General features: G+C 73.8%; 46 protein-coding genes (2 of these 46 only partly in view). 13 read left to right on the top strand and 33 right to left on the bottom strand.

The window, feature by feature from the left end:
- Positions 1-218, top strand: partial view of a hypothetical protein gene (locus ABZ321_RS16280; RefSeq protein WP_344509587.1) — the 3' end only. The gene continues 511 nt to the left of window position 1, outside the view; only the last 218 of its 729 coding nucleotides appear in the window; its start codon lies beyond the left edge, outside the window; the stop codon is at positions 216-218.
- 135 nt (positions 219-353) lie between these two features.
- Complete coding sequence (locus tag ABZ321_RS16275; protein ID WP_354891637.1) at positions 354-1523, top strand: rhomboid family intramembrane serine protease; 1170 nt, start codon at positions 354-356, stop codon at positions 1521-1523.
- Between the two features lie 49 nt (positions 1524-1572).
- Here ABZ321_RS16275 and ABZ321_RS16270 read toward each other — a convergent pair whose 3' ends face one another.
- The 3 genes from ABZ321_RS16270 to ABZ321_RS16260 form a co-directional block, all read right to left on the bottom strand.
- Entirely contained in the window at positions 1573-1830 is a 258-nt protein-coding gene (locus tag ABZ321_RS16270; protein WP_344509583.1) for a hypothetical protein, read from the bottom strand.
- A 223-nt stretch (positions 1831-2053) separates the two neighbouring features.
- Positions 2054-3871 (bottom strand): Hsp70 family protein, encoded by a 1818-nt coding sequence (locus ABZ321_RS16265; RefSeq protein WP_354891635.1) that lies wholly within the window; start codon positions 3869-3871, stop codon positions 2054-2056.
- Between the two features lie 149 nt (positions 3872-4020).
- Positions 4021-6447, bottom strand: coding sequence for an Hsp70 family protein (locus ABZ321_RS16260; RefSeq protein WP_354891632.1), 2427 nt, complete (start codon positions 6445-6447; stop codon positions 4021-4023).
- A 215-nt stretch (positions 6448-6662) separates the two neighbouring features.
- On the opposite strand from ABZ321_RS16260, the gene ABZ321_RS16255 reads away from it, so the two are divergent.
- Both ABZ321_RS16255 and ABZ321_RS16250 read left to right on the top strand, forming a co-directional pair.
- Positions 6663-7613 (top strand): hypothetical protein, encoded by a 951-nt coding sequence (locus ABZ321_RS16255; RefSeq protein ID WP_354891629.1) that lies wholly within the window; start codon positions 6663-6665, stop codon positions 7611-7613.
- Positions 7610-9280 (top strand): insulinase family protein, encoded by a 1671-nt coding sequence (locus ABZ321_RS16250; protein ID WP_354891626.1) that lies wholly within the window; start codon positions 7610-7612, stop codon positions 9278-9280. The genes ABZ321_RS16255 and ABZ321_RS16250 overlap by 4 nt, the downstream gene beginning before the upstream one ends.
- Positions 9281-9305: 25 nt before the next feature.
- Here ABZ321_RS16250 and ABZ321_RS16245 read toward each other — a convergent pair whose 3' ends face one another.
- Positions 9306-10241: a GntR family transcriptional regulator gene (locus ABZ321_RS16245; protein ID WP_344509573.1), complete on the bottom strand. Its 936-nt coding sequence runs from the start codon at positions 10239-10241 to the stop codon at positions 9306-9308.
- A 127-nt stretch (positions 10242-10368) separates the two neighbouring features.
- Between ABZ321_RS16245 and ABZ321_RS16240 the strand changes: the two genes are divergently transcribed.
- Positions 10369-11565, top strand: coding sequence for an FAD-dependent monooxygenase (locus tag ABZ321_RS16240; RefSeq protein ID WP_344509571.1), 1197 nt, complete (start codon positions 10369-10371; stop codon positions 11563-11565).
- Here ABZ321_RS16240 and ABZ321_RS16235 read toward each other — a convergent pair.
- A complete protein-coding gene (locus ABZ321_RS16235; protein WP_354891622.1) occupies positions 11562-12497 on the bottom strand; it encodes a GNAT family N-acetyltransferase in 936 nt (311 codons plus the stop codon). The genes ABZ321_RS16240 and ABZ321_RS16235 overlap by 4 nt on opposite strands.
- Positions 12498-12552: 55 nt before the next feature.
- Here ABZ321_RS16235 and ABZ321_RS16230 point away from each other — a divergent pair, with 55 nt between their 5' ends.
- Positions 12553-12720, top strand: coding sequence for a hypothetical protein (locus ABZ321_RS16230; protein ID WP_354891619.1), 168 nt, complete (start codon positions 12553-12555; stop codon positions 12718-12720).
- Between the two features lie 5 nt (positions 12721-12725).
- On the opposite strand, the gene ABZ321_RS16225 is transcribed toward ABZ321_RS16230, so the two are convergent.
- The 24 genes from ABZ321_RS16225 to lysW form a co-directional block, all read right to left on the bottom strand.
- The gene (locus tag ABZ321_RS16225; RefSeq protein ID WP_344509567.1) at positions 12726-13589 is read right to left on the bottom strand and encodes a hypothetical protein; all 864 of its coding nucleotides are present in this window, start codon (positions 13587-13589) and stop codon (positions 12726-12728) included.
- A 29-nt stretch (positions 13590-13618) separates the two neighbouring features.
- Complete coding sequence (locus ABZ321_RS16220) at positions 13619-15307, bottom strand: Hsp70 family protein (RefSeq protein WP_354891616.1); 1689 nt, start codon at positions 15305-15307, stop codon at positions 13619-13621.
- A gap of 273 nt (positions 15308-15580) precedes the next feature.
- The gene (locus ABZ321_RS16215) at positions 15581-16651 is read right to left on the bottom strand and encodes a radical SAM protein (RefSeq protein ID WP_354891613.1); all 1071 of its coding nucleotides are present in this window, start codon (positions 16649-16651) and stop codon (positions 15581-15583) included.
- A gap of 46 nt (positions 16652-16697) precedes the next feature.
- On the bottom strand, positions 16698-17045 hold the full coding sequence (locus ABZ321_RS16210) for a hypothetical protein (protein ID WP_344509561.1): 348 nt from the start codon (positions 17043-17045) through the stop codon (positions 16698-16700).
- 81 nt (positions 17046-17126) lie between these two features.
- The gene (locus ABZ321_RS16205) at positions 17127-19148 is read right to left on the bottom strand and encodes a hypothetical protein (RefSeq protein ID WP_354891609.1); all 2022 of its coding nucleotides are present in this window, start codon (positions 19146-19148) and stop codon (positions 17127-17129) included.
- Between the two features lie 4 nt (positions 19149-19152).
- Positions 19153-20436 carry a YqgE/AlgH family protein gene (locus ABZ321_RS16200; RefSeq protein ID WP_354891606.1) on the bottom strand — a complete coding sequence of 428 codons (1284 nt, stop codon included), beginning with the start codon at positions 20434-20436 and terminating at the stop codon, positions 19153-19155.
- A gap of 68 nt (positions 20437-20504) precedes the next feature.
- The gene (locus ABZ321_RS16195) at positions 20505-21395 is read right to left on the bottom strand and encodes an alpha/beta fold hydrolase (RefSeq protein ID WP_354891603.1); all 891 of its coding nucleotides are present in this window, start codon (positions 21393-21395) and stop codon (positions 20505-20507) included.
- An 18-nt stretch (positions 21396-21413) separates the two neighbouring features.
- Positions 21414-21995, bottom strand: coding sequence for a TetR/AcrR family transcriptional regulator (locus ABZ321_RS16190; protein ID WP_354891600.1), 582 nt, complete (start codon positions 21993-21995; stop codon positions 21414-21416).
- Between the two features lie 44 nt (positions 21996-22039).
- Positions 22040-24187 (bottom strand): acyl-CoA dehydrogenase family protein, encoded by a 2148-nt coding sequence (locus ABZ321_RS16185; protein WP_344509553.1) that lies wholly within the window; start codon positions 24185-24187, stop codon positions 22040-22042.
- A 31-nt stretch (positions 24188-24218) separates the two neighbouring features.
- On the bottom strand, positions 24219-24968 hold the full coding sequence (locus tag ABZ321_RS16180; RefSeq protein WP_354891597.1) for an alpha/beta fold hydrolase: 750 nt from the start codon (positions 24966-24968) through the stop codon (positions 24219-24221).
- Positions 24965-26227: a cytochrome P450 gene (locus tag ABZ321_RS16175; RefSeq protein ID WP_344509548.1), complete on the bottom strand. Its 1263-nt coding sequence runs from the start codon at positions 26225-26227 to the stop codon at positions 24965-24967. Before ABZ321_RS16175 ends, ABZ321_RS16180 begins: the two co-directional genes overlap by 4 nt.
- Before the next feature lie 89 nt (positions 26228-26316).
- Positions 26317-27033 carry a hypothetical protein gene (locus ABZ321_RS16170; RefSeq protein ID WP_354891592.1) on the bottom strand — a complete coding sequence of 239 codons (717 nt, stop codon included), beginning with the start codon at positions 27031-27033 and terminating at the stop codon, positions 26317-26319.
- Entirely contained in the window at positions 27030-27902 is an 873-nt protein-coding gene (gene lysX, locus ABZ321_RS16165) for a lysine biosynthesis protein LysX (RefSeq protein WP_344509544.1), read from the bottom strand. The genes ABZ321_RS16170 and lysX overlap by 4 nt, the downstream gene beginning before the upstream one ends.
- 29 nt (positions 27903-27931) lie before the next feature.
- Positions 27932-28969 carry a BtrH N-terminal domain-containing protein gene (locus ABZ321_RS16160; protein ID WP_344509542.1) on the bottom strand — a complete coding sequence of 346 codons (1038 nt, stop codon included), beginning with the start codon at positions 28967-28969 and terminating at the stop codon, positions 27932-27934.
- A complete protein-coding gene (locus ABZ321_RS16155) occupies positions 28966-29613 on the bottom strand; it encodes a hypothetical protein (RefSeq protein ID WP_354891587.1) in 648 nt (215 codons plus the stop codon). The genes ABZ321_RS16160 and ABZ321_RS16155 overlap by 4 nt, the downstream gene beginning before the upstream one ends.
- A 12-nt stretch (positions 29614-29625) precedes the next feature.
- On the bottom strand, positions 29626-30384 hold the full coding sequence (locus tag ABZ321_RS16150; protein ID WP_344509538.1) for a 2OG-Fe dioxygenase family protein: 759 nt from the start codon (positions 30382-30384) through the stop codon (positions 29626-29628).
- A gap of 209 nt (positions 30385-30593) precedes the next feature.
- Positions 30594-36029, bottom strand: coding sequence for a type I polyketide synthase (locus tag ABZ321_RS16145; protein ID WP_354892193.1), 5436 nt, complete (start codon positions 36027-36029; stop codon positions 30594-30596).
- A gap of 1 nt (position 36030) precedes the next feature.
- Complete coding sequence (locus ABZ321_RS16140; protein WP_344509536.1) at positions 36031-36255, bottom strand: MbtH family NRPS accessory protein; 225 nt, start codon at positions 36253-36255, stop codon at positions 36031-36033.
- A gap of 102 nt (positions 36256-36357) precedes the next feature.
- Complete coding sequence (locus tag ABZ321_RS16135; protein WP_354891584.1) at positions 36358-40896, bottom strand: amino acid adenylation domain-containing protein; 4539 nt, start codon at positions 40894-40896, stop codon at positions 36358-36360.
- A 93-nt stretch (positions 40897-40989) separates the two neighbouring features.
- Positions 40990-41811, bottom strand: coding sequence for an SDR family oxidoreductase (locus ABZ321_RS16130; protein ID WP_354891581.1), 822 nt, complete (start codon positions 41809-41811; stop codon positions 40990-40992).
- On the bottom strand, positions 41811-42953 hold the full coding sequence (locus ABZ321_RS16125) for a M20/M25/M40 family metallo-hydrolase (protein ID WP_354891578.1): 1143 nt from the start codon (positions 42951-42953) through the stop codon (positions 41811-41813). Before ABZ321_RS16125 ends, ABZ321_RS16130 begins: the two co-directional genes overlap by 1 nt.
- Positions 42950-43867 (bottom strand): acetylglutamate kinase, encoded by a 918-nt coding sequence (gene argB, locus ABZ321_RS16120; RefSeq protein WP_354891575.1) that lies wholly within the window; start codon positions 43865-43867, stop codon positions 42950-42952. Before argB ends, ABZ321_RS16125 begins: the two co-directional genes overlap by 4 nt.
- 62 nt (positions 43868-43929) lie before the next feature.
- Complete coding sequence (argC, locus tag ABZ321_RS16115; protein WP_344509526.1) at positions 43930-44910, bottom strand: N-acetyl-gamma-glutamyl-phosphate reductase; 981 nt, start codon at positions 44908-44910, stop codon at positions 43930-43932.
- Positions 44911-45008: 98 nt separating this feature from the next.
- Positions 45009-45188, bottom strand: coding sequence for a lysine biosynthesis protein LysW (lysW, locus tag ABZ321_RS16110; protein ID WP_344509524.1), 180 nt, complete (start codon positions 45186-45188; stop codon positions 45009-45011).
- Positions 45189-45560: 372 nt separating this feature from the next.
- On the opposite strand from lysW, the gene ABZ321_RS16105 reads away from it, so the two are divergent.
- From ABZ321_RS16105 to ABZ321_RS16080, 6 genes are all read left to right on the top strand, one after another.
- Entirely contained in the window at positions 45561-46901 is a 1341-nt protein-coding gene (locus tag ABZ321_RS16105) for a DegT/DnrJ/EryC1/StrS family aminotransferase (RefSeq protein ID WP_354891571.1), read from the top strand.
- A 36-nt stretch (positions 46902-46937) separates the two neighbouring features.
- A complete protein-coding gene (locus ABZ321_RS16100; RefSeq protein ID WP_354891568.1) occupies positions 46938-47849 on the top strand; it encodes a transketolase in 912 nt (303 codons plus the stop codon).
- The gene (locus ABZ321_RS16095; RefSeq protein ID WP_354891565.1) at positions 47846-48838 is read left to right on the top strand and encodes a transketolase C-terminal domain-containing protein; all 993 of its coding nucleotides are present in this window, start codon (positions 47846-47848) and stop codon (positions 48836-48838) included. Before ABZ321_RS16100 ends, ABZ321_RS16095 begins: the two co-directional genes overlap by 4 nt.
- A gap of 5 nt (positions 48839-48843) precedes the next feature.
- A complete protein-coding gene (locus tag ABZ321_RS16090; RefSeq protein WP_344509517.1) occupies positions 48844-49116 on the top strand; it encodes an acyl carrier protein in 273 nt (90 codons plus the stop codon).
- Positions 49113-50381 (top strand): acyltransferase, encoded by a 1269-nt coding sequence (locus ABZ321_RS16085; RefSeq protein WP_354891562.1) that lies wholly within the window; start codon positions 49113-49115, stop codon positions 50379-50381. Before ABZ321_RS16090 ends, ABZ321_RS16085 begins: the two co-directional genes overlap by 4 nt.
- A 106-nt stretch (positions 50382-50487) precedes the next feature.
- The gene (locus ABZ321_RS16080; protein WP_344509513.1) at positions 50488-51603 is read left to right on the top strand and encodes a winged helix DNA-binding domain-containing protein; all 1116 of its coding nucleotides are present in this window, start codon (positions 50488-50490) and stop codon (positions 51601-51603) included.
- A 548-nt stretch (positions 51604-52151) separates the two neighbouring features.
- Here ABZ321_RS16080 and ABZ321_RS16075 read toward each other — a convergent pair.
- The 4 genes from ABZ321_RS16075 to ABZ321_RS16060 form a co-directional block, all read right to left on the bottom strand.
- Entirely contained in the window at positions 52152-52679 is a 528-nt protein-coding gene (locus tag ABZ321_RS16075; RefSeq protein ID WP_344509511.1) for a DinB family protein, read from the bottom strand.
- Between the two features lie 121 nt (positions 52680-52800).
- Positions 52801-53205 (bottom strand): PaaI family thioesterase, encoded by a 405-nt coding sequence (locus tag ABZ321_RS16070; protein WP_344509510.1) that lies wholly within the window; start codon positions 53203-53205, stop codon positions 52801-52803.
- A 44-nt stretch (positions 53206-53249) separates the two neighbouring features.
- On the bottom strand, positions 53250-53672 hold the full coding sequence (locus ABZ321_RS16065) for a hypothetical protein (RefSeq protein ID WP_344509509.1): 423 nt from the start codon (positions 53670-53672) through the stop codon (positions 53250-53252).
- Positions 53673-53960: 288 nt separating this feature from the next.
- Positions 53961-57239: a condensation domain-containing protein gene (locus ABZ321_RS16060; protein ID WP_354891557.1), complete on the bottom strand. Its 3279-nt coding sequence runs from the start codon at positions 57237-57239 to the stop codon at positions 53961-53963.
- A 214-nt stretch (positions 57240-57453) separates the two neighbouring features.
- Between ABZ321_RS16060 and ABZ321_RS16055 the strand changes: the two genes are divergently transcribed.
- Positions 57454-57671 carry the beginning of an MFS transporter gene (locus tag ABZ321_RS16055; RefSeq protein WP_354891554.1) on the top strand. It continues 1201 nt past the right edge of the window, so the window shows 218 of its 1419 coding nt (coding positions 1-218); it begins with the start codon at positions 57454-57456; its stop codon lies beyond the right edge, outside the window.

The following is a 57671-nucleotide window of genomic DNA, read 5'->3' as shown; positions in this document are numbered from 1 at the left end:
GCATCGGGTGGCTGGCGGCGGTGCTCCCGGCGTACCACGCCACCGAGGTCGTCGTCGTGGGCGGACTGCCTTCCCGCGAACATCTCGTCGCCACACTGACCGGTGTCCTCCTGGCGCTGGTCCCGGACCGGCGGTTCGCCGGCATCCTCGCCGCGGCGGGCGACCCGCCGGGCCCCTCCGGGGCACGCCCCCCACCGCGGCGGCGGCGCTGGCGGTGACGGGCGATGCCCCGCGGCCCAGGCGCCGATGGCGGGCGGACCGCAACCGGGCGCGTGGTTGGCGGCCCGGCGGCCGGGTCCCGCCGCCGGGTCATGCTCCACCGGAGCTGGCGGCACACGAACCAGCCCGGCCTCGTGTCGGCTAGGTACCTGCCCGGCGGCGACCTCGCCGCGGAGCTCGCCGCGAGCGTGGGGCCGGCGGCGAAGGCGCGGGTGCTGCTGGTGGCGGCGGCGGGGTTACGGCTGGCGCCGCTGTACGTGGCGGCGGTGGTCGGGGGCAGCCTCGGCATCGACGCGTTCGCCGGACCGCAGGGCCGGGCGGGGATCGTCGCGGCGAACTCCACCAACGTGGCCAACCTGGAGCAGCATCGGGTGTGGACGCTGTTCACCAGCGCGTTCGTGCTGGGTGGTGGGGTCGAGCCGGTGCAGGTCGTGGCGCTGCTGCTGCTCACCGGGGCGGCGGAGCTGGTGTGGGGGCGGCGCCGGCTGGCCGAGGTGTTCCTGCTGACCCACGTGATCGCGAGCTGCCTGGTCTACGCGGTGCTGCGGGTCGGTCTGCAACACGGCTGGCTCGACCAGGAGGTGGCCCGGGCCGCCGACGTCGGGACCAGCTACGGCGCGCACGCCGTCGCCGCCGCCCTGGCCTGCAGCCTGCCGGTGCGGCGCACCCGCCGGGTGCTGGTGCCCGCGGTGCTGCTGCTCGTGGTGCTGCCGTTCGCCGACAGCAGGACCTTCACCAGCCTCGGGCATCTGCTGTCGACCCTGATCGGGCTGCTGGCGGGCTGGCAGCTGCGGCACCGCCCGCTCGCCGGACGGCTGCGCCGGCCGGGCGCGCAGCGCACCGACCGGCCCGCGCGCTACGTCTTCGGCACGGCGCAGCAGGCTCAGGACGCGCTGGTCTTCGTGCTGCATCTGCGGGAGCAGCAGCTGATCCGTCTCGACGACGCCGTGGTCGCCTGGTCCGACGTACCCGGCGCCGGTGGCGGCCGTCCTTACCGGATGCATGAGTTGCAGACCCGCGACCTGGGGGTCCTCGACGGCGCGCTCGCCGGGGCCGCGTGGGGCATCGTGATCGGCACGCTCGCCGGGTGGCCGACGGCGGGGATGGCCGTCGGTGCCGTGGCGGCGGCAGCGGTGGCCGGGGTGCACGACGCCGGGCTCTCCGACGCCGTGGTGGAGCAGGCGGCCCGCGGTGTCCCGGCGGGCGGGGCGGTCCTCGTGCTGCTCACCAGCCCGGCGGACCAGCCGCGCATCGCGGCCGTGCTCAGCCGCGCCGGTGGTGTACCGCGCGATCCGGCCGGGTAGGGAGCGGCCATGTGGTCGGGAATCGACTCTGCGGTGCCGGGCCGGGTGGTCAGGCGGCCGCGCCGGCGAGGACCGGGGTCAGGGCGCGGGCGCACAGCTCGCGCGCCCACTGGATACGGCTGAGCGCGACCTCGGGACGGTCGCCGAACACCTCAGCGGCCCGTGCGTAGCACTCGTCCGGCCCGAGCTGGTCGAGCGTGCGGTGGACGGTCTCGCGGACGGTGGCGTCGTCCAGGTCGCGGGAGGCGGAGGCGTCGGAGACGAACAGTGCCATGCTCAGGACTGGGTCGACCGGGCAAGTCGTCATGGGGATCACCTGTTCAAGGGGGGTGCGGAATGTCTACATCCCACGTTCCTCGTACCGCTGTGTGACAGCCTCGGCGCCAGCGGGACTATCCGACTGCCGGTTTCCGCACCCCCGTATACCTGCTAGCAGGTATGCCCGGCCCGCCCCATTCGTTGCCCGCCCGTCGCCCGCCCGTCGCCCGCCCGGAGGTCGCGGAATGCGGGGCGGCCGCCGGCCCGGTGGCTCAGCCGGCGGTGGTCCTGACGTGCTGGGCCAGGGCGGCCGTGACGGCGTCGGCCGAGGTGCGCAGGCCGGCGAGCGGTGCGAGGTCGAACGATCCGTCCGCGCCGATGGTCGGCGCGAATTTCGGGTCGTGCCGCAGCGGGGAGTCAGCGACCAGTCTACCGACCACGAACGCCCCGGCGTTGTGGCGCTGCTGCACGCCGATGGAGGCGAGGTGGTGCCACGGGCAGGCCGTGCGGCGGTGCGCCCGGCGGTAGGCGATCCCGTCGGCGTCGATGCGCAGCGACCTGGCGGTGAGCTGCACGATGAAGCCTGCGATGCCGATCGGGACCAGCGCCATCCCGGGTACTCCGATGACGGCGCCCCCGGCCTCCGAGTCGGTGGTCACGGTGATGAGGACGCCGATGACGTAGAGCAGGATGCCGGCCGGGATCGCGGCGAGGCTCCAGGTGCGGGTGGCGAGCGGCAGCCGGCTGGTGGCGTTGCCGTAGACGACCGGCGCCACCGCCGGCGCGAACGATCGGAGCTCCGGCCGCGGCGCCATGAAGACCGGGGCGGGAGACGTGACCGCCGGCGCGGGCGTCGTGGAGACCGGGGCGGGCGACGTGACCCGCGGAGCCGGTGGCGTGAAGACCGGCGCGGGGGACGTGACCGCCGGGGGCGGTGGCGTGACCGGTTCGGGCGGCAGTGTCAGGGTGCCGGCCGGTTCGGGGCGGGGCGCCGGGACCGTCGCCGGCTCGGGTGCGGAAGTGCCGGTGCCGACGCGCAGGCTGCCGTCGGCCACCACCAGCTCCGGCTGCTCGATCACCACCGGGGCCACGCCGAGGGCCTGGTGCAGCATGGTGGCGCACAGCGGCATCCGGCTCGAACCACCGACCAGGAACACACCGGTGAGGTCGGCGGGGCGCACGTCGGCCTCCCGCAGGGCGATGCGCGTCGCCGCGACGGTGCGGTCCAGCAGTGGACGGGCCAGCGTTTCCAGCTGCTCCCGGCCGAGGGTCGTGTCGATCTCCAGCAGCGGTATGAAGATGGAGGTCTGCGCCGACCGCGACAGCATCTCCTTGCCGTTGCGGACCTCGTCCCACAAAGTCCGGGCGGCACGCCGGTCCGCGTCGGCGGCCGGGCTGTTCAGCCGCGCCCACGCGTCGGCGTCGGCGGAGCCGTGGACTGCGCCCAGGTAGGCGAACACGGCCGCGTCGACGTCCAGGCCACCCGCGTCGAGGATGCCCTCGGCGGCGAGGACCTCGAACCCGCCGGCAGTCCTGCGGACCACGGAAGCGTCGAACGTCCCGGCGCCGAAGTCGTACACCGCAACGACGCCGCCGACCGGCACCTCGTTGCCGAGCACGGTGACGAAGTAGGTGGCCGCGGCCACCGGCTCCGGGACGAGCGACACGGAGGGGAGACCGGCCGTGCGGGCCGCCGCCAGGAGCACGTCGCGGCGCCGGCCGCCCCACCCGGCCGGGTGCGTCAGGACCGTCTCGGTGACCGGGCGGCCCGCGGTGCGCAGGGCTTCGTCGTACGTGCGTCGCAGCACGGCGGCGATGAGCTCCGGCACGGCGACCTCGGCGTCGCCGAGCAGCACCTCGCCGTCGTCGACCCGCTTCTTCGGGTTCGGCTCGTACGACGCCGGCGACCCGCGCCCCACGTGCTGCGCGTCGCGCCCAACGACCAGCGCGCCGGCGGCGTCCCGGCAGGCCGCCGACGGAAGCATCGGCGTGCCGTCGAAGAGCAGCGGCCGGGTCTGCCCGTCGCCGGGGTCGAGGACGGCCACCGTGTTCGACGTGCCGAAGTCGATGCCCAGGCGCAACTCGATCACCACTCCTGATCCAGACGGGTCCGGTCGCGTCCACACGAGCCGGCGTCGGCAGCGGCCATCGTATGGATCACCATTGCCACGGACAATCGAGCGATCCGCCCCATCGGCCCGGCGATCGGCTCATGCCGGACCGGCCTTCGGCAGGATGCTCACAGTCTCTGAGCCCGGCGCCGGCGGGCGATGAGCAGCCCGGCGGTGCCGGCGACCACGACGGCCACGACGGTGGTGAACACACCCGGCGGCAGGAGGCCGATGGTGGCGTTCCAGACCGCGTGCACCGCCGGCAGGATGCCGCGCGTCGGCGAGCTGCTGATGTTGTTGCGTCCCCAGTAGTCGCTCTCCTGCAGGCCGTGAACGGCGGCGAGCACCCCGCCGGCGGTGAACAGCGCCGCAGCGATCCGGACCGGCGCGACCGGCACGACCGGCGTGGGGCCGCCCGGTTCGCCGCCGCGGCGCAGGAGCAGGCCGCCGCCGAGGACCAGCAGGAACATGAGGGTCGCCCCGGCCCAGAACAGCAGCAGGTTGAGTGGCCCGGCCGGGAGACCCTCGCCGAGCACCGTACGGGCGAGCTGCACCGCCGGGTTGATCTCGCGGGCGGTCCAGGTCCAGCCGCCGCTGGCGATGAGGTGCGCGTCCCGGTCGTGGACGTAACTCTGCGCGGCGACCGCGACGACGCCGCCGGCGCACACCCAGAGCAGTGGGCCACGCGCTCCGGCCGGGCCCGCGAGGGGGTCGCCGATCCGGCCTCGGCCCAGCAGCGTCAGCCCGATGACGGCCAGGAGCACCCCGCCGGCGACCGTGGCCAGCAGCAGCGTCTCGCCGTAGCCACGGATGCGGCGGAAGTCCAGGAACTCGGGCAGTTCGGCGCGGCTCCACAGCACGAGCGCGGGCATCAGGTACAGCAGTGTCGCCCCGACACCGGCGGAGGCCGCCCGCACGAGCAGCGGCCGCGCCGAACCGGGCAGCGGCAGGGGGCGCCCGGCGGTGAGCAGCACCAGCAGCCCGACCATCGGCAGGACCGCGGTCGGCCCGGCGAGCACCCGGGTGCCCGACACCAGCGAGTCCCGACCGGCCGCGGCGGCCAGCGCGGCGACGGCCAGCACGGCGGCCAGCGCCCCGGCACCGAGCACCCAGGACCGTCTCCTGCCGTCCGCCGCAACCCCAGCGACGCCCGCGGGCGTGACATCTCCTGTGGGCGCGGCATCGGAGGCGGGTCCGGCGCCGGATGCGGGCGAGGCGTCGGAGGCGGGCGCGGCGTCGGAGGCGGGCGCGGCGTCGGAGGCGGGCGCGGCGTCGGACGCGGGTCCAGCGTCGGATGCGGCCGGGTCCGCGGCGGGCGGCGGTACAGCGGCCGCAGCGGGCTCGGTCGGCACCGCAGCCGGCGCGAGGGACACCGGTGCCGGCGACGCGGGCGCCGCAAGATCTGATGCGGACGGAAGCAACCCCGGCGCCGGGGCCGGCGACGCCGGGATCTCAGGCTGGGTGACCGGCGCCGCGGGGGCCGGGTCGAGCAGGCTGAGGGCGCCGCGGGCCACGACGAGCTCGGGCTGCTCCAACGCGACCGGCGCCACGCCGAGGGCGCGGTGCAGCAGGGTCGCCACCAGGGGCATCCGGCTCGCGCCGCCGACGAGGAAGACGCCGGCCAGGCCGTCGCGGGTCACGCCGCTGGCGAAGAGCGTCGCCGTGGTCAGCGCGACAGTGCGGTCGAGCAGGGGCCGCGCCAGGTCCTCGAGCTCACCTCGCGTCAGGTGTACGTCGACGTCGAGCAGCGGCACCGGCAGGCCCGTCTGGTTCGCCCGGCTCAGCTGCTCCTTGGCGATCCGGGCGTCCTCCTGCAGCTGCCGGCGCAGCCTGCGGTCGGCGGTCGTCTCCGGGGCGGCGAGCCGCTGCCAGCGCTGCGGGTCGGCACCGCCGGCGGTGCGGCCGACCCACCCCACGACGGCCGCGTCCAGGTCGACCCCGCCGACGTCCTCGAACCCGTCGCTGGCCACCACGTCCCAACTGGTCGCGGTGCGGCGCACGACGCTGACGTCGAAGGTGCCGCCGCCGAGGTCGTACACGACGACGGCCGCGCCGGGGTCGACGCGGTGTGACAGCACGGCGGTGAAGCAGGTGGCGGCCGCGACCGGCTCGGGGACGAGGACGGGCGCGCCGAGCCCGGCGGCGCGGGCGGCGTCGGCCAACAGGGTGCGGCGGATCGGCGCCCAGCTGGCCGGGTGGGTGAGCACGACCTCGCCGGCGGGGGCGCCCAGCGTGCGCTCCGCCTCCGACCGCACCCGGTCGAGGACCGCCGCCACCGCGTCGGCGACCGGCACCTCGTGCGTGCCGAGCAGCAGCGTCCCGTCGGCCAGCCGCCGCTTCGGGTTCGGCTCGTACGCGGTCGGGTCGAGGCGGGCGCTGCGCTCGGCGTCGCGGCCGGTCTGCAGCCGTCCGTCACCGTCGACGAACACGGCGGACGGCAGCAGCGGCGTCGCGTCGAACAGCAGCGATTCGTGCCGCCCGTCCGGCAGACGGAGCATCCCGACGGTGTGCGAGGTGCCGAAGTCGATGCTCAGCCCGGACTGATGTGCCGTCACGGCATCGAGGCTAATGAGCCGGGCCCCGGCGCGGCTCGTCCAATCGGCTCACGGAGATCGGCGGCGCGGACCATCGCACTGTCCTGCCGGTGATTGAGTTTCCACGGCCCGTATGTCGACGAGAGGGTACGAAGCCGTCACATGGTGTCAGACGGCACGGACACCGCCTCGAATAGGGGCGGACAGGTCTGAGCGCCGGCCGTATGATCTCGGCCGTGTCGATGATCGATTCGCTGAAACCGTTGCGCACCAGGGACTTTGCGCACTCGCCCGATCTGGGGTTGGTGCGCCGGGCGGTGCGGGCGGCGGACTGGGCGGCGGTCGTGGCGTACTTCGACGGGCTGCCGCCGCGGGCCGACCACGCGCTGGCGGTGGAGGTCGCCGCCGAGGTGCCGGGCAGCGAGCGGTTCCTGCAGCGGGCCGTCGACACCGAGCGGGACTCGTCGCTCGCGCGGACGTTGCTGGGGAGCAGGTGCGTGGTGCTGGGCTGGGAGGCCCGGACCACGTCGCGGGCCGCGAACGTGAGCCAGGCGCAGTGGCGGGTCTTCTACGACCACCTCGGCCGGGCCGAGCGGCTCCTCACCGACGCCGTCGCCATCGACCCCGGCAACGCCGCGGCGTGGACGGAGCGGATCGTCACCGCCCGGGCGCTGGGCTTCGAGCCGGCCGAGGCGCGCCGCCGGTACGACAAGGCGGCCGAGCACTGCGACGTCCCGTACCGCGCGCAGGGACGGCTCATCCAGAACCTGGCGCCGAAGTGGGGCGGGTCGACGAAGGCGATGCACGACTTCGCGCAGGAGTGCCTGAAGGCCGGGCCGCCCGGCACGCTCGCCGGTGCGGTGGTGGCCGACGCGCACATCGAGCACGCGTTCACCAGTGACCGGATCAGCCGGATCCGCGACTACCTCGGCCAGCGCAAGGTCCGCGACCAGCTCGGCGCCGCCGCGGCGCGGACGGTGCTGCACACCGACCACGAGCCCGGCCACGGGTGGGTGGCGGCGCACAGCGCGTTCGCCTTCGCGCTGTTCCAGGGTGGCGACCTTCCCCGGTCCGCGCGGCATTTCGCGGCGCTGGGCAACCTCGTGCGACCGTACGGATGGGACATGATGAGCGACAGCTGGAAGTCGGACTTCCGGGCCGCGCGGAGCAAGGCGGCCGCACGATGACGGACGTCGACGGGGTGCCGGTGCTGCTCGGCGCGGCGCCCGGGCCGCTGCGGGCGGGGCTGATGTTCCGCGTCGGTGTCGCCGACGAGACCGCGGCCACCGCCGGGATCACCCATCTCGTCGAGCATCTGGCGCTGCACCGCCTCGGCGTCGCCGACTACCACTACAACGGCATGACCGGCGCGACCACGACCCAGTTCGTCACGCAGGGCACGCCCGAGGCGGTGGTCGCTTTCCTCCACGGGGTGTGCGCCGGGCTGCGCTCGCTGCCGGTGGACCGGCTGCCGGTGGAGTGCAAGCTCATCGAGACCGAGGCGGCGGGGCGCTCCGACCCGGTCAACCTGCTGATGCCGCTGTGGCGGCACGGCGCCCGCGACTTCGGTCTCGTCGGCATCGCCGAGTACGGCATCCACACCGCCACCGCGGCGCGGGTCACCGAGTGGGCCGCCGCGCACTTCACCCGCGGCAACGCGGTCCTGTGGCTCACCGCCGACGAGCTGCCCGCCGGGCTGCGGCTCGACCTGCCCGACGGCCCGCGCCGCCCGCTGCCGGCCGCGTCGTCGGCGCTGCCGCTGCAGCCCGCGGCGTTCGCCGGCGGCTCGGCCGCGATGGTGCTGGACGCCGTGGCGCCGCGGACCGCCGCCGCGGGCGTCTACACGCAGGCGCTGGGCCGGGCCCTGTTCCGGGAGCTGCGGCAGGAGCGCGGACTGTCGTACACGACGGCCACCGACTACGGCGTCGACGGGCGCCCGACCGCCACCATCACCGCCGTCGCCGACTCCCGCGACGGCGAGGCCGCCGCCGTCGCCGAGCACTTCACCGCGCAGCTGCGCCGCCTGCGTGACGTCGACATCGACGCCGGCGAGCTGGACGCGATCCGCGCCCTCGCGCTGGAGGGCGCGGACGCCCCGGACGCGGAAGCGAAGCGCCTCCCCCGCCGGGCCCTCGACCTGCTCACCGGGTTCCCCTCCAACAGCATGGCCGAGATCGCCGACGAGCTGCGCCGGGTCACCGCCGCCGACGTCCGCGAGGTCGCCCGCGCCGTGCACGACTCGGCGCTGCTCATGCTGCCGCGCGGCGTCGAGCGCCCACCGGCCGGGTTCGAGGCGGCGCCGCAACTGTCGCGGTTCAGCGTCGTCGGCAAGCGCCTGCGGTCCAAAGTGGACCCGGAGGTCGCGCTGGTGCACGCCGCCGACGGGGTCAGCTTCACCACCCCGCCCGGCGCTTCCACGGTGTTGTACGACGAATGCGTCGTCCTCCTGCGCTGGCCCGACGGCGCCCGCCGCCTGCTCGGCGCCGACGGCATGAGCGTCCACATCGAACCGACGCTGTTCCCCCTGCCGCCGTCCGTCACCGCCGCGATCGAGTCGGCGGTCCCCGCGGAGCGCCACGTCGACCTGCCGGCCCGCGCCCCCGACGAGATCCCGCGCCTGTCCCGGACCACCGGCCTGCGACTGCGCTGGCGCCGCGCCCGGCTGCGCCTGCGCGCCCGGCTGGCGGGCTTCACCCTGCTGCCCAGCGGGGGCACCGGCCGGGTCGTGGTGACCGTCCTGCTGGGCCTCGCCGGCGTCGCCGCGATCATCCTGGCCATCGCCCTGCAGTCCTGGCCGTTCCTGGCCGCCGCCGTCGTCGTCGGCGTCCGCATGCGGCGCCGCTACCGCCCCTGACGCTCACGACGCGGTCGGCGGCACGTCAGCCTCCGCGGGTGTCGATGAAGACGGCGAGGCCGTCGAGGAGGCGGTCCAGGCCGAAGACGAACAGGCGGTCCAGGTCCAGGTCGAAGTCGTCGATCTCGATGAGGCGCTCGAAGACGGGGACGCCGGAGGGGACGGCGGCGCCGCCGAAGCCGAGGTCCATCCACTCGTTGCCGGTCATGCCGGTCTCGCGTTCGGCCTCGGCCTCTGGTTCGAGGGTGGTGGCGAGGCCGCGGACGTAGCCGAACAGCAGCAGGTGGACGTGGAGCCGGTCGGTGAGCGACAGCGGGGTGCCGTCGAGGGAGGCGAGGACCCATTCGGTGAAGCGGAGCCCGTTCATCGCGGGCTGGGGGCGGGTCAGGGACATCGTCGGCGCCAGCCACACGTGCCGGCGGAAGAGCTGCCACAGCAGCCTGGCGGCCAGCTCCAGGCGCGGCCGCCAGCCCGGGGGCGGCACGGCGGGCAGCGGCACGGCGCCGAAGGCGGCGTCGATCATGTACAGGGTGAGCTCGTCCTTGCCGCGCACGTGCCGGTAGAGCGCCATCGTCGCCACGCCGAGCTCGGCGGCGACGCGGCGCATCGACACCTCCGCGATCCCCTCGGCCTCGGCGATGCCGATCGCGGTCGCCACGATCCTGGCCCGGGTCAGCTCGGGGACGCCACGGTCCGGTGCGGCGCGCCGGTGCGCGGTCCGGCCGGGGCGGGCGCCCGCGGTCCGGCCGGTGACGACCGTGCCGATGCCGGGCCTGACCATGGTGAGGCCCTCCTCCCGGAGCACGGCGAGGGCCTTGGTCGCGGTGGCGATCGCGACGCCCCAGTCGCGGGTGATCTGCCGGGCGGACGGCACGGGGTCGCCGGGCGAGAGCTCCCCGCTGCCGATGCGGCGGCGGATGTCGGCCGCGATGCGGCGATACGGCGGTTCCAGGTCGGCCACGGTACTAGTACACCAGACGCCGGGACCGCGCCGAGGAGCGCAGGTGTACTAGTAGCGATTGCCGCACGGCAAGCGGTCCGTTTAGCGTCGCTGCGTACGCAGTACACAAGCGGAAACGGAGCGAAGAATGCGTGTGCTCATCTCCGGGGCCGGGATCGCGGGGCCGGCGCTGGCGTTCTGGCTGCACCGGCACGGGATCGCCGCGACCGTCGTCGAGCGGGCCGCGGCGCCGCGCCCGGGTGGCCAGGCCGTCGACATCCGCGGCGCCGCGAAGGACGTCGTCGCGCGGATGGGCCTGATGGCCAGGGTGAGGGCCGAGCGGGTCGACGAGCGCGGCATCGCCACCGTCGACGCCGCCGGCCGGTGGACCTCGACGATGGCGGCGGACGCGTTCGGCGGCGAGGGCATGGTCGCGGAGATCGAGCTGCCGCGCGGCGACCTCGCCCGGGTGCTGCACGAGGCGACCCGCGACGACGTCGACTACCGCTTCGGCGACCGGATCACGTCGCTGCGCCAGGACGGGCCGCGGGTCGAGGTCGGCTTCGCGAGCGGCGGCGCCGAGGAGTTCGACCTGGTCGTCGGCGCCGACGGGGTGCGCTCCGGGGTGCGCGCGCTCGCGTTCGGCCCGGAGACCGACTTCGTGCGGCCGCTCGGCGGCTACACCGCGTTCTTCAGCATCCCCGACCCGGGCGACCTGCGGCACTGGTACCTCATGTACAACGCGCCCGGCGGCATCGCGGCCGGCATCCGCCCGGAGAACGGCGGGACGGCGAAGGCGTACCTGAGCTTCAGGTCCGCCGAGCGCGGCCTCGAACGGCTCCCGGTCGCCGACCAGCAGCGCCTGCTCAACGAGCGGCTGGCGCACGTCGGCTGGCGGGTGCCGGCGCTGCTCCAGGCGATGCCGCAGGCGCGGGACTTCGTCTTCGACGCGCTGTGCCAGGTGCGCGTGGAGCAGTGGTCGCGCGGCAGCGTGGTCCTGCTCGGCGACGCCGGCTACTGCGGCTCGCCCCTCGCCGGCCTGGGCACCAGCATGGCCCTCGTCGGCGCCTACGTCCTCGCCGGCGAGCTGGCGGCGTCCGGCGGCGACGCGCAGGCCGCGTGCCTCGCCTACCAGCGCCGGCTGCAGCGGTACGTGGACGCCGGCACCGAGCTGCCGCCCGGCGGGATCCGCGCGTACGCGCCGAACTCCGCCACGATGATCCGCCTGCGGGCCGTGTCGATGCGGATGATGACCCGCTGGCCGATGAAGCAGATGCTCGCCGCGCAGTTCGCGAAGGCCGGCGCGTTCGAGCTCCCCGCGTTCGGCTCGGCGGTGCCGGTCTAGACCGGCCGCCGGAACGCGACGACCCGCTGGTCGACGACGAACCCCACCTTCGCGTAGACGCCGGCGGCGCCGGTCGGGTTGTCGGCGTCGGTGTCGAGCCCGGCGGTCGTGTGCCCGGCCCGGCCCGCGTCGCCGAGCACGCCGGCGAGCAGCGCGCCCGCGACGCCCTTGCGGCGCCACGACACGGCGGTGCCGACCTGCCCGATGTAGATCCTGCCGGGTGTTTCGCTGCTGTACGCGAGGACGTAGCCCGCGATCTCGTCGCCCGCGAGCGCGAACCTGGACAGTTCCGGCAGGAACGCCTCGGACCGCACGGTCAGCGGCGCCCACGCGTCGAAGGTGCGCTCCTGGTAGCCCCACAGGTCGCGGAACGCCGCGGTGTGCACGGCGTGCAGCTCGTGGTCTCTCGCGGCGTCGTACGGCGCGAGCTCCACTCCCGGCGGCGGCGACACGGCCGGCGCCTCTGACGTCGGCGCCGACATCTCCAGGAAGTAGCGGGACGGGGTGAAGCCGAACCGTTCGTAGAGGCGGGTCGGGGACGGGTCGCCGTCGCCCGCGATGACCTGCGCCTGCCACGGCGCGTCCGGCGCGAGCTCGGCGTGCCGGGCGGCGGCCCGCTCCAGCTGCCAGGCGAGCAGCTCCCGGCCGAGGCCGGCGCCGCGCCGGTCCGGGTGCACCCCGCCGATCAGCTCCAGCCGGTCGCCGCCCTCCGGCGGCAGCGGCACCAGCGCGACCGCGACGAGGCGCCCGGCGCCGTCGGTCACCACCCGGGTGTCCAGGGCGGCGTCCCTGACCTCGTTGTCGACGCAGTCCTCGATCTCGGCGGCGACGTGCCCGGCGTGCCCGCCACCGGCCTCCGACAGCAGGTTGATCAGCTCCGCGACCGCTGCCGCGTCGTCGGCCGCGTACGGGCGCACAGAGAAGTCGGTCACTGCCTCACCGTACGCACCCCCGCAACCGGATTGCCGCCGGCTCAGGGTCGGGGGCATGGCGACGCGACTGGTACAGATTGCGATGGACGCCCGCGACGACGCCGGGGTGGGCCGATTCTGGGCGCAGGCCCTCGGGTGGGGCCTGTCCAGCGAGGCGCCCGGCGTGACCAACCTGGGACCCGAGGGCGTCGCCGACCCGGAGGGCGTCCTCACCCCGCGCTGACGTGCTCAGCCGTTGCGGTGGTGCTTCTTCACGAAGGTGTACCCCGGCGGCAGCTCCGACTCGTCGAGCTCGTCCTGCTCGACGGTCTGCTGGTGCAGGGAGAGCTGCCGCTCTGAGGCGTGTGCGCCGGGTGGGAGGCGGCGGAGGAAGCCGTTGACCCAGTGCTCGCGGCGGTCGCTGGGCTCGCCGGGCTCGTCGGGGTGCGGGGCGGGCTCGACCAGCGGCGCGTACAGGAGCATCTCCGCCGGCTCGTCGCCGTCGAGGGCCGGGTAGGACGGGTGGCCGGTCGCGTCGACGCTGCCGTCGACCCTGGTGACGTAGCCTTCGCGGAGCAGCTGGTCGACGGCGTTGCGCAGCAGGAACGTGCCCCGCGACCCCTTGCCGAGGCCGCTGCGCCTGGGCAGGTCCGCCTCGGCGAACACGGCGCTGCCGTCGTCGAGGACGTGCCCGAGGTGCCGGATGGTGTGCAGGACCTTCGACCAGTTCGCGGCGCCGGGCTTGTAGTCGCGGGTGACGACCTTCGGGTCGTACTCGTGGTAGTAGACGGCGTTGTCGACCCGCATCGGCTCGGCGAGCGGCGCGGTGCGCAGGACGACCTCGTCCTTCGCCGCCCGCCAGATCAGGGTGACGAACACCCCGGGCCGCACGTCCTCGGGCCACTCGATCCCGCCGAACTGCCAGCCGATGTCCTGCTGGAGCGTCGCGCAGAACACCTGCCGGGCGGTCGTGATCCCCTTGGCCTTGTGCTCCAGCGCGACGGGGACGGTGACCATGTGCCGCAGCGCCTCGACGCACTCCTCCGGCACGTCGAAGACGCCGGCGTCCAGGTCCGCCCGCCGCACCGCCAGCCGCCGCGTCACCGTCTTCATGATCTGTGAAAGATACCCCCAGCTGCTGATCACGCCTTCTTGCGGATGCCGATGGCGAGCAGCGCGGCCGGCACGACGAGCAGCGAGTAGTACGCGGTGACCGCCGGGTCGAACCTGGGCCCGAAGTTCGTGTCGACGCCCATCGCCGTCGCCAGGCAGCAGACGGCGCCGGCCACCGGGCCGATGAGCCGGGCCGCGTAGGTGAACGCCGCGACTGCCGCGAGCAGGAGTGGGACGGTGTACACCAGCATCGTCGTCGGGGTGCTCAGCGTCGAGTACTGGTTGACGATCACCCAGCACACGATGATCGACACGACGCCGGCGGCGACGCTGAGCGCACGCAGGGCGCCCGGGACCGGCGCGGTGCGGTCCCGGCCGGCGTCGCCCACGCCCGGTTCCGGCCGCTCCTGCCGCTCCTGTCCGTCGTCGTCCACGGAGGCGGGCACCGCCGAGGGCGCCAGCACCGACAGCGGCACGGAGGACGACACGGACGCGGGGGCAGCAACCGGCCCAGACAGCGGCCCAGACAGCGGCGCCGAGACAGGAGCGGAGACCGGCTCAAACGGCGGCACAGAGACCGGCGCGGAGGCGGGAGCTACGTCTGTACGCGGCGCCGAGACGAGGTCTGACGGTGCCGGCCCGGCAGCCGGTCCCGCGGCAGGGGCGGCGGCCGGCAGGGCGCCCTGGGCGACGACCAGCTCCGGCTGCTCGAGCAGCGTCGGCGCGATCCCGGTCGCCCGGTGCAGCAGCGTCGCCACCAGCGGTGTCCGGCTCCCCCCGCCGACCAGGAACACCCCCGCGATCTGGTCCGGCTTGGCACGGGACTCGCGGATCGTGGCCAGCGTCAGGTCGACCGTGCGCTGCAGCAGCGGCCCCGCCGCCCGCTCGAACTCGTCGCGGGTGACCAACACGTCACGGCGCAGAGCGGTGACGTGGAACCCGGCCGACGGCTGGCGCGACAGCGCCTCCTTGGTCTCCCGCGCGTCGTCCCAGAGCGCCCGGTGCTGGCGGCGCCCGTCGGCGTCGCCCGGCTCGGTCACCCCCCGCCACGCGGACGCCTCGCCGTCGGTCACGGTGCCGGCGGCGTGCGCGACCACCAGCGCGTCGAGGTCCAGCCCGCCGAGGTCGTCGAGGCCGCGGTACGCCAGCGCCTCGAACGCCGACCCGGTGCGCCGCACGACGCTGACGTCGAACGTGCCGGCGCCCAGGTCGTACACGACGACGGCCTGACCCGCCTCGACCCGCGTCCCCGCGGCGAAGTTGGTGGCTGCCGCGACCGGCTCCGCGACCAGGTCGACGTCGCCGAGCCCCGCCTCCGAGCACGCATCGGTCAGGATCGCCCGCCGGGCCGGCCCCCACGTCACCGGGTGCGTGACGGTGACCGACGCCGGGCGGCCACCGGCGGCCCGGGTGGCCTCACCCAGCACCCGGCGCAGGGTCGCCGCGACGAGCTCCGCCACCGGCACCTCACGGTCGCCGAGCAGCACCTCCGGCTCGTCGATGCGCCGCTTCGGGTTGGGCTCGAACCTGCTCGGGTCGAGCCGGGCCGCCCGCACGGCGTCCCGCCCGGTCAGCAGCCGCCCGTCCGCCTCCGCGTACACGGCGGAGGACAGCAGCGGCGACGAGTCGAACAGCAGCGGCTGGGTCCGCCCATCGGGCCACGCCAGCAGCGCGACGGTGCTCGATGTGCCGTAGTCGACGGAGAGGTGCACGCCCATCCGCGCAGCGTATTGATCACACAGCGCCCCGTCCTCCGACGAACGGCGGTTTCTGCACGACCGCGAGACGGTTACCGGCGCGGATCTCCGTCGGCCCTCAGCCGGCCCTCAGCCGGTGCGCGCCGTACGTTGCGCGAATGGACGGAACACCGCCGGAGCGGCTCTGCGCCCACCGCGGCGCCCCCACTGACCACGGCGGCGCTGGTCGGCCTCGCCCCGGCGCTCGGCATCCACCCGACCGGCCGGCAAGGCCGCCGAGCGGGCGGAGGTGGCTCAGACGGCGAGGCGGTTGTAGATGCAGGTCGGGTGGTGGTCGCCGTCCGACGGGCGCAGCGGGCAGCCGGCGCACGCCGGAGCGGTGCGGGACAGTTCGGTGTCGCCGGAGCGGCGCATGAGCACGCCGTCGTGCCAATGGTATGCGGCCAGGGCCTCGTCCTCCAGGAGCATGCCGCACGCGAAGACGGCGCCGGAGGGGAGGAACTGCAGGTTGGTGCGGTCCTGGACGGCGCACGCGCCGGGGTCGGCGCCGGGGACGGGGAAGTCGAAGGCGATCTGGCAGTCGACGGTGAAGGACTGGCGGGCCGGGCGGTAGGCGGCGACGACGTCGAGGACCTCGCGGCGCCAGGCGGCGGCCGGGACGGACTGGTCGGCGGCGTGTGACGCGCCGCGGCCGACGGGTGAGAACCAGTGCATGTTGAGCCGGCCGGCGCCGGAGTCCTCGGCGTAGGCGAGCATCTCCGGCACGAGGTCCACGGTGTCGGCCAGGACGGTGCAGTTGAGGTCGAACGGCACCCCGGCGGCGCGCAGGTCGGCGACGGTGGCGACGGCGTCGGCGAAGGCGCCGCGGCCGCGCAGGCGGTCGACGACGGCGGCGGACGGCGCGTCGAGGCTGACGGCGACCCGGCTCAGCGACGAGCGGACCTCGGGCAGCGCGGCCCGGAACTGGCGGCTGCCGTTGGTGACGGTGCGGACCCGGATCGGGGCGGCGGCGGTGTCGCGGACGATCGAGGTGAACTGCGGGTGCAGGGCCGGCTCGCCGCCCAGGACGGTGATCTCGGTGGCGGCGCCGGCCGCCCAGGCGACGATCGCGGCGACGGCCGCCGGGGTCATGTGCTGGGTCCGGTCGAAGTACGCGTCGGGCAGGAAGCAGTAGGAGCAGCGCCGGTTGCACCGCGAGGTGATGTACAGGTCGATGCTGTCGAGCTTGAAGTCCGACGCCGACAGCCCGGGGTCCGCGGCGGAGGGCGCGAGGTCCGACGCCGCGAGCCCGAGGTCCGAAGCGTGCGCGGCCGGTGCGGAAGCCGCCGGAGGGGCGGCGGGCACCGGTGCGGAGAGCCGGGTCACGCGGCGAATCATGCCATCGTCCCGGGGCCGTCCGTGGCCGAACCGGTCAGCGCGGCTTGAGCGAGTCGCGCTCGGCGAGCTCGAGCACCGCTCGGCGCTCGTCGTCGTCACCGGTGCGGATCACGCTTGCCGGGCTGCGGAAGCCCAGCGCCGGGTGCAGGTCGCGGGCCCACGCCCGGGCGACGCTGCCCAGGTCGAAGAGCCGCTGCACCTCCAGGACGCAGTGCAGCCGGCGGCGGGTCGCGGGGTCATGGACGGCGGCCTCGGCGGACCAGCCGGGCAGCGGCGCGGCGAGGCCGGCGCCGAGCAGGTAGGCGAGCAGGTCGGGCCCCCAGACCTGCTCCGCGGTGTCGAGCAGGGCGAGGTCGTCGACGTCGGCGGGGGAAGCGCCCATGTCCTCGACGGTACCTTCGCCCGCGCCGTGACGCATGGGCCGATCAGACCGAGTCACGCGAGGCGCCATCCAACCGGGCGGTCAGACCGCCTCGTGCATGAGCAACGCCGCCACCTCGCGGGCGAGCAGCCTGACCGTGCCGGCCCGCAGGCGGGGGTCGAGCAGCGCGGCGCGGATGGTCTCCCACGAGTCCAGCAGCCGGCCGTCGTAGGACAGCGGTGGGCGGTTGCGCAGGTACCGGTGGAGCACGACCGCGTGCTGCACGATCCAGTGCAGGTAGTGGTCCTCCCGGTCCCAGCTCTCCAGCCGCATCGCCTTGCGCAGGTGGTCCTCGACCTCACGGAAGCTGCGGGCGCCGAGCATCCGGGCGTCCTGGCGGACGTTGGCCATGACGGGGTGGAAGAGGTGCCCGACGGCGTCGGGGAACGTGTCGTGCCACTGGTCCCACATGACCGACTCGTCCTCCCCGCCGAGGGTCATGACCGCCTCGGGACGGGTGTCGCGCAGCAGGTACTGCAGGTACGCCCAGATCGCCGGGGTGCTCATGAGCCGCTCGGCGCGGGTGGTGCGGATCTGCGCGCCGGCCATCGCGTCGTCGATCTCCAGGTCGACGGCGCCGGGGAACGCCTTCGCGGCGCGGGCGACGTCGAGGATCATCCGGTCGCCGCGGTAGTACTCCAGCTGCACCGCCCACGGGTGGGTGGGGCGGCGCAGCAGCTCCGGGTCCTGGAGGCGCTCGGCGACCCGGCCGGGCGAGCAGAACGACATGAGCGAGTCGACCTCGGGCGACCGGGCTCCCTCGACGAGGGCGAACCAGCGCTCGACCTCGTCGGTGAAGCGGGCCCGCCAGCTGCGGGTGTGCTGGTCGCCGGCGAGGTCGTCGAAGCACAGCACGACCCGGACGCCGCGCGCGGACAGCGCCGCCGCGACGGTCGCCTGCACGGCGTAGATGAGGGTGGGCTGGCGCAGGCGTACCGGCCAGAAGACGAGGTCGAGCGGGGTGTCGGGGGTGTCGTCGAAGCGCCGCCAGCGGAACTCGTAGTCGAGCTGGCGCAGCAGCTCCACCGCCGACGGGCGGGTGCCGAGGACCGCTTCGAGCGTCGGCAGGTGGACCCGGTGCAGCGCGGTCCCGGCGGGTGCGACGCCCGGCGGGACGGGGGCGGCGGGCGCCGCGGACGGGGGTGGGGTGGGCGGCAGGGTGGCGAGGCCGCGGCGTACCGCCGGGAAGAGCCGATCGACGTCGACGCCGGTGTAGATGAGGGCGGCGCGGGCCGGGGACGCGTCGTCGTCGTGCCGGGCCCACAGCACGTCGGCCTGCTCGTGCACGGCGCGGGTGAGGGCGTCGTTGCGGCCGGGCGGGTAGCCGGCGACGCAGATCGTGTCGCCGCGCAGCGCCTCGTGCAGCGCGCTCAGGATGACGGGGTCGTCGGCGCGCAGCGGCTCGGGGTCGTGCAGCAGGGCGCGTTCGTCGGACTCTGAGGTCGGCCGCCAGTACCCGTGCAGGTGCAGCACGTCGATGCCGTCGGCGGGGCCGAGCGGGCCGGCGAACGTGCCGTCGCGGTTGAGGGTCAGCGCGCGGGCGGTGCCGCCGGCGCGGCGCACGGCGATCTCGATCAGCGGGTCGAAGTTGGTGGTGATGACCCGGCGCTGGAAGCGGTCGGGCAGGCCGGCGAGGAGCTCGCCGACGGCGATCACCCCCGGTGGCAGCGACCACGCGTCGCGGTCGTCCTCCAGCTGCACGCCGCGGTGGTATCCGACGCGCTCCCAGCTCGCCGCGGTGGCGCGGTCCGGCCGGTACGCCTCCAGGGTGGCCCGCTGCACGACGATGTCGAACTCGACCGGCGACAGCCACTCGGCGAACGTCCTGCGGTAGGCGGCGTAGAGGGCGGCGTCGCGGCGGGTGGCGCGCAGTCCGGCGAGGGCGGCCTGCAGGTCACTGTTCTGCAGCGCCTGCGCGACGAACTCGTCGGCGAGGTCGACCATCCGGTCCACCCCGGGCACCACCCGCGCGGTGAGGCCCGAGCCGAGGACGAGGGTGATGTCGCGCCCCTTGCGGATGGTGGTGACCAGCCGGTTGACGAGGCTCTGCTCAGTACCGGTCATGCCGTCACCGCGCGTGCAGCGGGTCGGTGAGCCAGGTGACGAGGTCGGTGTCGGTGTCGACCAGGTGGCCCGCGGCGAGCTCGGTCTCCAGCTGCTGGGGGCGCCAGCCGAGGTAGCCGACGAAGAGGTACGCGGCGGAGACCACGGCCTCGGCGAGCGCCGGGTACGCGTCGAGGGGCACGACGACGAGCTCTCGCCCGAGCACCCGCCAGCCGTCGGGCGCGGTGTAGCCGGGGCGCAGCAGCCCGAGCAGCAGGATCACGTCGCGGACGGGGCCGCCGTCGAGGACCGCGTGGACGTGCAGGGACCCGGCGAGCTCCTCGCCGAGCACGTGCGCCGGGGAGCGTGTCGCGGGCCGGTCCAGGCGCACGCCGATGGCGCCCTCGATCGGCGAGTGGGCCAGGATCGCGACGTCCCCCGCCAGCTCAGGGTCGGCGACACCAGGTGCGCCCGGTGCGCCGCGCAGGACCCGCCCGACGAGCGAGCTGTCGAGCCGGGGTGTCTCAGGTTCCGCGGGCTGCGGCGGTACAGCGGGAAGGCGCTGCGTGGCGGCGTTGTGGACGATCGGGATGCGGTCGCCGCCGTTGCGGGCGCGCAGCTCGGGGATGGGGCGGCCGCGGGCCCGCTGCACGCGCCGGATCTCGTCGTGCAGCGTGCCGAGGTCCAGCAGCGGCGGGCCGCCCGCGACGCCGTCGCGCAGCAGCTCGACGAGCGCGCCGGTGAACGCGGTCAGCGGCTCGTCCGGCGGCGCGAGGGCGATCCGGTTGCCGGACGCGGCGACGAGCACGCAGCTGCGGTCGATCTCGACCTGGGTGGCGAGCGCGGCGTCGTCGTCGGCGCCGAGGCCGGGGATGGCGCGCCCGGCGTAGCAGCAGTCGAGGATGACGACCCGGTGGGCGCTGCGGCTGCCCTGCACGAGCCGCCGCACCCAGTCGAACGGCACCGCGCTGGAGTACGCGGAGTCGGGCATGGTCTGCCCGACCGCGAGGTGCAGCACGCCGGTGTCGGGGTCGATGACGCCGTGGCCGGCGAAGTAGAGCAGCAGCAGGCCCGACACGTCGACCTCGGCGGCGGCGCGCCGCATCACGGCGTGGACGTCGCGGGTGGTCTCCGGGTTGTGCACGACGCGGCACGCGTCGGGGTCCAGGCCCCACCGGTGCGGGTCGACCAGCACGTCCCGCAGGGCGGTGAGGTTGTTGGTGACGGCGGGGATGGCCGGGAAGTTGTCGTAGGTGCTGGACCCGACGAGCACCACGCGCGAGCGCCGCGCGTCGGAGAGCTGCGTCAAGGCACCGACCCTTCATAGACCCTCGTCGTCGGCACCGAGAGTATATGATCCGCGCCACTGGGTGCGCGTCACCCGGCCAGGTCGGGCTCCTTGCCGTCGACGAAGTCCACGACGGCGGCGACGACCGCGGGCTCCCGCAGCAGCCGCCGGTGGCCGAGTCCGGTGGTGACGTGCAGCCGCGCCGACGGCCACGCCTCGGCGATCGCGATCCCGTCCGTGACGGGGATCGACCGGTCCGCACGGTCGTGCACGATCAGCGTCTGCGGCATCTGTACGGCGCTGCCGATGGCCGGCACGTCGAAGTGGTGCATCGGGGCCCCGACCCGCCGCTCGACGCGCCGGGACAGGCGGGTCAGGGTCCGGTCGCCGAAGCCGAGGACCCGGGCGAAGTAGCGGGCGTAGGACGCGGGGCTCGCCATCGGGGCGATCATCGCGACCCGCCCCGCGCGCAGCCCGTCGCACAGGGCGACCGCGGCGGCGACCGAGCCGAGCGAGTGGGCGACGATCGCCTCGGCGGGGCCGTGCTCGGCGACGACGGCGCTCAGGGCGTCGGCGAACTCCGGGATGGACGAGGACCGCGGCCCGAACCTGCCGGGTGCCGACGCGCCGTGGCTGGGCGCGTCGAAGGCGATCACCCGGAAGCCGCGCTCGACGAGCCCCGGCACGAAGGGCTCCAGCTGGCCGCGGTGCCCGGCCCAGCCGTGCAACAGGTACACGTTGGGACCCGCGCCCCAGGTGGCGCCCTCGACGGCGACGCCGCCGACGTGGACGGTGAACGGGCTGCCGGCGGTCGACAGCCGCGCGGTCTGCCTGGGCAGGCGGAACCAGATCCGCTCCGCCCACCGCGCGCCGACCGACGGCGCGGCCCGCTCCAGGAAACCGAACGCGAGCCGCAACGGGCGCGGCGCTCGAAAAAACCGATCGTTCGTGCTTTTTTGCGCAGCCAGGACAGCGGTCATGACGACTCCTCGGGAAGGTCAGCTACGGGCGCGGTCGAGCAGGGTGTCGAGGGCGAGCCGGGCGCGCGGCTCGGCATGCTCGTCCTCGAGCAGATGGAACGCCTGATGGAAGACGAGCAGGATGCCGTTGAACTCGTACGCGGCCTGGCCGGGGTCCAGGTCCGCGCGGAACGCGCCGTCGGCGATCCCGGCCCGGAACATGGTGGAGATCATGTCGATCATGTCGCGCTCGCCGCGCACGACCTCCTCGCGCACGACGCCGGGCTGGTGGTGGAACTCGGCGGCCGCGGTGACGAACAGGCAGCCGCCGGGCGCCGCCTCCCACCGCAGCCAGCCTTCGAACAGCACGCGCAGGCGCGGCTCGCCGCGGGGCGCGCCCAGCGCGGGGCGCACCACGTGGTCGACGAACCGGGTCCGCGCGTGCTGCAGCACCTGGACCTGCAGCGACTCCTTGGACTTGAAGTGCCCGAAGAGCCCGCTCTTGGACAGGGCCGTGCGCTCGGCGAGGGTGCCGATGGTCAGCCCGCCGAGACCGACGGCCCGCGCGACGCTCGCGGCCTCGTCCAGCACCGCGAGCCGGGTCTCCTCACCCTTCCCCATGCGCTAAGAAAAGCACGACCGTGCGGATCACGCAAGCGGCCGGCTCAGGCGGCCGCGGCCAGCCACAGGTCGGCGGGGCTGCCGAGGCGGGTCGACTCCACGGACACCTGCCGATACGCGGTGGCCGTCGTCGAATGGGCGAGCATGCCCCGCACGCCGTGGAGCTGGAGCGCCGTGCGGCTGGCCAGCTGCGCGTGTTCGGCCAGCGCCGCCAGTACCGACGCCGCCGACGCGTCCTCGTCGCGGTCGAACTGCCAGGCGGCCCGGTGCAGCACGAGCCGCCACCCGTCGCCCTCCCCCACCAGCGTCGCCAGCCGGTGCGCCACCGTCTGCCGCTCGACCAGCGGCCGGCCGGACTGGACGCGGGTGTTGACGTGCGCGCGGGCCACCTCGAGGATGCGGTCGGCGACGCCGAGCAGCAGCGCCGCCTGCCGGAGCCGGGCCGCGTCGAGGGCCCGCCGCCACCGCTCCTCGGTGATCGGCAGCGGCTCGGCAGGTGCGCCGTCGAAGCGGATCCGGGTGGCGGGCGTGCCGAAGTGCTCGAACGCGTCCACGAGGCAGGTGGCGGGGTCCGGCAGGACGAGGTGCCACCCTTCGTCGGTGCGCACCACGCACAGCCCGGCGGTGCCGCGCGGCAGCGGCTCCGACTCGCCCCACAGCGTGCCGTCGCCCTTCACCCGCACGCCGGACGGGCCGCGGGCGCCGATCACGACGCCGTGGCTGGTGCCGTCGAGCAGCCCGCTGAGGATGTCGGCGGGGATGTCGGCCGGCACGTCGGCGCCGTCGAGCAGGTCGAGGGCGAACGCGGTGTCGCGGTAGCAGGCGAGGGGCTGCAGCGCGTGGCCGAGCCGGTCGTTGATGACGATGTCGGCGCCGAGGCCGAGCGCGGCGCCGCCGAGGCTCGCGGGCGCGCTGAGGGCCGGCACGCCGATCGTCCCGAGCTGCTCGGACAGGTCGCCGGTGCGGGTGAGCACCGCGTCGACCGCCTCCCGCAGCCGCTCCTGCACGGGGTCGAGCGCCGGTCCGGGCGCGGGTGCGGCGGCACCGCCCGCGTCGTACACCCGCGCGCTGCTCAAAATGTCGATCATGACCTCGGACGCCCCGCCGGAGATGGTGACGCCGGGCGACTCGCGCAGCGCCGCCTCGAGGATGCGGTCACCGGCGCCGGGGCCAGGCACGAGCACGTCGGGGCCGAGCGCGTCCAGGGCCCACCAGGCGATCCGCTGGCCGGTCTCGCTGCAGTGCCACTTCGCGAACGAGGACTCGGCGATGTCGGCGTTGCCGTCCTGCAGGTTCTGCATCACCTGGCAGCTGAGCAGCTTGCTGGCCGCGAGGCGGGTGCGGTGCTTGGCGAGGCCGACCCGGGTGACGTCGCCGGGGCGGCGGCCGTCGGCGTCGAGCCGCTCGGCGATCATGTTGAGCCAGTGCCGGCCGCGCGCGTAGTAGTCCAGGCCGGTGCGCTCCGCGGCGAACATCTGCGTGATCAGCGACCAGCCGGCGCCCGGCTTGCCGAACACCGCGTCGTCGCCGACGCGCACGTCGGTGAACCAGATGTCGTGGAACTGCTCGTTGGCGAGGCTGGGGATCGGGCGGATCACCACACCCGGCGCGTCGAGCGGGACAAGGAACAGGGTGATGCCCTCGTACTGGCTGCTCTGCGGGTCGGTGCGCACCGCGATCAGCGCGAAGTCCGCGTAGGCGCTCTTGAGGTTGTACGTCTTGCGCCCGTTGATGACCCAGCCGTCACCGTCACGGACCGCGGTCGTCTGCAGCGCGGCGAGGTCGGAGCCGTTGGTCGGCTCGGTGAAGAGGATGCAGGCGGTCGTCTCGGCGCTCGCCATCGCCGGCAGCAGGGTCTTGCGCTGCCGCTCGTCGCCGGACGCGAGGATCAGCGAGCCGACGTTCTGCACCGAGATGCAGTACAGGTTCTGCGGGATGCCGTGCGCGACGAGCTGCTCCAGCAGCGTCACGGTCGCGGTGTAGTCGAGGCCGCGGCCGCCGTACTCGACGGGCCACGAGGGCGCGAGGATGCCGGCGGCGCCGAGGTGCCGGTAGAGCGGGCGGACGTCGCCGTCCATCCCGTCGGCGCGGGCATGGACGTCGTGCAGCAGCCGCGCCGTCTCCGGCGACCTCAGCACCCGCTCGACCTCGGCGGCGAAGTCGGCGGTCTCCTGGGGAACATCGAAATCCATGCTCAGGCTCCTTAAGCAACGTCAGAACGCGTCAGACGCCACGGAGTACGGCGTGGGCCTCCCGCACGATCCGGGCGTGGTGCTCGGTGAGGAAGAAGTGCCCGCCGGGCAGGACCGAGAGCGCGAACGCCCCCGACGTCTGCTCGCCCCACGGGGCCATCGCCGACGGCGGCACGCCCGGGTCGCTGTCGCCGCACCAGGCGGTGACCGGGCACGACAGCTGCGGTCCGGGCGCCATCCGGTAGCGCTCGATCATCGAGAAGTCCGCCCGGAGCATCGGCATCAGCAGGTCCAGCAGGTCGTCGTGCTCGAAGACCGCGTTGTCGGCGGCGCCGTAGTCGCGCAGCATCTCGATGAACTCGGCCCGCGGCAGGTCGCTGACCGGCTCCCGCGGGCGCACGATCGGCGGCGCGGGCCGGCCCGTCACGAACAGGTGCCGCACGGGACGCCCGGCGGTCTTGAGCCGGCGGGCGACCTCGAAGGCGAGGATGGCGCCCATGCTGTGCCCGAAGAGCACGGTCTCGGTCGGCTCGCCGGCGATCACCTCGGCGAGGTCGTCGGCGAGGCCGGCCAGGTCGCTGACGGGCTGCTCGGCCATCCGGGCGCCGCGCCCCGGCAGCTGCACCGGCACCAGCTCGATCCGCCCGGTGAAGTACTTCTCCCAGGCGGCGTAGTAGGTGGCGGAGCCGCCCGCGAACGGGAAGCAGTAGAGGCTGTGGGTCGCGGTGACCGACCGGAACCGCTGGTCGAACCACGGCGCGGTGGTCTGCGGGATGCTCACAGCGCGGCCGCCACCTTCCGCGGCGTGAAGCGCACCGGCAGGCTCTTGTACCCGGGCACGAAGTGCGACGCGACGTGCTGGACCTCGCCGGCGATCTCGACGGTGTCGACCAGGTCGAGCATCTCCTCGATGAAGATCTGCAGCGTCACCTTCGCCATCCCGGCACCGATGCAGTAGTGCGGGCCGACGCCGAACGCGAGGTGCCGGTTGGGCCGGCGGGTCAGGTCGAAGGTGTACGGGTCCTTGAAGACCCGCTCGTCGCGGTTGGCGGAGCCGAGCCACGCGCTGACCGGGTCGCCGGCCTTGATGGTCTGCCCCTGCAGCTCCACGTCCTGGATGGCGTAGCGCATGAGCGCGGTGACCGGCGACGCCCAGCGCAGCACCTCGGCGAGGGCGATCTGGATGTCGTCGCGGTTGTCGCGCAGCCGCTCGAACTGCTCCGGGTGCTCGGCCCACTGGTTGAACAGGGTGCACAGCGTGTGCGGCGTCGTCACGTTGGCGCCGATGAGCAGCACGTACCCGTTGACCATCGCCTGCTGCTCCGACATCGGACCCTCGGTCAGGTCCATGTTGCGCATCCTGCCGATCGCGTCGGGGTTCTCGGCGCCGCGCTCGCGCTTCGCGAACTGCTCGCGGAACGCCTCGAACATCTGGTGCCGGGCCTGCCGGACGGTCGACATCGCGTTGCCGGAGGCGTAGGTCGGGTCCTCGTACGCGATCGTCATCATCACCACGTGCATGAGGTGCTCCCAGTCCTGCGGGGGCAGGCCCATCAGCGTGCCGGTGATCGACATCGCGAACATCATCGTGTCGTGGGCGATGTCGTGGACGTCCTTGTCGATCGCCCGCCGGATCGCGTCGCGGGCCAGCCCGCGGATCAGCTCGTCGTGCGTCTCGACCAGCTCCGGCGCGAACGCCGGGTTGAGCGGCTTGCGCAGCTCGCCGTGGCGCGGCGGGTCGGTGTCGGCGAGCATGTCGTCGGTGGCGATGTCGGGCGTGTTCAGGTCCAGGACGCTGAGGATCGTGCCGCGCCGGGAGGAGAACTCGGTCGGGGTGCGCAGCACGCGGGTGACGTCGTCGTGCCGGGTCACCACCCAGAACGGCTCCCGGCCGCCGCCGGGGTCCGCCTTGTAGACCGGCGCCACCTCACGCAGGTGCGCCCACAGCGCATGCATGTCCGTCACGGCGTGGAATGCGGAGTCGAGCAGATCGGGGTCGTCGAACTGCACCGGACAGAACGGCGGCGTTGAGATAATCATCAACCATGCCTTTCGATATCGCCTGTGCATGTCGTATGTGTCGATTGTCGGCTAAGGCAACAGTAACTGCACAGTATGTGAGCGGCAACTCAGGGAATCCGGATCCGTCGATGAAACAGCTGCTCGTAGAACGGCAGGTGGTGCTCGTAATAGCGGCGCAGCAACGGATCCGTCTCGACCGTCCGCGCGTAGGCGCGCTCGGTGCGCCGGACGGTGGAGCTCTCGCTGACGTCGGTGTGCCAGCGCGCCGACTGCCGCCACTCGGGCCGCTCCCCCGGCAGCCATTGCAGGACGTCCTCGCTGAACGGCAGGCCCACGGCGTCGCAGTACGCCCGCACCGTCGCCCCCGGACGGTCGACGAGGTCGTCGGAGTCGATGACGATCGGCTCACCGCCCGCGTCGAGCACCGTCTGATGGATGCGGTGCAGGTACTCGACGCCGACCTCGTGCAGCGCCATCTCGGGGCGGATCGCCGCGTACGACGGGATGATCTCGCGCGGGTCCCGCAGCAGGAACGCGTGCCGCGTGCCCTTGAGGAAGTCCTCGCGGGCGAAGACCTCGTCGTAGCGGCAGTCGGTGGTGTCCTTGAAGAAGACCGTCGCGCCCGCCGACAGGTCCAGCAGCGCGTCCATCAGCTCGTCGGGGGTCCGCGCGACGCGGTCGCCGGCCTCGGTGCGGCCGTCGTTGGCGATGTTGCAGAAGGGCTCGTGCACGGCGAGGAGGTCGTCGCGCTCCAGCATCATCCGGAAGAACACGGTGGACCGCGAGCGCGGCGCGCTCCACAGTGCCAGCAACGACTGGGTCATACCGACTCGACCTCCTCGATGGTGCCGAGCGCCCAGTCGACGATGCAGCCCGCGACGTCCACGTCGGTGGCGTCGATGGCGCCGTGGAACTCCGGCGTGTGGTTCACCTCGTTGGCGAACAGGCGGCCTTCCTGGTCGATGAGGATGTCGACGCCGAGGAAGCCGCCGCCGACCGCGTGCGCGGCGGCCACGGCGAGCTCGTTGAGCTCGTCGGTGATCGGGCACGGCGTCGGCGCGCCGCCGATCGCGGTGTTGGTGCGCCAGTCGTCGACGGCGTTCTTGTAAATCGCGCAGACGACCTCGTCGCCGGCCACGTAGGACTTGATGTCCTTGCCCGGCTTGTCGATGTGCTCCTGCAGGTAGTACACGTGCTGCTGCGGGTTGGGCAGCGCGGCGCGGTGCTCCAGGATCGCCTGGCCCTGCTCCTCGTCGTGGACCCGCGCCGTCAGGTTGCCCCACGACCCGGTCACCGGCTTCGCCACGAGGGGGTAGCCGAGCTTCGGCATGACCTCCAGGGCGGCGCCGGTGCCCCACGCGACGGCGGCCTGCGGGATCGGCAGGCCGGCGTTGTGGAACGCCAGGGTGGTGCGCAGTTTGTCGCCGCACGTCTCCAGCACCGGCGGGCGGTTGAGCGTGGGGACGCCGAGCGCGTCCAGGGTCGAGGCGACCGACGCGGCGCGGCTGTGGCTGACCTCGCGCATGAGCGCCGCACGGAACGGCGGGCGCCCGTCGGCGAGCATGACCGTCAGCTTCCGGGGGTCCACGTGCTCGTGGTTGACCCCGCGCGCCTGCAGGGTCTGCAGGATCAGCCGCTCCTCCCGGCGGACCCGGGAGGCGACGACGGCGATCGGCATGTCTGTGGTGTCCACGATGGCCTCTCTGATCGGCCCGGCGGCGTTCAGGCCCTCCGGGACAGGGCGTCCGCGGTGCGGTCCAGCTGCTCGATGGCGACCTCGAGGCGGCGGAGCAGCTCGGTGCTGTGGGCGCGCAGCTCGGCGGGGCGGTGCCGGTCCCAGACCCGCGAGTGGGCGCCGGTCATCCGCACGCCGGTCCAGCCGTGCGCGACGGCGTTCACCCGCGCGGCGGCCTCCGTGAGGTCGAGGCTCTGCAGGGCGAGGCCCTGCCGGCGTAGGAACTCCGCGTGCAGGCCCGCCTGCGCCTGGATGTTCCAGCTGATCACGTACAGCTCGCTGAGCGCGACCTCGGCCGCGCCGGACCCGGGCGGCAGCGCGCACAGCTCGTCGAGGTAGTCGCGCAGGCCGTCCACCCCGGACAGGGTGTCGCCTTCCGACGGCCGCCGGAAGCGGGCGACGTTCTCCCGGATGACGTCCGCGGTCCATGCGCGGTCCGGCTCCGGCACGGGTCCCCGCATGCTCGCGTGCAGCCACCGGCGGTCGCTGGGGCTGGCGCTGAAGAACACGTCGCCGTCGTCGGCGGGGTTCGCCGAGCCCCAGCTCGCCATGAAGTCCGCGATCGGGATCGGGCCCTGGAACGCCGGCGGCTGGGCGTCGGACACGAACACCTCGGTGTCCGTGATCCGCCACACCACCAGCAGGTGCGCGGCGTGCACGTCGTGGAAGGCAGGCCGGAACGGCAGGTGGAAGTTGTCCACCGCGGCGATCGGCAGCACCCCGGCTGCGAGCGCGTCCCGAAGCTCGTCCAGGCCGTCTCCATCCTGCGAGGTGCTCCGGTGCCAGCTCGACTCGAAGGGGTGGAAGAGCGCGAGCCGCTTGGCGAGGGAGTCCGGCTCGGCGTGGTAGTAGTACTCCTCGGTGGTCCAGGCGCCGGCCTTGCGGCGGAACTCCCACGGCGCGCCCAGCACGGTGACCGGGTCGTGCCCGTCGTGCAGGAGCACGGTCGCGAGCGTGCCGTGCAGGCAGCTGCCGAGGTCGCGGGTCCACAGCCGGACCTCGTCGAGGGTGCGGGTCGACATCATGCGGCGACACCGTCCGCGAGCCGGACGTCGACGCCGGTCACCAGCGTGACCGCGAAGACGTGCAGGGCGACCAGGCGCGGCAGGCGCAGCGCGGTGGCGACGCCGTGGCGCGGCATCCCGATCCGCGACAGCCACATCGTCGTCGGCAGCCCCTGCTGTACGTGGTGCGGGTAGTGCATCTTCCCGGTCTTGAACGCGGGCTCCTCGCCGAACGCGGGCGTGCCGTCCAGGAAGTCCGAGACACCCACCCGCAGCGGGTCGGCGTATCCGTCTTCGTAGTGCGCCCAGAGGATGTCCTCGCTGCGCCGCTCGGAGGCGGCCAGCAGGTAGATCCAGTCGTAGCGGCCCGGCGGGACCTCGATGACCTGCCCCTCGGCGCGGACGTTGTCGCCGCCGGCGTGGACGTCGGGCCACACGAACGGGATGCCGGCAACCTCGATCACCGTGCGCGGCGCGGGCAGCTCCCCGGCGGGGAACGAGTTGCCCCACGCGTTGAGCCGGCCGAGCCCGAGGTCCTCGACGCTCGTCGTCGCCCGGTTGTTGAGCAGGTCGTCGATGCCGATCAGGCAGAACTCGGGGCGCGCCGTCGAGGCCGGCAGCCGCCGCACGACACGGCCGGGAGCGCTGGAAACCTGGCTGCTCATCGAACCCTCCAATCAGAACAGCGACAGTGCCTGCAGGGAGCTGTGCGTGCGCCCGTTCACCTCGGTGAGGTCCTGCACGGTGTTGAAGTCGACGATCATCGTGTCGCGCCAGCCGGGCACGGACCGGTCCTCGGTGCGGATCTCGCTGACGGCGTGCTCCATCGTCGTGTCGGACAGCACCAGCGCCTCGAGCGGCTCGGTCATGGTGACGCTGTGCTCGACCCGCTCCTCGCCGCGGCGGAAGACCTGGCTCTCGCCGCCGACGCAGTGGTGCCGGCCGATCAGGTGGATCGCCACGTACTCGTGCCCGTCGGAGTGCCGGCCCTCCGGCGCGGGCTCCGAACCCTCGTCGGGCTCGGCGATCACCCGGATGAAGTGGACACCGAGCTCCCAGTCGCGGTCGCCGGCCGCCTCGTTCACCAGGCCGACCGACTCCTGCAGGATCTCGCTGAAGCGGCAGCTGGTGAGGGCCTTGTCGGTCAGCGGCTCGAAGACGCGCAGCTGGTCGCCGAACGCCCGGTTGATCTGCTTGCTCTGGAAGAACTCGGTGCCCAGCAGCGGTTCCAGCGTGCCGTCGCGGTGGGCGAGCACGCGGCCGTAGCGGCGGTTGCGGCGGCACCGCGCGGGGCCGAGGTAGGCGTCCGGGACCAGGTCGTCCCAGGCGGCCGTGAAGCGGTGCCAGTCGTCTCCTTCGGTGGGCAGCGGCAGCCGGCCGTGTGCCCAACCGTGACGCGCGACGTCACCGGCGCGGAGGTCCTCGGAACTGTCCATCAGTGGCTCCCCTCGATGGGTCGACGTGGGCGTATACGCACACTCGGGGGCTCTACAGTCAATGCCTAGAGAATACTATGAACTCTACATCGTGTCTTGTTGACTGTCGGAGCATCTTCGCTGATACGACGGGCCCGGGACTGGTGGGTCGCACCGTCCCGGGCCCGGTGGGACCGGGACGGCGAGGTCATCACCGTCCCGGTCCCGTCTCATGCGGCGGCTACCGGGGTCTCCGCCCGGACCGGGGGCACCTGCCTGGTCAGGCTCGGCGTCCCGTCGGTCCCGGGCCCCTCGGAAGGAGGCGTCTCCGAGGCGCCCCCGGCAGCCGCGTCCTGGGCCTCCCCCTTTGCCTGTTCCTGTGCCGACTCCTGAGCCGGCTCTTCCGCCGCGCCGCCGACCTCGCCCGCGAGGAACTCGGCGAGGGCGCGGACCGTCGGGTTGCTCCACAGGATCGTCGGCGGCAGATCCACCGCGAACGTGCGGTGCAGCCGCACCCGCAGCGCCACGGTGAGCACCGAGTCGACCCCGAGCTCCAGCAGCGGCCGGTCGATCGCGATGTCCTCCGGCGCCAGGTTCAGCTCGGCGGCGACCTGCTCGTGCGTCTCCGCCGTCACCTTCTCCACCAGCTCGTCCGCGGGGACCGTCGCCCAGTCGACCGCGCCGCCGCCGGTGTTCTCCGCCGCGGCGTCGGTCACCGACAGCTGCGAGAACACGGGCAGGGTGTGGCCGGGCATGACCCGCATGACGGTGACGTACGGCAGCGCGTAGCGGTCCGCGTAGCTCCAGCTGCGCAGCGCCTCGCTGACGGTGATGCCGCCCAGGCCGCGCGACTCGGCCTCGAGGATCGTGGCCTTGCCGGTGGTCTCGCCCATGCCGCGGCCGATCCACTGCGCCCACGCGAAGCTCGTCGAGCCGATCTCGCCCTGCGAGCGCCGCAGCACGGCGAGCGCGTCCAGGAACGAGTTCGCCGAGGCGTAGCTGACCTGGCCGGTGAGCCGGGCGAACTGCCCGCACGAGGAGAACATCGTGAAGAAGTCCAGCGTGCCGGCCGGGTACAGCCGGTGCAGGACCATCGCGCCGTCGGCCTTCGGTCCCATGGTGGTGTCGAGGTTCTCCGCCCTGGTCTTCTCCACCAGGGCGTCGGAGACCACGCCGGCGCAGTGCACGATGCCGCGCACGGCCGGCATGTCCAGCGAGCCCGGGTCGAGGGCCTTGGCGGTCGCCTCCGGGTCGGAGATGTCCAGCCGCAGCACCCGTACCGTGGCACCCGCCGCCTCCAGGGCGACGACCTCGGCGATCTGTGCGGCCACGGCCGGGTCGGTCACGCCGTCCCACTCCGAGCGCGGCGGCAGCCCGCGGCGGCCGACCAGCACCAGGCGGCGGGCGCCCTGCTCGACCAGGTGCCGCGCGGCCTCCAGACCGAGCGCGCCGAGACCACCGGTGACCAGGTAGGTGCCGTCGGGACGGCAGTCCACCGGCTCCCGCTCGGCGGGCCGCTCCAGCCGGCGCAGCCGGGCCGCGAACAGCCCGTCCGCCGTGCTGGACAGCACGTCCTCGTTGGGCGGCAGCGCACCGATGACGCCGGCGACCGACGCCAGATCGACGCCGCCGTCCACGTCGACGGTGCCGCCCCACAGGTCGGGCCGCTCACCGGCGACGATCCGGCCCGCGCCCCACAGCGGGGCGTGCGCCAGCGCGCCTTCCGTGCCGCCCTGCCGGACCCCACGGGTCAGCGCCCAGATGGTGGGCCGCTTCTGCTCGTCCTCGATCGCGGCGACCCGCTGGACGGCGTCGACGAGCGCCTGCGCGCAGCGGCGGGCCGCCTGCTCGGGCGCCTCGTCCGGCAGCAGCGCCGGCGGGGCCACGATCACCACGTCGCCGCCGGCCAGCAGGCCGTCACCGATCGCGGCCGGGTCCGTCGTCGCGCGGGTCTCGACACCGCGGGCGTTGAGCGCGTCGACGAGCGCGGAACCGCCTTCAGGCTGCCCGAGGAGCAGCGCCTGCCGCGGCTGCGGCGCGTCGGCGCGCACCTCGACCGGCTCCCAGGTCAGCTCCTGCACCAGGTCGCGCGGGCCGACCGCACCCGAGCCGATGTCCTGCACCTTGACGTAGCGCAGCCCGCGGGCCTCGCACACGACGGTGCCGGTCTCGTCGGCCACCTGCATGTTGATGGTGTCCGGCGTGCGCGGGTCCCGCGTGGTGTGCACGAAGATCCGCGGCGGCGGCGCGCCCTTGAACTGCAGCGACTCCAGGTGCGAGCAGGTCCGCAGCACGGTCGAGTCCTCGGTCATCACCAGCACGCCGCTGGCGGTGAGGGCGGCGTCGACGACCGCGGTCCAGCTCGACGGGTGCAGCTTCGGCGTGTGGTCGACGGTGACCGTCGCGATCTGCTCGTCGTCGCCGCGCAGCAGCTCCTCGACGACCCACGGGAACGTGTAGCCGTCGACACCCATCGCGCGGAAGATGCCGTCGACCTTCGCCCACGTCCACGACACCGGGCAGCGGGCACGGATCGTGTCCACGTCCTCCAACGGCGTGGTGCCGACCTCGGGCTCCGGCACGACGGTCGCGGTCGTGTGGGTCAGCCACTCGTCGTCCCGGACCCCGCCACCGGCACCGCCGGCGCCGTCCTCGCGCTTGATGCGGCTGGCGAGCCGGACCTTGTCCTGCTCCATGACGACCTGCACGATGCGGGTCGGGTGCGCGGCGAGGGGGATGCGGAACACGATGTCACGCAGCCCGTAGGGCACGTCGCCGTCACCGGCGGCGGCACCGATGAACGAGTTGAGCACCACCGAGGCCGGCACCGTCTCCACGCCGACGACCTTGTGCGACTGCGCGTAGGGCCGGTTGTCCATGTTCAGCTCGGTCTGCCAGACCCGCTGCACGGGGGCGCTGGCGACGGTGGTGTGCCCGCCGATCAGCGTGTGCTTCTCCGGGTCGTGGCCGACGCCCGCGTGCTCGGACGGCGTGTCCGGGAAGATCCAGAACGGCTTGTGCTGCCACCGTACGGCCGGCACGTCGACGAGCTCGCCCGCGTACGACCAGCGCACCGGGCTGCCCAGGCAGTGCAGGCGGGCCAGGTTGGTCAGGACGGTGCGCTGCTCCGGCTGCTCCCGGCGCAGCGTGATGGCGACCTGCGCGTCGGAGACGCCGGCGTCGATCGCGGTCTCGCTGATCGAGTGCGCCACGACCGGGTGCGAGGACACCTCCAGGAACACCCGGGCGCCGTCGTCGAGCGCGGCCCGCACGGCCTGGTGGAAGCGCACCGGGTCGGCCAGGTTCGTGGCCCAGTAGTCGCCCTCGCGGGCGGCGCCGGAGCGCGGGTCCGCCATCGCCGTGCTGTACAGCGTCACCTGCGGCGGGCGGGCATGCAGCTGTGCCGCGGCCCGGCCGACCTCCGCCAGGACCTCGCCCCGCACGTGCGGCGAGTGGAAGGCGACGTCGGTGTTGACCTTGCGGGCCTGGATGCCCTCGCCCGACAGCTCCGCCACGAACGCCTCGACGGCGTCGATGTCGCCGGAGACCACTGTGGACAGTGGGCTGGCGGCGATGCCGGCGACGACCCCGTCGCGGCCCGCCAGCCGCTGCTCGACGCCCGCGAACGCCATCGGCACCATCGCCATCGCGCCCTGCCCGGCGACCTGCTCGAGGGCCTTGGCCCGGCGGCAGGCGAAGCGTGCCGCGTCGATCCGGTCGAGGCTGCCGGCGGCGACCGCGGCGGCGATCTCGCCGACGGAGTGCCCGATGATCGCGCCGGGGACCAGACCCAGCTCCGACCACACCTCGGCGAGCGCGACCTGCATCGCGCAGGTCATCGCCTGGGTGCGGGTCACCGTCCACGGGCCGCCGGCGTCGATCGCCTCGCGCGGGGTCCAGCCCAGCTCCTCGGCGAAGACCGGGCCCAGCTCGTCGATCACGCGGGCGAACGCCGGCTCGGTGGTGAGCAGCTCCTGACCCATCCCGGCCCACTGCGCGCCGTGCCCGGAGAACACCCAGACGGGTCCGTCGGCGCCGCTGTCACCGAACGCGCGCGCGGCGCCGGTGACGGCGTCGGGCGAGTGCTCACCGTCGGCGAGCGCGTCGAGGGCCTCGATGAGCTCGTCGGCGCCGGCGGCCACCACCGCGGCCCGGCGGGCCAGGTGCGAGCGGCGCCCGGTCAGCGTGTGGGCGAGCGAGTCGAGGTCGGCGCCGCGGTTGGTGCGGACCCAGTCGGCGACCGCGCCGGCCAGCCCGCGCACGCCCTGCTCCGAGGCGGCCGAGATCGGGAAGACCCACGGGCGGGCGGTCCTGTCGCCGCCGTGGCCGTTGGCGGACGGGCGGGTCGCCGGGGCCTGCTGCAGGATGGCGTGCGCGATCGAGCCGCCCACGCCGTAGCTGGAGACACCGGCGCGGCGGCCGTGCGCACCGGCGCGCCACGGGGTCGGCTCGCCGACCAGGCGCATCCGGTTGTCGTCCAGGCCCAGCTCGGGGTTGACCTCCTCGTGCGGGCTGGGCGGCAGCTCACCGTGCTGCATGCCGAGCAGCACCTTGATGACGCCGGCGATGCCGGAGGCGGCCTCGACGTGCCCGACGTTGGGCTTGAGGGTGCCGATCAGCAGCGGGTCGTCGCTGTCCCGGCTGGGGCCGAAGACGCTGCCGATGGCCTTCGCCTCGGCCGTGTCGCCCAGCTGGGTGCCGGTGCCGTGCGCCTCGACGTACTGCACCGTGTTGGGGTCGATGCCGGCCCGCTCGTAGGTCTCCTGCAGCATCCGCTGCTGGGCCTCGCTGTTGGGGGCCATCATGCCGTCGGAGCGGCCGTCCTGGAACACGCCGCTGCCCATGACGAGCCCGTAGATCGGGTCGTCGTCGCGGACCGCGTCGGACAGACGCTTGAGGACGACGACGCCGCCGCCCTCACCGCGGCCGTAGCCGTCGGCGGCCTTGTCGAACGCCTTGCTGCGCCCGTCCGGCGACGTCGCGGACGCCGCGTCGAGCGCCACCACGAGCGCCGGCGACGACATGATGTTGATGCCGCCGACGATCGCGACGCTGGTCTCGCCGGTGCGCAGGGCCTGGCACGCGACGTGCAGCGCGGTCAGCGACCCGGCGCACGCGGTGTCGACCGCCATGCTCGGACCGTGCGCGTCGAGGAAGTATGAGATCCGGTTGGCGATGCCGTAGAAGGTGGTGCCGTTCACGGCCCAGGCGCCGGTGCGGTCCAGGTCCTCCAGGAGCCGGCGGCCGTAGTCGTTGGTGTTCGCGGCCACGTAGACACCGGCGTCGGTGCCGGCGAGCGAGGTCGGCGGCAGCCCGGCGTCGCACAGCGCCTCCCAGGCCATCTCCAGCATGATCCGCTGCTGCGGGTCGATGTACTCCGCCTCGCGCGGGGTGATCTGGAAGAACTCCGCGTCGAACCCCTCGATGTCCTGCATGAACGAGCCCTTGCGGGTCGTCTGGCGCAGGATCGCGCGGCTCTTCGGGTCGGCCTCGTAGGGGTCCCACCGCCGGGCGGGCATCTCGCCGACGGCGCTGCGACCGGCCCGCAGGAACTCCCACAGCTGTCCGGGTGTGTCGAGGTCGGGGGCGAAGCGGCAGCTCATGCCGATCACCGCGAGCGGCTCTTCGGTGTTTCCGGGGTTCCTGGTCTCCGGCGTGTGCACCATCTCAGCCAACGTGAACACCTCCTTCGGCGACGACCGCGCGGCGCAGGCTCAGCGGGCGCAGGTCGGTCCATACCTCGGCGATGTGCGCGAGGCAGTCGTCCTTCGGGCCGTCGAAGCCCTCGGTGGCCCAGCCGTCCGGGACGTCCTGCCCGGCGGGCCAGATCGAGTACTGGTCCTCGTGGTTGCGCACCACGAGATACGTGCGCTCGTCCGTGCTCACTGTCACTCCCATCGTTTCGGTCTCGTCCGTTTCGGCCGTGCAGGGGCTGGGCATCCTCCCGGTCCGTTCCTGCGTGTTCCGGTTCCGGGACAGGTCCCGGCCGGCAGTTCAGGACGCGTCAAGCGTCCGGATGTACCCGGCCAGGTGCGCCGGGGTGTGCAGCGCCCGGGTCCGCAGCAGCTCGCTCAGCTCGCCCGCACCGGAAGGGGCGGTACAGCGGCGCAGCGTCCGGGGTGCGGCGGCGGACGGGTCCGCCGCCAGCTGGGCGGCGACCGGGCCGGCGATGCCGGCCACCCAGACCCGGTCGGGGTCCAGGCCCGCCACCCGCTCGTACCATTCGCGGTCCGGGCAGGACCGCAGCTCGTGTCCGGCGGCGCGGATCGCGTCCACCAGGTCCCGGGTGCTGCCGACGGTCGCGGGGACGGCGTCGACGTAGCGGGTGCCCGCCGTGACGTGGCCGTCGCCGGCCAGCAGCACCGCCTCCGCGGCGGCGTCGGCAGGCAGCGCCTGGAAGAGCTCGTTGCCCTCCAGGGCGAAGCTCTCCGGGTGCTGACCGGTCTCGATCATCGCCCGCGACCAGCTCCACACGGCGTCGGCCGTGTTGATCTGGAAGCGCTCCTGGTCGCCGAAGACGCTCGGGATCCGCACCACCGCGGCGGGCACGTCCAGCTCGGCGGCGTGCTCGAGGTACAGCTCGGCGACCGCCTTGGACCGCACGTAGCCGTTCGCCGTCGACGGCAGCGTGTGCAGCGGGCCGGGCGGCACGGTCCCGCCGACCGGGTAGCCGGCGGAGTCGAACACCGAACTGGTCGACACCACGGTCAGCGCGGCGCGGCGGCCGGCGGCGGCCAGCTCGAGCAGGCCGGCCAGGCTGTGCGTGTTGGCGGCGGCCAGCTGCTCGTACGGGTAGACGTGGTTGACCCACGCGGCGGTGTGCACGATGCGCCCCGCCTCGCCGGCGAGCCGGTCGTGGTCGGCGTGGGACAGCCCGAGCCGCGGCGCGGCGATGTCGCCGTCGACGAGCTCCACCCGGGCGGTGTGCTCCGGGCGCCACAGCCCGAGGGCGGTCATCCCGTCGACCAGCTCGTCGCGGCGGCGCTCCCCGCCGCGCACCAGGCAGACGACCCGCGTGCAGTCGCCGCCGTCGAGCAGCCGGGCGAGGACGAACCGGCCGACGAACCCGGTCGCGCCGGTGAGCAGCACGACATTGCGGTCGGCGGCGGGGCGCTCCCCCTGCCGCGGGATCCCGGCGACCCGCCCGGCGATCTCGGCGCGCATGGTGGCGATGTCGTCGCCGGCACCGGCGGCGGGGGCCACGGTGGTGCCGGCGCGGACCTCGTCGACGGCCTCGGCGAGGGGCTGCAGCTGTGGCGTGCGGAACAGGGTCTCCATCGGCATGTCGACGCCGAGCGACGTGCGGATCCGGGCGACCATGTGCATCACCATCAGCGAGTGGCCGCCGAGCTCGAAGAAGTTGTCCTCGGTGCCCACCGCGGGCATGCCGAGCAGGTCCTGCCAGATCGCGGCGAGCTCCTTCGCGGTCCCGTCCGCCGGCGTCTCGCCGCGCGGGCCGGTGCTCGTGCCCTGGTCGCGGCGGCCGGCGAGCGCCTGCCGGTCGAGCTTGCCGTTGCGGGTCAGCGGCAGCTCGTCCAGCACGGTGACCGTCGCCGGCACCATCCACTCCGGCAGGGTCCGCAGCAGCGCGCGGCGGATCGCGGAGCCGCTCGGGCTCGCCTCGCCGGCGGGCACGACGTACCCGGCGAGGGTGGCGGCGCCGACCCGGTCGCGTTCGAGGACGACGGCGGCCCGGGCGACGTCGTCGAGGGCGGCCAGGGCGGCCTGCACCTCGCCGAGCTCGATCCGGTGGCCGCGCACCTTCACCTGGTCGTCGCCGCGGCCGAGGTACAGCAGCTCGCCGTCGTCGCGGTGCACGGCGAGGTCGCCGCTGCGGTACATCCGGGCGCCGGACCGCCCGCTGAACGGGTCGGGCAGCATGCGCTGCGCGGTCAGCGCCGGGTTGGCGACGTAACCGTGGGTGACGCCGTCGCCGCCGACGAAGATCTCGCCGGGGACGCCGGGGCCGACCGGGTGCAGCGAGCCGTCGAGCAGGTACAGCGACAGGTCCGGCAGCGGCGGGCCGATCAGCGACGCGGTCTCGGCCAGGTCCGCCTCCCGCACCCGCCGGTAGGTGACGTGCACGGTGGTCTCGGTGATGCCGTACATGTTGATGAGCTCGGGCTGGGCGTCGCCGTGCGCGGCGACCCAGGGGCGCAGCGCGGCGTGGTTGAGCGCCTCGCCGCCGAACACGACGTACCGCAGGGCGGTTTCACCGCCGCGCTCCAGCAACGCGGCGCTCACTTGACCGAACGCGGACGGCGTCTGGCTCAGCACGGTGACGCGTTCGGTCTGCACCAGCTCGGCGAACACGTCCGGGGCGCGGGTCGCCCACTGCGGCACGACGAGCAGCCGGCCGCCGTGCAGCAGCGCACCCCACAGCTCCCAGACGGAGAAGTCGAACGCATAGGAGTGGAACAGCGTCCACACGTCGTCCGGTCCGAAGCGCATGTGCTCGTCGCAGGCGGCAAGGAGCCGCAGCACGTGCTCGTGCGCGACGAGGACGCCCTTGGGCTTGCCGGTGGAGCCGGACGTGTAGATCACGTACGCGGGCGCGCTCGCGGGCACGTCGACGGTGACCGGTTCGGGCGCCTCGGGCAGCTCGGTCCAGTCCAGCACGAGCGGCCGCGCCCCCTCGATGGCCTTCTCGGTCGCGGGTGTCACGATCACCGTGCTCACCCGGCATTCGGCGAACTGGTCGGCGGTGCGCTCGGCCGGGTTCTCCGGGTCGATCGGCAGGTAGGCGGCGCCTGCCTGCAGCACGCCGAGGACGGCGGCGGGCAGGTCCACGGTGCGCTCCAGGACGAGGCCGACGATGCTGCCCGGCCCCTCACCCCGCTCGCGCAGGGCGGTCGCGATCCGGTTGGCCCGGGCGGCAAGCTCCGCGTAGGTGAGCTTTTCCCCGTCGTCGGAGACCGCGACCGCCTCGGGCCGCTGGACGGCCTGCGCGGCGAACGCTCCGTGCAGCGTGGCCGCCGCCGGAGCGGCGATGAGCCCCTTCGCCGGGATGACCGCCGGCTCGCCGTCGGCGAGGATCTCCAGGTCGGCGACCGGGACGTCCGGGTTCGCCAGGCCGGCCCGCAGCAGCGTCTCCAGCCAGCGGGCCCAGCGCGCGACCGTGGACGCGTCGAGCAGCTCGTCGTCGAAGGGCAGGTAGCCGACGACCTCGTCGCCCTCGCACCACAGCTCGGCCATCATGTCGTAGTGCGTCGCGCCGCCGTCGAGCTCGGCGAAGGACACCTCGACGCCGGGCATCCTCGGCGGGGTCGGCGCGCCGTCGCGCAGCGAGAACGAGGTCTGGAAGATCGGGGTCACGCCGGGGCGGCGCGACGTCTGCAGCTCCCGGACGAGCATGTCGAACGGGATCTCCTGGTGGCCGAGGGCCTCGCCGAGCGCCGCGCCGGTGCGGCGGACCAGGGTGTTCAGGTCCGGCCGGTCCCCGACCCGGACGTGGATCGGCAGCCAGTTCAGGAAGTAGCCGATCATCCGCTGCGTCTCCGCGCGGGGGCGGCCGGCCACCGGTACCCCCACCACCAGCGACTCCGAGCGCACCAGCCGGGACAGGAAGGCGATGTAGCCGGCGAGGAACGCGCCGAGCAGCGTGGTGTCGTGCCGCTTGGCGAGGTCGCGCAGCCCCTGGACGAGGTCGGCGCCGAACCGGACGTGCTGGAACTGTCCCTGGCTGCCGCGGATCGCGGGACGGGGCCGGTCGGTGGGCAGGTCGAGGGCGTCGGGGGCGCCGTCGAGCCGCTCGCGCCAGTGCTCCAGCAGCCGTTGCATCGACGCGCCGTCCACCGTGGCCCGCTGCCACTCGGCGAAGTCCGGGTAGTGCACGTCGAGCGGGGCCAGCTCCACCGGCACGCCGCACTCCCGGGCGTAGAGCCGGCCGAGGTCGTCCAGCAGGATCCCCAGCGACCAGTTGTCGGACACGATGTGGTGCTGGACCAGCGCGAGCAGGTGCGTGGTGTCGTCGATGCGGAACAGGGTGCAGCGCACCAGCGGCCCCTCGGCGAGGTCGAAGTCCTCGACGACCAGGCCGGAGGCGAGCCGCCGCGCGGTGCCGGCCGGGTCCTCCTCGGCGCCGCAGTCGACCTCGTCGAGCGGCAGCGTCATCCGGTCCAGGACCAGCTGGTAGGGCTTGCCGTCGCGCTGCCGGAAGACCGTGCGCAGCGACTCGTGCCGCAGCGCGAGCTGCTGCAGCGCCCGGCGCAGCGACTCGGCGTGCAGGTCGCCGTCGATGCGCAGCGCGACCGGGACGTGGAAGATCTCGCGGCGGGTGAGCAGCTCGTACATGAACCACAGCCGCTCCTGCTCGAAGGAGCACGGCGCCTCGTCGCTGCCGGCGGCGCGGCGGGTGATCCCGAGGTCCGCACCCTGACGGGCCAGCATCCGCTCCACCAGCCGGCGCTGCTGCGCGGGCAGCGCGGCCAGCCTGGACCGCAGCGCGGCGAGGTCGGACGGGGCGGCGCCGTCGGCGGGCGCGGCGTCCAGGCCGGCGTCGGGCCGGGTCTGCAGGTCGGTGGACTGGTCCATGGCAGACAACTCCTATCCGTCTGGGTGGGGGTCCGGTCCTCGGTCAGCGGGCGGTGAAGCCGCTCCGTCTGGGTCCGGGGTCGGGTTTCTCGGTCAGCGGGCGGTGAAGCCGCCGTCCACCACCAGCTCGGTGCCGGTGACGCCGCCGGAGTTGGGGCTGGCCAGCCACAGGCAGGCCGCCGACACCTCCGCCGCGCTCACGAGGCGGCCGATCGCGTGCAGCGACGCGGACTGGCGCTCGTAGTCGTCCAGGCCGGAGCCCATCGACTCGGCGACCGCGCGGGTGCTGCGGGTGCCGAGCTCCGCGTCGTCGGCGACGGTGCTGGGGCTGACCGCGTTCGCGCGGATGTTGTGCCGGCCGTACTCGAGCGCGATCGACTTGGTCAGCCCGACCACGCCGTGCTTGGAGGCGACGTAGTTGGAGTACATCTCGAACGCGACCCGCCCGCCGGTGGACGCGGTGTTCACGATCCGGCCGCCGCCGTGCTCGACCATGTGCGGCAGCACCGCCCGGCAGCAGCGCCACGTACCGCTGAGGTTCACGTCCAGGGCCAGCTGCCACTGCTCCTCGGTCAGCTCGTGCGCCCGTACGCCGCCGGGGCCGAGCACGCCGGCGTTGTTGAGCAGCACGTCGATCTGGCCGAACTCCTCCATGCCCTCGTCGACGACCTTGTCGACGCCGGCCTGGTCGCGCACGTCGGCGACGCCGGTCAGCACCCGGCTGCCGAAGCGCCGGCACTTGTCGGCGGTCTCCTCCAGGTCGCGCCGGCCCGACATCGGGTAGGGCCCGGCCTGCGGGTCGCAGTGGTCGACGAGGATCAGGTCGGCGCCCTCACGGGCGAAGGTCAGCGCGTGGGAGCGGCCCAGCGCACGGGCCGCGCCGGTGATCATGGCGACGTTCCCGTCCAGCAACATCATGCCTCCAGAAGTTGGGGACCGGCGAGGGCGCGTGCGGTGTCCGGCGGGGCCGCGGCCAGCTGGCGCCCGAGCCGGGGCAGAGCGACGGTCAGGACGTCGATCGCGCGGTACAGCTCGCTGATCGGGATGTGTTCGTCGGTGGTGTGGTCCAGGTGGGCGTCGCCGGGGCCGTAGGCCGCCATCGGCACGCCCCACGGGTCGAGGGTGTTCATGTCGGAGGTGCCGGCCTTGCGCTTGAACGTCGGCCGGGCGCCCTGCGCGGCGATCGCGGCGCGCAGCTGGCTCACCACCGGGTCGGACCGGGTGCGGGTCACCCCGGGCACCCGCTCGTCGACCCAGATCCGGCTGTGCGTGCGGCCGCGGGCGAAGCGCTCCAGGGCGGCGAAGTCGAAGCCCGGCGGCACGCGGCAGGTCAGGAACGCCTCGGCGTCGGCGAGGTCACCGCACAGGCGGATGAGCGTGCCGGCGGCGACGCCGAACGCGACCGGGTCCGGATCGGGGTCCGGCGACAGCCCGCGCAGGTAGTCCTGCACGTCGCCGGCCCAGCGGGCGGCGCGCTCCACCGCGGTCGGCTCCGGGCTGCTGGTGTGCAGCGGCGGCTGGTGCATCTCGTACCCGAGGCCGATGCGCCCCTTGTAACCCAGGCAGACCCCGTCCCAGCCGCTCGGCTCGCCGATGACCACGGCGTCCGGGCGCGGGACGGTCTCCATCACGTGCCGCGCCCCCCGCGAGCCGGCGACCTCCTCGCCGACCGCGCCGACGGCGTGCACCCGCACGTCCCGGCTGCGCGCGGCGGCGCAGATCATCGTGACGAAGGCGCCCTTGGCGTCCACCGAGCCGCGCCCGTACAGCAGGTCGCCGACCTGACAGACCGGGACCTGCCCGGGGACGGTGTCGATGTGCCCGAGCAGCATCACGGTCGGGGCGTCGGCGGGGCCGATGACGCCGTGGACGTTGCCGACCTCGTCGACGTGCGCGTCGAAGCCGAGCGTGTCCATCTGCTCCGCCAGGAAGCCCGCGAGCGGCAGCTCCTGCCCGGACACCGACGGGATGCTCAGCGCGGCGCGCAGCAGCCACGCCGGGTAGTCCTCGCGCAGGACTCCGGGGCGGGTGCGGCGCACGGCCCAGCCGGCGGTCATGCGGCGCTGCCTTCGCGCAGGACGTTGCCGCTGCCGGCTTCGCGCAGGGAGCTGCCGCCGCCGGCTTCGCGCAGGGAGCTGCCGCCGCCGGCTTCGCGCAGGGAGCTGCCGCCGCCGGCGAGGGCCTGGCGGATCGGCCGGTGCTGCCCGGCGGCGCCGATGACGACGCGCGCGACGGTCAGGCTGGCACGCAGCCCGGCCCGCACCTTGTGCCGCATCCGCCCGCGGACGGTGTCGCCGTCGAGGTGCTGCGGGCCGACCTCGGCGATCCTGCTGCCCGGGTCTTCCGGGTCGGCGTACACCCCGGAGACGTCGGTGAGCAGGACCAGCGCATCGGCGTCGAGCGCCACCGCGAGCCGGGCCGCCATCTCGTCGGCGTCGACGTTGAGCAGATTGCCGTCGGCGTCGCTGGCCGGCGGGGACACCACGGGGACGTCGCCGCGCTCCAGCACCGCGCGCACGGGTGCGGGGTCGACGTGCTCGATCCGCCCCGACTGGTCGTCGCGGATCAGCACGGTCTTTCCGGCCTTGATCGACCGGATGGCCGGCTTGCGGGACGCGGTCGCCAGCCCGCCGTCCGCCCCGCTCAGGCCCACCGCCCGCGCGCCGCGTGCCCGCAGCCCGCTGACCAGCTCGGGCTTGACCCGCCCGAGCAGCGCCATGGTGATGATCGAGAGCATGGTGCGGTCGGTGCGCCGGCTCTGGGTGCCGTCGGGTGACCTGATGACCTCGCGTTCGATGCCGAGCTCGTCGGCGAGCTGGTCGGCGACGGCGCCGCCGCCGTGCACCAGCACGGTGGGCGTGCCGGCCGCGGCCAGCTCCGCGACCTCGTCGAGCAACGGTCCCGGGTCGGAGCCGCCGCCGATCTTGACCACGATGACCCCGCCGGGGGTGTGTCCGGCATCCTGTGCCATGCCCCGCTCACCTCCTCTGTGCTTGCCCTGCGCTTCCCCTGCGCTTCGTGTGCCGTGCCGGATCAGGCCGGGTGCAGGCCCGGGAACTCCAGGCCGGCGTCCTCCGGCAGGCCGCGCGCCACGTTCAGGCTCTGCACGCCGCCGCCGGCGGCGCCCTTGACCAGGTTGTCCAGGGCGGCGACCACGACGATCCGGCCGCCGTCCTCGTCGACCGCGCAGCCGACGTCGACGAAGTTGGTGCCGGACAGGAACTGCGGGTCCGGCAGCCGGTGCACCCCGCGGCTGCGGGCCACCACCCGGACGAACGGGCGGTCGCGGTACTCCCGCTGCAGCACCCGCAGCACGTCCCGGCGCTCGACCGGCTCCGGCGGCGTGACGTGGCAGACGACCTGCGCGCCGCGGACTGACGGCACGGCCGTCACGGTCATGCGGGCCCGGACCTTGGCGTGCGCCGCGATCTCCTTCTCGTGCCGGTGCCCGGCGGGTTTGTAGACTCTGAACGCGTTGCCGCGCTCCGCGTGATGCGACGACGGGCCCGGTTCGGCGCCGGAGCCGGACGAGCCGGTCCGCGCGTCGACCACCACGTCACCGGCGACCAGTCCCGCCTTGCTCAGCGGGGCCAGGGCGAGGATCGCGGCGGTCGCCATGCAGCCGGGCACGCTGATCCGCTCGGCGCCGGGCAGCTCGTCGGCGTACAGCTCGGGCAGCCCGGTCCGGTAGACGTCGCCGGACGCGGAGCTGGCGCCGGCCCGGAAGTCCGGGCTCAGGTCGACGATCGTGCCGGCCAGCTCGGCGACGCCGGCCTCCAGCTCCGCCGAGGCTCCCGAGGGCAGCGCCAGGAAGGCGGTGTCGACCGGGGCCAGCTCCTGCGGCGGGTGGAACGTCAGGCCGAGATGGTGCAGGTTGGGGTGCACCTCCGCGACCGGCCGGCCGGCGTGCCGGCGGGAGACTGCCTGCACCAGGTCCAGTTCCGGGTGCGCGTGCACCAGCCGGAGCAGCTCCCCACCCGTGTAGCCGGCCGCGCCGACGACGCTCACCTTCACCCTGCCGCCCCTTTCCGTCTGCAGTCTTTGTCGCGTGTACGGTGCCCGCCGTGGGGTGGGACCCGCCTCAGGCACCCACCACTCCGGCGAGCGGGCGGCTACTCGCCCCAGTCCTCTTCCACCTCGGGCGCGAGCGCCAGCACGACCGGGTCGGTCGTGACCACCTCGAGCTCGCTGGAGCAGTGCTGGCAGATCACGATCTCGGCAACCATGAGTTCGTCGGAGACGTCCACCGCGCCACCGCACTGCGGGCACTGCACGGTCGTTGCAACAGTCATTAGTTGCCTCCTGCAGATTGTATGACTACTGTTTGGCCAACACTGCAGAAGCTAACACATGCTTCACGGTCGCACATCCCGAGAGACGACTTGGAAGCAACATCGAGGCGACATCCCGCAGGTCACGGCAAATCGCTCGAGTATCCACGCCGACGACTCTTTGACCCTTTCCCACATCGGGTTTTGCCAAACAGGACTTCGGACAGGCGCCGATGATCGAGTTGCGGATCGCGGCGTGCAGGGTGATGCTGGCCCTCGACACTGTTGCAGACTCTGCATGATGAGGCGACGAATAGTCTGCAACAAAGGCTGCTCCGTGCGTATCCTCCCGAGCGGCGACCCGACGAGCACACCGTCCGGAGGTGCCTGTTCATGGCCGAGACCACCCACACCGCCACCCGCACCTTGCGAACCGCGGAGCTGGCCCTGCTCGGCGGGGACCGCACCGTGCCGAAGGACAGCGGCGGCGGCACCTGGCCGGTCGTCACCGCGGACGACGAGCGGGCCGTCCTCCGGGTGCTGCGCGACGGTCCGCTGAACGCCGCGTCGCCCGGCGAGCCCGAGATCGGCCGCCTCGAGGCGGCGTGGGCCGAGGCCACCAGCACGCGGCACTGCGTCGCCGTCGCCTCCGGCACCGTCGCGCTGCACCTCGCGCTGCGCGGCTGCGGGATCGGCCCCGGCGACGAGGTGGTCGTGCCGGCCCTGACGATGAACGCGACCGCCCACGCCGTGCACGCGGCCGGCGGCACCGCCGTGTTCGGCGACATCGAGCCCGGCACCTACAACCTGGACCCCCGCTCGGCCGCCGCGGCCACCGGTCCCCGCACCGCGGCGCTGCTGCCCGTCCACCTGCACGGGCTGCCGGCGGACATGCCGGCGCTGCGCCGCCTCGCCGAGCGGCTGGACGTGCCGGTCGTCGAGGACGCCGCGCAGGCCCACGGCGCGCGGCTGGAGGGCCGCCGGGCCGGCGCGCTCGGCACGGCCGGCTGCTTCAGCCTGCACCCGCACAAGAACCTGCCGACGTGCGGCGAGGGCGGGCTCATCACCACCGACGACGACGAGCTGCACGAGCGGCTCGTCAGCCTGCGCAACTTCGGCGAGCGGGCGCCGGTCGGGGCTCGCACGTACATCAGCCACCACGCCGCCTTCAATGCCCGGATGGCACCCGTGGCGGCGGCATTCACCCACTCGCAACTGGCCCGCTTCGACGACTACGCCCGCCGGCGCGAGCCGGGCATCCGCGCGTTCCTGGACCGGCTGGCCCAGCTTCCGGGGCTGGGCGTGCCGCGGATTCCCGCCGGCCGCACGCACGCCTGGCACATCCTGCGCCTGATGCCGCAGCCGGAGGCGCTCGGCCTCGGGCCGGAGCACCGCACCGGGCTGCGCGCCGCCCTGCACCGGGCGCTGCGCGCCGAGGGCGTGCCGGTCTCCCAGTACCAGGTCGCGCCGCTGCCCGCGCACCCCGCGTTCCGGCCCGCCGGCATGACCGAGGCCGACGCCCTCGACTGGGTGGCCGAGCGCTTCCCCGTGACCGCCGCGGTCGTGGACGGATCCCTGTGCCTGCAACGCCGCCACCTCGATCCGGCGGCCGGGCCGCTGCTGGCCGGCTACGCCGACGCCTTCGAGAAGGTGTGGCGGCACCTCGACCTGATCCGCCAGATGGCCCGCTCGCGCCCCGCGCCCGGCTGGCGCGACGCGCTCCGCAAGGGCTGACCCACACACATTCACACCCACCGAAGGGAGCCAGACATGGCCGCGCCGACCACGACCGGCCCGCCGCACTCCCCCGCCGTTCAGGACGGCGCTTCTGACGGCGCTGTTGACGGCGCTGTTGACTGCGCTGTTGACTGCGCCCTTGACGGGGCTTTTGACGAGGCGCCCGTCGCGGCGATGGCGCACCAGATCCGGCAGGACGTCATCCGGATGGCGGGCGGGCCCGAGGGCGCGCACGCCGGCGGCAGCCTGTCCTGCGCCGACCTGATGGCCGTGCTGCACGCGCGGCTGCTGCGCCCCGGCGACGCGTTCGTGCTCAGCAAGGGCCACGCCGCGCCGGCGCTCTACAGCGCACTGGTCCAGCTCGGCCGGCTCCCCGCCGACGAGCTCGACAGCTACGCCCAGCCCGGCAGCAGGCTCTTCGGCCATCCCGCGCACGACCTGCCCGGCGTCGAGTTCGCCACCGGCTCGCTCGGCCACGGTCTCGGCCTGTCGATCGGCCTCGCGCTCGCCGAGCTGTTGCGCGGCGGCGACCGGCGGGTCTACACCGTCCTCGGCGACGGCGAGCTGCAGGAAGGCAGCGTCTGGGAGGCCGCGCTGCTGGCCGGCCACCGCAAGCTGCCCAACCTGGTCGCGGCCGTGGACCGCAACGGGCTGCAGATCACCGGCGGCACCGAGGGCTGCGTCGCGCTCGAGCCGCTCGACGCGAAGTTCGCCGCGTTCGGCTGGCAGGTGCGCACCGTCGACGGGCACGACCTGGCGGCGCTGCACGAGGCGCTGCAACCGTCGCCGGACGGCCCGGTCATGGTGATCGCCACGACCGTGAAGGGCCGCGGCGTGCCGTTCCTGGAGCGCAAGGTCGCCGGGCACTACGCCAAGCTCAAGCCCGCCCTGGTGCAGCGCGCCCTCGCGGCCCTCGCCCGGGCGGCGAAGGGGGAGCCGTCGTGACGCAGACGATCGCCGAGGTGGAGCTCGGCCCGGATCCCCGCGCGGCGTACCGCGACACGCTGATCGACCTCGCCGCCGAGGACCCGCGGGTCATCTGCCTGGACTCCGACACCGGCGGCCTGGAGGACACCTTCGCGGAGCGGTTCCCCGACCGCTACATCAACGTCGGGATCGCCGAGGCGAACCTGATGACCGTCGCCGCCGGGCTCGCCCGCCGCGGCTTCATCCCCTACGTGCACACGATGGCCACGTTCGCCACCATGCGGGCCGCCGAGTTCCTCAAGGTCGACGTGGTCGGCAACCGGCTGCCCGTGCGGGTGATCGCCACGCACGGCGGGCTGTCCGCCGCGCACTTCGGCACCACCCACTTCGCCTTGGAGGACCTCGCGGTCGCCCGGGCGCTCGCGGACCTCGCCGTCGTCGTCCCCGGCGACGGCCGGCAGATCGGCGCCGCCACCCGGCAGCTGCACGAGCTGCCCGGCCCCGCGTACCTGCGGCTCGGGCGTTCGGCGACACCGGCGCCGCCGATGCCACAGGGCAGTGCGCCCGACTTCCGCCTCGGCCGGGCCCGGACGCTGCGCGAGGGCACCGACGTGACGATCGTGGCGACCGGGGCGATGCCGTTGCTGTTCGCGCTGGAGGCGGCCTCGCTCCTCGCCGGCGACGGGATCGATGCGGAGGTGCTCGAGCTGCACACCCTGCACCCGCTGGACCACGACGGGCTGCTCGCCGGCTGCCGAGGCCGGGCGGGGGTGGTGACCGTCGAGGAGCACCGGCCGCAGGGCGGCGCGGGCGACGCGGTCGCCGAGGTGGTGTCCGCCGAGCTCGCCGTGCCCATCCGCCGGGTCGCCGTGCGCGGCCGGCCCGGCGCGCGGGTCGCCGGCCAGCGCGACGCCCTCGAAGCGCACGGAGTGAGCGCCGACGCGGTCGTGGAGGCCGCCGGCCGGCTGCTCGACCACACCCAGAACACCGACCGGAAGACGAGGTGATGACGATGGCCGGGACGGCCCTGATCCACGACGAGGACCGGATCCGCTACGTGCAGAGCGTGTTCCAGCGCGTGCTGAAGGTCGACAAGGGGGTGACGCCCGACGACGAGTTCTTCGCCCTCGGCGGCACCTCGCTGACGGCAATGGAAGTGATCGACCTGATCGAGGCCGAACAGGGCCGCCGCCTGCCGGTGCGCAACTTCTACCAGGCGACCGTGGTCCGCGAACTCGCCGGCGAGCTGACGCCCGCCACCGACTCAGACGGAGGTGCCCGATGATTCGACCGAGAGCGGGACTCGCCACCGAGGCGAGCACCGAGGTGGACCTCGCCGGAGGTGGCGGGCCACGGTCCGTGTCCCCCGCCGCCGACCGGCCCGCGCCCGGCCGGTCGAGCGCGAAACTGCACTCGCTGACGGGCCTGCGGTTCATCGCCGCGTTCCTGGTCGTGCTGTGCCACGTCGGCATCAACCTGCTGCCGTTCGTCGCCAAGGACCAGGTCTTCGTGATCCACGTGTTCTACGGCTTCGGCTCCGTCGGGGTGTCGTTCTTCTTCATCCTCAGCGGGTTCGTGCTGACGTGGGTCGCCCGCGACATCGACACCGTGCCGCAGTTCTGGCGCCGCCGGTTCTTCAAGATCTACCCGAACCACCTGGTGACGCTGGTCGCGGCGGTCCTGCTCGCGGCCACCGCCGCGCACGCGCTGTCGACCCGCGACACCCTGGCCACGCTGTTCCTGGTGCACGCCTGGATCCCCGACCAGCAGCTGCTGTTCAACCTGTGGTCCAACACGCCGACCTGGTCGCTGTCCTGCGAGCTGCTGTTCTACCTCGCCTTCCCGTTCGTGCTGAGCCTGCTGCGCAAGGTCCGCCCCGAGCGGCTGTGGCGCGGCTTCTGGATCACGTTCGCCGCGATCTGCGCCGTGCCGTTCGTGGCGCTGCTGCTGCCCGCCGGCGGGACCCACCGCGGCACCGGGCTGCCCTGGCTGCACATGTGGTTCATGACGTTCTTCCCGCCGGTGCGGATGCTGGAGTTCGTGCTGGGCATCTTCACCGCGCTGATCGTCATCAACGGCCGCTGGCTCAAGCGCTGGCCGCTGCCGGTCGCCGTCATCGTGGCGACGATCGGGCTCATCGCCGCCGGTGGGGCCACGCCGCCGATCCTGGGCTTCGTCGCCGTCTCCGCGCTGCCGCTCGCGTTCCTCGTCGGCGCCGTCGCCACCCGCGACATCGACGGCCGCGGCAGCTCGTTCGGCAGCCGCACCATGGTGTTCCTGGGGGAGATCTCCTTCGCCCTGTACCTGGTGCACTGGCTGGTGGTCGTCTACGGCTGGATCGGCAGGCACTCCCCCACGTGGGGCGCGAACCCGGCCGACGCACCCACCACGTGGGGCACCGTGCTGACCTACTCGGGGCTGACGATCGTCACGAGCCTCGTGCTCGCGTGGCTGCTCTACACGCTCGTCGAACGCCCGGTCATGCGGCGCTGGAGCCGGCCGAAGGCGAAACGCGACACCCTGGAGGCCGCACAGGCGGACCGGGGCTGAGATTCCTCGGACAAGGCTCCCACCCGGGCGGGTGGGAGCCTTGTCGCCTTTCGTGCAGTGTCTTTCGGCCCGGGGTAGGGTGATTTCTGACTGCAGAGGGGGCACCGTGAACGTCACCTGGAAACAGGTCGCGACCTGGCGGATGAAGCGGCAGTTCGTGCACCCGCGCACGAAGGCCAGCGCGAGCGAGATCGTCGGCAGGCTGTGTGGTGTGCAGGCGCAGGTGTGGAGCGCCGCCGAGCTGGCCGTCGCCTTGCGGCAGACGACACCCGACGGCGACGCCGTCGACCGGGACGTCGCCGACCTGACGCTGCTGAAGACCTGGGCGATGCGCGGCACGCTGCACCTGCTGCGCCCGCAGGACGCCGGCGCCTTCCTGTCGCTCATGGCCGCCGCGGGCAGCTGGCTCAAGCCGTCCTGGACGAAGGCGTCCGGCGTCAGCCCCAAGCAGGTGGACGAGCTGACCGACGAGGTGTCGCAGATCCTCGAGGGCGGCGCGGAGCTCACCCGCGACCAGCTGGTCACGAAGCTCATCGCCGACAAGCGCTTCGCGAGCATGGAGGAGCGGCTGCGCTCCGGGTGGGGCTCGGTGCTCAAGCCCCTCGCCTGGCGCGGCGCCCTCTGCCACGGCCCCAACCAGGGCAACAAGATCACGTTCACGTCGCCGGCGAAGAAGTTCGGCAAGGACTGGAAGGGCGTCCCCGAGCCCGACGAGGCGGCCCCGATCGCGATCGAGGCGTATCTCGGCGCGTACGGCCCGGCCAGCCCCGACACGTTCGACCGATGGCTGACGCTCAACAGCACCAGCAAGCCGAAGCTGCGCAAGTGGTTCGCCGACATGGGCGACAAGCTCACCGAGGTCGACGTCGAGGGCCGCAAGGCGATGATCCTGACCGAGCACGCCGACGACCTCGCCGGCTCCGCCGACTGCCAGGGCGTCAAGCTGCTCGGCCACTTCGACCAGTACATCCTCGGCCCCGGCACCAAGGACGACGTGCTGCTGGACGCCAAGCACCGCAGCAAGGTGAGCCGCACCGCCGGCTGGATCTCCCCCATCGTCGTCGTCGACGGCCGGATCGAGGCCGTCTGGGAGATCGAGGGCAAGGACCTCGTGGTGACCCCGTTCGACGGCGCCGTCCTGCCCGAGAAGGACCTCCAGAAGGAGGCCACCCACGTGGGCAAGGCCAACGGCGTCAGCGGCCTGACAGTCCGCGTCGTCTGACCCCCGGACCGCCACCGCCGCCCGCGCTCGGCGCTCCGCGCTCCGCGCTCCGCCGAGGGTGATCGGCTGCGGGTGATCGGCCGCGGGTGATCGGCTGCGGGTGATCGAAGGACGGATCTGGTTGTCCGGGCGGCCCGGAACGTCCTTCGATCACGAGCAGTCGAGCACCACAGCAGTCACAGCGACCCGAACCCCGCCCTTGCGCGCCCACGGAACAGCGACCCGCTCCCCAGGCACCAGCCACCGCCCGGCATCGGCACCCGGCACCGGCCACCGCCCGGCGTCACCGCCCGACACCGGCACCGGACCGGCACCCGGCAACGCCTATCCGAGCCCGCCACCCCACCACCCGTGATCGAAGGACAGAACTGGCCGTCCGGGCGGCCCGGAGCGTACTTCGATCACACGGGAGTGGAGGGGTCGCAGCGGGCCGGCGGCTCTCATGTGCACGGGCGGTGGCGCACGTGGAGAATCCGGGGCACGGTCCGGTCGTCAGGTGGCGGTGAGGACTGCTGGTCGCCGTGCCGGGGTGGTGGTCGGAGTACGGGTCAGGCGAAGTGGGTGCGGTAGAGGTCGCGCAGCAGTGCGATCTCCGCGCCGTGGTGCATGACCTCGCGGTTGACGTGCAGCATCAGCGTCGCCATCGGGCGGTCGGCCCACGGGCCCTCTGCCGCGCCGATCGGGCGCTCCAGGGCCGCCTCGTCCAGCGCGCTCACCGCGTCGCGCCAGTCACGGTAGTGCCCCTCCAGTGCGGCGACGGCAGCGTCCGCGGTCACCGGCAGCTCCGCGGTCGCCATCGTCAGCGAGCCGTCGCCGAAGTGCGCGCTGGTGCGGAGCCCCAGTACATGCAGCGAGACGTGTGTCATCCGCCAGGCGATCGTCGTCACCGGCGGCGGGTCCGGGGTCTCGTGCCCGCCGTCGAGCGTGGCTCGGCCGTCGGCCGCGGTCCGGACGGACCAGCAGTCCTTGACCGGCTCCCAGAAGTACTCGTCGTCGGTGAGGCCGGTCAGCGCGGGCGTCAGGTTGTGCTCCCAGTAGAGGTCGAGCTGGTCGAGCACCTCTGCGCGCCAGTCCATGCGGCGGACTCCCGTCGGTCGTTGCGGTGATGCCTGCACCGTAGGACCGCCGCTACGACCGCCGGACCGGGTTCCGCGCGGGTTCCCTCATTCGGGAGAAGCCCGCCGAAAGGCCTGCCGATCAGCGCAGATTCTGCAGCCTGACCTGCCCCCGGGCGACGAGCCCGCCGGCCGCGTCGACCGTCTCCACCGCCCAGACCTGCTGCGTGGCGCCGCGGTGGATGGGCACCGCCGTCGAGGTGAGCCGGCCGTTGGCCGCGGTGACCGGCGCGAAGAAGTCGGTGGTGTTGCTGACCCCGACCACGGTGCCCTTGTCGCCGAGCCACCGGTCGGCGGCCACGCTCGCGACGGACTCGACCACCGCGCAGTGCACCCCGCCGTGCAGGATGCCGTGCGGCTGCAGCAGGTCGCCACGGGCCGACCAGGCGGCGACCACCTGGTCGGGGCCGACCTCCTCGAACTGCAGGCCGAGGTGCTCGACATAGGGTCCGAGTCGCTGCGAAAGCGAAAGCTTGTCCACGGTCATGACTCGAGTATCCCAGTGTCCGCCGGAGTCTGCAGAGTCGACAGTCAGCTGTCGAAGAACTCGAGCTGCCCGTTGCGCCGCAGCCGGTCCACCCATGCCTGGGCCGTGTAGCGGGGGACGTCGAAGTGCCGGGCGAGCTGCCCCACGCTGCCGGTGCGGCGCAGCTCCGCGGCGACCAGCTCGGCGTCGGGCATGCGCCGGTACGGCCTGTCGGGCTTGGCGCGGCGGGCCTGCCGCTCCTCCGGCTCGGGCGGCGTCGCGCCGTTGAGCACGGTCGCGGCGACGGCGCTGCTGAGCGAGCGGGCGAGCATGTCGAAGTCGATCGAACGGGCCGCGTTGACCGGCAGTGCCCCGCCTTCGGGCGCCATCACCGACAGCTCGACGACCTGCGCCTCGAGATTCTGGTTGATCCGGACCCGCGCCGTGATGGTGGCGGGCTGCTTGTCGCCGTCCGGGCTCTCGGCCACGATCTTGACTGTGTAGTGCGTTTCAACGTACTCCTGATCGGATTCCATGGTGGTCCGCCTTATTCTTTGCAATACCTCGGGGCGAGCCGAGGGAATGGTGCATGTCGAGTGGCACAGCGATCCTGTCGATACTATACTGCGGTCGAATCTTGAGAGCCCGCCAAAGGCGACACCCTCCGGGGGCTCAAACCCTCGCCTGACCTGGTAAAGCCTTCGACAGGTCGGCGGCTCGCAGTCGCCACAGCCTGTTGACTCTCTGCAACGGACATACACCATAGGGTGACGCCATCACCGGCGCACCCCACCGAGCTCCCCGATCGGAGCCGCGGGTGACTCGGCGACGGCGGCCAGCAGCTCCAGCACCTGGTCGATGCGCTGATAGCCGGACGCGTGGTCCCACAGGTCCGTGTTGAGCTCGAGCATCGCCGACAGCCCGGCCGGGCGCAGCAGCCCGTGGAAGGCCATGTCGTAGCGGGCCGTGCCGTGGGAGATGAACCGGTATTCGCAGCCCAGCCCGGCAAGGTCGGCCGGCATCCACGACTCCAGCTGCAGCTCGCACGTGACCTGGTAGATCGGATGCACGCCGGTGACCCGCCGGGGCTGCACGGTCTGCACGATGTCGGCGAACGGCGCCTGCTGGTGCTCGTAGGCGCGCAGCACCGCCGCGCCGACCCGCCGCACCAGCTCGTCGAAGCGCGGGTTGCCCGACAGGTCGAGCCGGACCGGGACCACGTTGAGGAAGCAGCCGACGAGCTGGTCGGCGCCACGCTGGATCCGGTTCGCCGTGGGGATGCCGATGACGATGTCGTCCTGGCCGCTGAGCCGGTGCAGCAGCACGCCGACGGCCGCACAGAACACCGTGAACGGCGTGGTGCGCGCGGCGGCGGCCACGTCCCGCAGCGTCCGCGCCGCGTCGGCGGAGACGGGCCGCTCCAGGAACTCGCCCCGGAACCTCGCCTTGTCGCCGCGCGGGCGGTCGGTGTCCAGCCGCAGCGGCGGGGCGCCGGCGAGCTCGCGGGCCCAGAACCGGCGCAGCCGCTCGCCCTCGGGGCCGTCGAGCAGCTCCTGCTCGGCCCGGGCGAGGGCGGCGAAGCCGACCTCGTGGCGCGGCAGGGCCGGCGCGCGACCGGCGGCCCGCGCCTCGTACGCGATGCCGAGGTCCCGCATGATCAGCGTCATCGACACCTCGTCGGTGACCAGGTGGTGGAACAGCAGCTGCACCTGGTGCCGCTCGGGTTCGAGGCGGATGATCCGCGCGCGCAGCAGCGGCCCGCGGGTGATGTCGAAGCCGGTGTAGGCGATGTCGTGCTCGAGCCGTCCGCGCTCGGCCTCCCGCGCGGCGTCGTCGAGGCCGGTCAGGTCGTGGACCGGCACGTCGATCCCGGTGTGCGGCTGGATCCGCTGTACGGGCTGGCCGCCGACCTCGACGAACGTGCCCCGCAGCCCCGGCTGGTGCGCGACCACGTCGTTGACCGCGGCCGCGAACGCCTCGGGGCGCATCGGTCCGGTGAGGTCGAGCACGAGGGGGATCGTGTGGGTGAGCGAGCCCGGGTCGGCCTGCTCGGCCAGCCACAGCTGCCGCTGCCCGGACAGCAGCGGCACGTCGACGGCCACGTCATCCTCCAAGGAGGAGTCCGATGAGTCGGGAGCCTCGTCCAGGTCCGCGGGCAGGTCGGCGACCAGCTCCAGCATGCCGTCCAGCTCAGGGTTCGCGGCGCGCAGCGCGCCGGTCAGCTCCACCGGGGTGGGGTTCTCGAACAGGGTGCGCACCCGCACCCGCACGCCGAGCGCCTCCTGGATGTCGGCGACGAGCCGGGTGGCGAGCAGCGAGTGCCCGCCGCTCTCGAAGAAGTCCGCGTCCGTCGCGAGCCCCGGCTTCTCCAGGGCCTGCGCCCAGATCTCGACGATCAGGTCGAGCAGCCGGTCCGGGCCGTCGGGGCGGGCCGGCCCGGATTCGACTGAAGCAGCCGCGGGCAGACCGTCGACGATCTCGAGGCGGCCGACGACGTCCCGGCGGGCCGTGAGCCCGGTGGGCGCTCCGCCGAGCAGCAGCGCCGCGGGCTGGTGCGGCGACAGCCCGTCGGCCAGCCGCAGCTCCTGGCCGGCGTCGACGCCGGTCAGGACCGGCCAGTCCTGTGCGCCGCGGGAGCGGTCGAGGGTCAGCGTCACCGGCGTGCCGTCCGGCAGATCAAGGCGCACCCGCTCGTCGCCGTCCCCGTCGCCGTAACCATCCAGGGGCGCCGGCTCCGGCGCGTGCAGGTCGAGGTCCGGCAGCCGCAGCTCCGGCCGCGCGAGCCACTGCCGCAGCACCCGGGCGTAGTCGTCGACGAGCGCCCGGACGCCTTCGGAGGTGTAGAGGTCGCCGTCGTACTCCAGCCACAGCCGGACCCGCTCGTCGGAGAACTCGATCTCCACGACCGTGTCGAACCGGCCCCGGCCGCGCTCGACGTCCAGGACCCGCACCGGCAGCCCGCCGAAGCGCAGGTCGCCGACCGCGTCCACGCGCGGCAGGAACAGGTGCTGGATCAGCGGCGTCCGGTCGGTCGGCCGCGGCGCGGCGGCGGCCCGCACGATCCGGTTGAACGGCAGCCGCACGTGCTCGATCGCCGCCGCGACCCGCTTCGTGCAGCGGGCCACCGTCTCGGGCAGGTCGGGGGCGCCGCCGAAGTCCAGGCGCAGCGGGACGGTGTTGGACAGCTGCCCGACCAGCGTCTCCAGCTGCGGCGCGCCGCGGTTGGCCGCGAGCACGCCGAGGATCAGGTCGTCGCGGCCGGTGGAGCGGGCGATCGTGGCGGCCCAGCCGGCGAGGCACAGCGCGTAGGGCGAGCTGTGCAGGTCCCGGGCGGCGGCGCGCAGCGCGGGGCCGCCGACGCCCGGCAGGACCAGCTCGACGCGGCTGCCGACGCCGCGGCGGATCCGCCGGCGCGGCCGGTCGGGGCGCACGTCGAGGCTGGTGGGCGCGTCGCGGAGGGTCTCGCTCCACCACGCGGTGTCGGCGTCCTGGGTGGCCGGCAGCAGCGCCTCGCGCTCCCAGAGGACGAAGTCGCCGTACTGCAGCTCGGGCTCCGGCACCGTCGAGGGGCGCCCGGCGAGCGCGGCGGTGTAGTCCGCGGCGAGCTCCGCCAGCAGCAACCGGACGGCCGTGGCGTCGGCGACGATGTGGTGCACCGCGAGCGCGAGCACGTCCTCCCCGTCGGGACCGCCGCCGGGCAGCAGCAGGAACGCGATCCCGCAGCCGGACGAGGGGTCGATCCCGGTGGCGGCGAACCGGACGAGCGCGTCGTCGCCCGAGGTGTGGTCGTCGAGCACGGTGACGGGCAGCGGGTCCGGCACCGGGAGCACGACCTGGCCCGGCTCGCCGTCGTGCAGCCGCAGCGCGGTGCGCAGGACCTCGTGCCGCGCCAGCAGCGCGCCGACCGCGGCGCGCAACGCGTCCGGGTCCAGGCGGCCGGGCACGGCGAGCGCCACGCACTCGGTCAGCGGGGCCTGCTCCGCCGCCGACGCGTCGGAGGACCAGAAGTGCTCCTGGATGACCGCGAGGGGCATGAAGTCTTCACAGTCTCTCATGAAGATACGATAACTCACTGCGTGAGAATCGCGCGCGAAGTGACCGGTTCGGATGGCTTCTGGCCCCGCAAGATGCGCTGTCTGCAGAGTCGAGTTACGGTGAGGGCCGTCGGCAGTTGTGGTGTGTGGGTGAAGACTCGTGCCGACAGCCGCGCAGACCCGCGCACCGGAATACGAGCGTCTCGCACGAATTCCCGCAGAGGAGTCATGGGGCATGACCTCAACCAACGCGCAAAACAGGACATCCGCACCGACGGAGCGGGCCGGAGCACGCCCGGAAGGCGCCCCCAGGACGCCGCAAGGCCCGGCCGGCGCCGCGCCGCCCGCCGCCCCCGGTGACGGGAAGCCGCCGGCCGCCGGCGGTCGCCGCCCCTCGGTGCTGCGCAACCGCGACTTCGCCCTCGTCTGGGGCGGCGAGTCGATCAGCCTGCT

Origin of the sequence: Dactylosporangium sp. NPDC006015 (assembly GCF_040614215.1) — a bacterium.
Classification (GTDB): Bacteria; Actinomycetota; Actinomycetes; order Mycobacteriales; family Micromonosporaceae; genus Dactylosporangium; species Dactylosporangium maewongense.
This window is presented reverse-complemented; position numbering and strand designations above follow the sequence as displayed.

Bases quoted from the DNA above. Each gene is read 5' to 3' on its own strand.
- ABZ321_RS16270 (WP_344509583.1), bottom strand. From the start codon at position 1,830: ATGACGACTTGCCCGGTCGACCCAGTCCTGAGCATGGCACTGTTCGTC.
- ABZ321_RS16250 (WP_354891626.1), top strand. From the start codon at position 7,610: ATGACGGACGTCGACGGGGTGCCGGTGCTGCTCGGCGCGGCGCCCGGG.
- ABZ321_RS16240 (WP_344509571.1), top strand. From the start codon at position 10,369: ATGCGTGTGCTCATCTCCGGGGCCGGGATCGCGGGGCCGGCGCTGGCG.
- ABZ321_RS16230 (WP_354891619.1), top strand. From the start codon at position 12,553: ATGGCGACGCGACTGGTACAGATTGCGATGGACGCCCGCGACGACGCC.
- ABZ321_RS16225 (WP_344509567.1), bottom strand. From the start codon at position 13,589: ATGAAGACGGTGACGCGGCGGCTGGCGGTGCGGCGGGCGGACCTGGAC.
- ABZ321_RS16220 (WP_354891616.1), bottom strand. From the start codon at position 15,307: ATGGGCGTGCACCTCTCCGTCGACTACGGCACATCGAGCACCGTCGCG.
- ABZ321_RS16210 (WP_344509561.1), bottom strand. From the start codon at position 17,045: ATGGGCGCTTCCCCCGCCGACGTCGACGACCTCGCCCTGCTCGACACC.
- ABZ321_RS16205 (WP_354891609.1), bottom strand. From the start codon at position 19,148: ATGACCGGTACTGAGCAGAGCCTCGTCAACCGGCTGGTCACCACCATC.
- ABZ321_RS16195 (WP_354891603.1), bottom strand. From the start codon at position 21,395: ATGACCGCTGTCCTGGCTGCGCAAAAAAGCACGAACGATCGGTTTTTT.
- ABZ321_RS16190 (WP_354891600.1), bottom strand. From the start codon at position 21,995: ATGGGGAAGGGTGAGGAGACCCGGCTCGCGGTGCTGGACGAGGCCGCG.
- ABZ321_RS16185 (WP_344509553.1), bottom strand. From the start codon at position 24,187: ATGGATTTCGATGTTCCCCAGGAGACCGCCGACTTCGCCGCCGAGGTC.
- ABZ321_RS16175 (WP_344509548.1), bottom strand. From the start codon at position 26,227: ATGATTATCTCAACGCCGCCGTTCTGTCCGGTGCAGTTCGACGACCCC.
- ABZ321_RS16170 (WP_354891592.1), bottom strand. From the start codon at position 27,033: ATGACCCAGTCGTTGCTGGCACTGTGGAGCGCGCCGCGCTCGCGGTCC.
- ABZ321_RS16160 (WP_344509542.1), bottom strand. From the start codon at position 28,969: ATGATGTCGACCCGCACCCTCGACGAGGTCCGGCTGTGGACCCGCGAC.
- ABZ321_RS16155 (WP_354891587.1), bottom strand. From the start codon at position 29,613: ATGAGCAGCCAGGTTTCCAGCGCTCCCGGCCGTGTCGTGCGGCGGCTG.
- ABZ321_RS16150 (WP_344509538.1), bottom strand. From the start codon at position 30,384: ATGGACAGTTCCGAGGACCTCCGCGCCGGTGACGTCGCGCGTCACGGT.
- ABZ321_RS16145 (WP_354892193.1), bottom strand. From the start codon at position 36,029: ATGGTGCACACGCCGGAGACCAGGAACCCCGGAAACACCGAAGAGCCG.
- ABZ321_RS16135 (WP_354891584.1), bottom strand. From the start codon at position 40,896: ATGGACCAGTCCACCGACCTGCAGACCCGGCCCGACGCCGGCCTGGAC.
- ABZ321_RS16130 (WP_354891581.1), bottom strand. From the start codon at position 41,811: ATGTTGCTGGACGGGAACGTCGCCATGATCACCGGCGCGGCCCGTGCG.
- ABZ321_RS16125 (WP_354891578.1), bottom strand. From the start codon at position 42,953: ATGACCGCCGGCTGGGCCGTGCGCCGCACCCGCCCCGGAGTCCTGCGC.
- argB (WP_354891575.1), bottom strand. From the start codon at position 43,867: ATGGCACAGGATGCCGGACACACCCCCGGCGGGGTCATCGTGGTCAAG.
- lysW (WP_344509524.1), bottom strand. From the start codon at position 45,188: ATGACTGTTGCAACGACCGTGCAGTGCCCGCAGTGCGGTGGCGCGGTG.
- ABZ321_RS16105 (WP_354891571.1), top strand. From the start codon at position 45,561: ATGGCCGAGACCACCCACACCGCCACCCGCACCTTGCGAACCGCGGAG.
- ABZ321_RS16100 (WP_354891568.1), top strand. From the start codon at position 46,938: ATGGCCGCGCCGACCACGACCGGCCCGCCGCACTCCCCCGCCGTTCAG.
- ABZ321_RS16090 (WP_344509517.1), top strand. From the start codon at position 48,844: ATGGCCGGGACGGCCCTGATCCACGACGAGGACCGGATCCGCTACGTG.
- ABZ321_RS16085 (WP_354891562.1), top strand. From the start codon at position 49,113: ATGATTCGACCGAGAGCGGGACTCGCCACCGAGGCGAGCACCGAGGTG.
- ABZ321_RS16075 (WP_344509511.1), bottom strand. From the start codon at position 52,679: ATGGACTGGCGCGCAGAGGTGCTCGACCAGCTCGACCTCTACTGGGAG.
- ABZ321_RS16070 (WP_344509510.1), bottom strand. From the start codon at position 53,205: ATGACCGTGGACAAGCTTTCGCTTTCGCAGCGACTCGGACCCTATGTC.
- ABZ321_RS16060 (WP_354891557.1), bottom strand. From the start codon at position 57,239: ATGAGAGACTGTGAAGACTTCATGCCCCTCGCGGTCATCCAGGAGCAC.